This window comes from Thalassospira profundimaris (genome assembly GCF_003326795.1).
In the GTDB taxonomy this organism is placed as follows: Bacteria; Pseudomonadota; Alphaproteobacteria; order Rhodospirillales; family Thalassospiraceae; genus Thalassospira; species Thalassospira profundimaris_C.
Genome location: NZ_JPWI01000012.1, coordinates 1 through 57,097, shown reverse-complemented (window position 1 = coordinate 57,097; position 57,097 = coordinate 1). Strand labels below are relative to the sequence as shown.

General features: G+C 55.2%; 56 protein-coding genes and 1 other RNA gene (1 of these 57 cut by a window edge). 23 read left to right on the top strand and 34 right to left on the bottom strand.

Annotation, left to right across the window (positions count from 1 at the left end; all coding sequences use genetic code 11):
• Positions 1-386 carry the 5' portion of a helix-turn-helix transcriptional regulator gene (locus TH30_RS16840; protein WP_114099263.1) on the bottom strand. The gene continues 319 nt to the left of window position 1, outside the view, so 386 of the gene's 705 nt are visible here — the first part of the coding sequence; the start codon lies at positions 384-386; the stop codon falls past the left edge of the window.
• A 125-nt stretch (positions 387-511) separates the two neighbouring features.
• On the opposite strand from TH30_RS16840, the gene TH30_RS16835 reads away from it, so the two are divergent.
• The gene (locus TH30_RS16835; RefSeq protein WP_114099262.1) at positions 512-949 is read left to right on the top strand and encodes a VOC family protein; all 438 of its coding nucleotides are present in this window, start codon (positions 512-514) and stop codon (positions 947-949) included.
• Positions 950-1,024: 75 nt separating this feature from the next.
• Here the strand turns inward: TH30_RS16835 and TH30_RS16830 are convergent, their stop codons facing one another.
• On the bottom strand, positions 1,025-1,657 hold the full coding sequence (locus tag TH30_RS16830) for an alpha/beta family hydrolase (RefSeq protein ID WP_114099355.1): 633 nt from the start codon (positions 1,655-1,657) through the stop codon (positions 1,025-1,027).
• A 325-nt stretch (positions 1,658-1,982) separates the two neighbouring features.
• On the opposite strand from TH30_RS16830, the gene TH30_RS16825 reads away from it, so the two are divergent.
• Positions 1,983-3,029, top strand: a complete 1,047-nt coding sequence (locus TH30_RS16825; RefSeq protein WP_181850357.1) for an AbrB family transcriptional regulator — start codon at positions 1,983-1,985, stop codon at positions 3,027-3,029.
• A 5-nt stretch (positions 3,030-3,034) separates the two neighbouring features.
• Here TH30_RS16825 and TH30_RS16820 read toward each other — a convergent pair whose 3' ends face one another.
• From TH30_RS16820 to TH30_RS16810, 3 genes are all read right to left on the bottom strand, one after another.
• Positions 3,035-4,468 carry a methyl-accepting chemotaxis protein gene (locus tag TH30_RS16820; protein WP_181850355.1) on the bottom strand — a complete coding sequence of 478 codons (1,434 nt, stop codon included), beginning with the start codon at positions 4,466-4,468 and terminating at the stop codon, positions 3,035-3,037.
• Positions 4,469-4,700: 232 nt separating this feature from the next.
• Complete coding sequence (locus tag TH30_RS16815; protein WP_114099259.1) at positions 4,701-5,621, bottom strand: DMT family transporter; 921 nt, start codon at positions 5,619-5,621, stop codon at positions 4,701-4,703.
• Positions 5,622-5,786: 165 nt separating this feature from the next.
• Positions 5,787-7,403 (bottom strand): fumarate hydratase, encoded by a 1,617-nt coding sequence (locus tag TH30_RS16810; protein ID WP_114099258.1) that lies wholly within the window; start codon positions 7,401-7,403, stop codon positions 5,787-5,789.
• Between the two features lie 295 nt (positions 7,404-7,698).
• Between TH30_RS16810 and TH30_RS16805 the strand changes: the two genes are divergently transcribed.
• The gene (locus tag TH30_RS16805; protein ID WP_114099354.1) at positions 7,699-8,634 is read left to right on the top strand and encodes an AEC family transporter; all 936 of its coding nucleotides are present in this window, start codon (positions 7,699-7,701) and stop codon (positions 8,632-8,634) included.
• Between the two features lie 81 nt (positions 8,635-8,715).
• On the opposite strand, the gene TH30_RS16800 is transcribed toward TH30_RS16805, so the two are convergent.
• Positions 8,716-9,255, bottom strand: coding sequence for an SspB family protein (locus TH30_RS16800; protein WP_114099257.1), 540 nt, complete (start codon positions 9,253-9,255; stop codon positions 8,716-8,718).
• Positions 9,256-9,392: 137 nt separating this feature from the next.
• Positions 9,393-9,759: a transfer-messenger RNA gene (gene ssrA / locus TH30_RS16795) on the bottom strand.
• A gap of 130 nt (positions 9,760-9,889) precedes the next feature.
• Between ssrA and TH30_RS16790 the strand changes: the two genes are divergently transcribed.
• The 5 genes from TH30_RS16790 (at position 9,890) to TH30_RS16770 (ending at position 13,389) form a co-directional block, all read left to right on the top strand.
• The gene (locus tag TH30_RS16790) at positions 9,890-10,684 is read left to right on the top strand and encodes a thymidylate synthase (RefSeq protein WP_114099256.1); all 795 of its coding nucleotides are present in this window, start codon (positions 9,890-9,892) and stop codon (positions 10,682-10,684) included.
• On the top strand, positions 10,684-11,211 hold the full coding sequence (locus tag TH30_RS16785) for a dihydrofolate reductase (protein ID WP_114099255.1): 528 nt from the start codon (positions 10,684-10,686) through the stop codon (positions 11,209-11,211). Before TH30_RS16790 ends, TH30_RS16785 begins: the two co-directional genes overlap by 1 nt.
• A gap of 130 nt (positions 11,212-11,341) precedes the next feature.
• On the top strand, positions 11,342-11,923 hold the full coding sequence (locus TH30_RS16780; protein WP_114099254.1) for a TetR/AcrR family transcriptional regulator: 582 nt from the start codon (positions 11,342-11,344) through the stop codon (positions 11,921-11,923).
• Between the two features lie 147 nt (positions 11,924-12,070).
• On the top strand, positions 12,071-12,706 hold the full coding sequence (locus TH30_RS16775) for a class I SAM-dependent methyltransferase (RefSeq protein WP_114099353.1): 636 nt from the start codon (positions 12,071-12,073) through the stop codon (positions 12,704-12,706).
• Between the two features lie 125 nt (positions 12,707-12,831).
• The gene (locus TH30_RS16770) at positions 12,832-13,389 is read left to right on the top strand and encodes a peroxiredoxin-like family protein (RefSeq protein WP_114099253.1); all 558 of its coding nucleotides are present in this window, start codon (positions 12,832-12,834) and stop codon (positions 13,387-13,389) included.
• A gap of 100 nt (positions 13,390-13,489) precedes the next feature.
• Here the strand turns inward: TH30_RS16770 and TH30_RS16765 are convergent, their stop codons facing one another.
• The 5 genes from TH30_RS16765 to cyoA form a co-directional block, all read right to left on the bottom strand.
• On the bottom strand, positions 13,490-14,278 hold the full coding sequence (locus tag TH30_RS16765) for an SURF1 family protein (RefSeq protein ID WP_181850354.1): 789 nt from the start codon (positions 14,276-14,278) through the stop codon (positions 13,490-13,492).
• A gap of 95 nt (positions 14,279-14,373) precedes the next feature.
• Positions 14,374-14,757: a cytochrome o ubiquinol oxidase subunit IV gene (cyoD, locus tag TH30_RS16760; protein WP_114099252.1), complete on the bottom strand. Its 384-nt coding sequence runs from the start codon at positions 14,755-14,757 to the stop codon at positions 14,374-14,376.
• Complete coding sequence (gene cyoC / locus TH30_RS16755) at positions 14,754-15,374, bottom strand: cytochrome o ubiquinol oxidase subunit III (RefSeq protein ID WP_022733300.1); 621 nt, start codon at positions 15,372-15,374, stop codon at positions 14,754-14,756. Before cyoC ends, cyoD begins: the two co-directional genes overlap by 4 nt.
• A 10-nt stretch (positions 15,375-15,384) precedes the next feature.
• Positions 15,385-17,394 (bottom strand): cytochrome o ubiquinol oxidase subunit I, encoded by a 2,010-nt coding sequence (gene cyoB, locus TH30_RS16750; RefSeq protein WP_101304162.1) that lies wholly within the window; start codon positions 17,392-17,394, stop codon positions 15,385-15,387.
• 91 nt (positions 17,395-17,485) lie between these two features.
• Positions 17,486-18,628 carry a ubiquinol oxidase subunit II gene (gene cyoA / locus TH30_RS16745; protein WP_114099251.1) on the bottom strand — a complete coding sequence of 381 codons (1,143 nt, stop codon included), beginning with the start codon at positions 18,626-18,628 and terminating at the stop codon, positions 17,486-17,488.
• Positions 18,629-19,069: 441 nt separating this feature from the next.
• Here cyoA and TH30_RS16740 point away from each other — a divergent pair, with 441 nt between their 5' ends.
• Complete coding sequence (locus tag TH30_RS16740; RefSeq protein ID WP_114099250.1) at positions 19,070-20,410, top strand: MFS transporter; 1,341 nt, start codon at positions 19,070-19,072, stop codon at positions 20,408-20,410.
• A 50-nt stretch (positions 20,411-20,460) separates the two neighbouring features.
• On the opposite strand, the gene TH30_RS16735 is transcribed toward TH30_RS16740, so the two are convergent.
• Complete coding sequence (locus tag TH30_RS16735) at positions 20,461-21,399, bottom strand: LysR family transcriptional regulator (RefSeq protein ID WP_114099249.1); 939 nt, start codon at positions 21,397-21,399, stop codon at positions 20,461-20,463.
• A 112-nt stretch (positions 21,400-21,511) separates the two neighbouring features.
• Between TH30_RS16735 and TH30_RS16730 the strand changes: the two genes are divergently transcribed.
• A complete protein-coding gene (locus TH30_RS16730) occupies positions 21,512-22,735 on the top strand; it encodes an MFS transporter (protein ID WP_114099248.1) in 1,224 nt (407 codons plus the stop codon).
• Positions 22,736-22,935: 200 nt separating this feature from the next.
• Here TH30_RS16730 and TH30_RS16725 read toward each other — a convergent pair whose 3' ends face one another.
• Positions 22,936-23,628: a glutathione S-transferase family protein gene (locus TH30_RS16725; RefSeq protein ID WP_114099247.1), complete on the bottom strand. Its 693-nt coding sequence runs from the start codon at positions 23,626-23,628 to the stop codon at positions 22,936-22,938.
• 155 nt (positions 23,629-23,783) lie between these two features.
• Between TH30_RS16725 and TH30_RS16720 the strand changes: the two genes are divergently transcribed.
• The 4 genes from TH30_RS16720 to TH30_RS16705 all read left to right on the top strand — a co-directional run bounded on the left by TH30_RS16720 (position 23,784) and on the right by TH30_RS16705 (position 27,726).
• Positions 23,784-24,485: a glutathione binding-like protein gene (locus tag TH30_RS16720; protein WP_114099246.1), complete on the top strand. Its 702-nt coding sequence runs from the start codon at positions 23,784-23,786 to the stop codon at positions 24,483-24,485.
• Between the two features lie 122 nt (positions 24,486-24,607).
• Complete coding sequence (gene zigA, locus TH30_RS16715; RefSeq protein ID WP_114099245.1) at positions 24,608-25,819, top strand: zinc metallochaperone GTPase ZigA; 1,212 nt, start codon at positions 24,608-24,610, stop codon at positions 25,817-25,819.
• A 218-nt stretch (positions 25,820-26,037) separates the two neighbouring features.
• Positions 26,038-27,189 carry an alpha/beta hydrolase gene (locus TH30_RS16710; protein WP_181850352.1) on the top strand — a complete coding sequence of 384 codons (1,152 nt, stop codon included), beginning with the start codon at positions 26,038-26,040 and terminating at the stop codon, positions 27,187-27,189.
• Between the two features lie 21 nt (positions 27,190-27,210).
• Positions 27,211-27,726: a TspO/MBR family protein gene (locus tag TH30_RS16705; RefSeq protein ID WP_114099243.1), complete on the top strand. Its 516-nt coding sequence runs from the start codon at positions 27,211-27,213 to the stop codon at positions 27,724-27,726.
• A gap of 12 nt (positions 27,727-27,738) precedes the next feature.
• On the opposite strand, the gene TH30_RS16700 is transcribed toward TH30_RS16705, so the two are convergent.
• On the bottom strand, positions 27,739-28,581 hold the full coding sequence (locus TH30_RS16700; protein WP_220150333.1) for a DUF3750 domain-containing protein: 843 nt from the start codon (positions 28,579-28,581) through the stop codon (positions 27,739-27,741).
• 166 nt (positions 28,582-28,747) lie between these two features.
• On the bottom strand, positions 28,748-29,722 hold the full coding sequence (locus TH30_RS16695; protein ID WP_114099241.1) for a helix-turn-helix domain-containing protein: 975 nt from the start codon (positions 29,720-29,722) through the stop codon (positions 28,748-28,750).
• A gap of 316 nt (positions 29,723-30,038) precedes the next feature.
• Between TH30_RS16695 and TH30_RS16690 the strand changes: the two genes are divergently transcribed.
• The 6 genes from TH30_RS16690 to TH30_RS16665 all read left to right on the top strand — a co-directional run bounded on the left by TH30_RS16690 (position 30,039) and on the right by TH30_RS16665 (position 36,165).
• Positions 30,039-31,256 carry an amino acid ABC transporter substrate-binding protein gene (locus TH30_RS16690; protein WP_114099240.1) on the top strand — a complete coding sequence of 406 codons (1,218 nt, stop codon included), beginning with the start codon at positions 30,039-30,041 and terminating at the stop codon, positions 31,254-31,256.
• Between the two features lie 109 nt (positions 31,257-31,365).
• The gene (locus tag TH30_RS16685; protein ID WP_114099239.1) at positions 31,366-32,238 is read left to right on the top strand and encodes a branched-chain amino acid ABC transporter permease; all 873 of its coding nucleotides are present in this window, start codon (positions 31,366-31,368) and stop codon (positions 32,236-32,238) included.
• Positions 32,235-33,215 carry a branched-chain amino acid ABC transporter permease gene (locus tag TH30_RS16680; protein ID WP_114099238.1) on the top strand — a complete coding sequence of 327 codons (981 nt, stop codon included), beginning with the start codon at positions 32,235-32,237 and terminating at the stop codon, positions 33,213-33,215. The genes TH30_RS16685 and TH30_RS16680 overlap by 4 nt, the downstream gene beginning before the upstream one ends.
• Positions 33,212-33,946, top strand: a complete 735-nt coding sequence (locus tag TH30_RS16675; protein ID WP_114099237.1) for an ABC transporter ATP-binding protein — start codon at positions 33,212-33,214, stop codon at positions 33,944-33,946. Before TH30_RS16680 ends, TH30_RS16675 begins: the two co-directional genes overlap by 4 nt.
• The gene (locus TH30_RS16670) at positions 33,939-34,655 is read left to right on the top strand and encodes an ABC transporter ATP-binding protein (protein ID WP_114099236.1); all 717 of its coding nucleotides are present in this window, start codon (positions 33,939-33,941) and stop codon (positions 34,653-34,655) included. The genes TH30_RS16675 and TH30_RS16670 overlap by 8 nt, the downstream gene beginning before the upstream one ends.
• Positions 34,656-34,707: 52 nt before the next feature.
• Positions 34,708-36,165 carry an aldehyde dehydrogenase gene (locus tag TH30_RS16665; RefSeq protein WP_114099235.1) on the top strand — a complete coding sequence of 486 codons (1,458 nt, stop codon included), beginning with the start codon at positions 34,708-34,710 and terminating at the stop codon, positions 36,163-36,165.
• Positions 36,166-36,339: 174 nt separating this feature from the next.
• Here TH30_RS16665 and TH30_RS16660 read toward each other — a convergent pair whose 3' ends face one another.
• From TH30_RS16660 to TH30_RS16635, 6 genes are all read right to left on the bottom strand, one after another.
• The gene (locus TH30_RS16660; RefSeq protein ID WP_114099234.1) at positions 36,340-36,813 is read right to left on the bottom strand and encodes a YaiI/YqxD family protein; all 474 of its coding nucleotides are present in this window, start codon (positions 36,811-36,813) and stop codon (positions 36,340-36,342) included.
• 41 nt (positions 36,814-36,854) lie between these two features.
• Complete coding sequence (locus TH30_RS16655) at positions 36,855-38,159, bottom strand: MFS transporter (RefSeq protein WP_258548765.1); 1,305 nt, start codon at positions 38,157-38,159, stop codon at positions 36,855-36,857.
• Between the two features lie 71 nt (positions 38,160-38,230).
• Positions 38,231-38,959 (bottom strand): amino acid ABC transporter ATP-binding protein, encoded by a 729-nt coding sequence (locus TH30_RS16650; protein ID WP_114099233.1) that lies wholly within the window; start codon positions 38,957-38,959, stop codon positions 38,231-38,233.
• Complete coding sequence (locus TH30_RS16645) at positions 38,946-39,599, bottom strand: amino acid ABC transporter permease (protein ID WP_114099232.1); 654 nt, start codon at positions 39,597-39,599, stop codon at positions 38,946-38,948. Before TH30_RS16645 ends, TH30_RS16650 begins: the two co-directional genes overlap by 14 nt.
• The gene (locus tag TH30_RS16640) at positions 39,592-40,263 is read right to left on the bottom strand and encodes an amino acid ABC transporter permease (RefSeq protein WP_114099231.1); all 672 of its coding nucleotides are present in this window, start codon (positions 40,261-40,263) and stop codon (positions 39,592-39,594) included. Before TH30_RS16640 ends, TH30_RS16645 begins: the two co-directional genes overlap by 8 nt.
• 51 nt (positions 40,264-40,314) lie before the next feature.
• A complete protein-coding gene (locus TH30_RS16635) occupies positions 40,315-41,097 on the bottom strand; it encodes a transporter substrate-binding domain-containing protein (protein WP_114099230.1) in 783 nt (260 codons plus the stop codon).
• A gap of 211 nt (positions 41,098-41,308) precedes the next feature.
• On the opposite strand from TH30_RS16635, the gene TH30_RS16630 reads away from it, so the two are divergent.
• Entirely contained in the window at positions 41,309-41,986 is a 678-nt protein-coding gene (locus tag TH30_RS16630) for a FadR/GntR family transcriptional regulator (RefSeq protein ID WP_114099229.1), read from the top strand.
• A 103-nt stretch (positions 41,987-42,089) separates the two neighbouring features.
• Here the strand turns inward: TH30_RS16630 and TH30_RS16625 are convergent, their stop codons facing one another.
• The 7 genes from TH30_RS16625 to TH30_RS16595 all read right to left on the bottom strand — a co-directional run bounded on the left by TH30_RS16625 (position 42,090) and on the right by TH30_RS16595 (position 49,160).
• Positions 42,090-42,299: a cold-shock protein gene (locus tag TH30_RS16625; RefSeq protein WP_008892034.1), complete on the bottom strand. Its 210-nt coding sequence runs from the start codon at positions 42,297-42,299 to the stop codon at positions 42,090-42,092.
• 78 nt (positions 42,300-42,377) lie between these two features.
• Positions 42,378-44,189: a DEAD/DEAH box helicase gene (locus TH30_RS22635; RefSeq protein WP_114099228.1), complete on the bottom strand. Its 1,812-nt coding sequence runs from the start codon at positions 44,187-44,189 to the stop codon at positions 42,378-42,380.
• Positions 44,190-44,511: 322 nt separating this feature from the next.
• Entirely contained in the window at positions 44,512-45,336 is an 825-nt protein-coding gene (locus TH30_RS16615) for an HNH endonuclease (protein WP_181850350.1), read from the bottom strand.
• A 63-nt stretch (positions 45,337-45,399) separates the two neighbouring features.
• Positions 45,400-46,029 carry a hypothetical protein gene (locus TH30_RS22155; RefSeq protein WP_181850373.1) on the bottom strand — a complete coding sequence of 210 codons (630 nt, stop codon included), beginning with the start codon at positions 46,027-46,029 and terminating at the stop codon, positions 45,400-45,402.
• Entirely contained in the window at positions 46,026-47,237 is a 1,212-nt protein-coding gene (locus TH30_RS16605; protein WP_114099226.1) for a YeeE/YedE family protein, read from the bottom strand. Before TH30_RS16605 ends, TH30_RS22155 begins: the two co-directional genes overlap by 4 nt.
• A gap of 106 nt (positions 47,238-47,343) precedes the next feature.
• Complete coding sequence (locus tag TH30_RS16600) at positions 47,344-48,267, bottom strand: sulfurtransferase (protein WP_114099225.1); 924 nt, start codon at positions 48,265-48,267, stop codon at positions 47,344-47,346.
• A 152-nt stretch (positions 48,268-48,419) separates the two neighbouring features.
• A complete protein-coding gene (locus TH30_RS16595; protein ID WP_114099350.1) occupies positions 48,420-49,160 on the bottom strand; it encodes a TetR/AcrR family transcriptional regulator in 741 nt (246 codons plus the stop codon).
• A 207-nt stretch (positions 49,161-49,367) separates the two neighbouring features.
• Here TH30_RS16595 and TH30_RS16590 point away from each other — a divergent pair, with 207 nt between their 5' ends.
• Positions 49,368-50,135: an NAD kinase gene (locus TH30_RS16590; protein ID WP_114099224.1), complete on the top strand. Its 768-nt coding sequence runs from the start codon at positions 49,368-49,370 to the stop codon at positions 50,133-50,135.
• On the top strand, positions 50,132-51,310 hold the full coding sequence (gene argE / locus TH30_RS16585; RefSeq protein ID WP_114099223.1) for an acetylornithine deacetylase: 1,179 nt from the start codon (positions 50,132-50,134) through the stop codon (positions 51,308-51,310). The genes TH30_RS16590 and argE overlap by 4 nt, the downstream gene beginning before the upstream one ends.
• Positions 51,311-51,387: 77 nt before the next feature.
• On the opposite strand, the gene TH30_RS16580 is transcribed toward argE, so the two are convergent.
• The 5 genes from TH30_RS16580 to TH30_RS16560 form a co-directional block, all read right to left on the bottom strand.
• On the bottom strand, positions 51,388-52,080 hold the full coding sequence (locus TH30_RS16580; protein ID WP_114099222.1) for a dienelactone hydrolase family protein: 693 nt from the start codon (positions 52,078-52,080) through the stop codon (positions 51,388-51,390).
• Between the two features lie 115 nt (positions 52,081-52,195).
• Complete coding sequence (locus TH30_RS16575) at positions 52,196-52,759, bottom strand: sarcosine oxidase subunit gamma (protein ID WP_181850348.1); 564 nt, start codon at positions 52,757-52,759, stop codon at positions 52,196-52,198.
• On the bottom strand, positions 52,752-55,727 hold the full coding sequence (locus TH30_RS16570; RefSeq protein WP_114099220.1) for a sarcosine oxidase subunit alpha family protein: 2,976 nt from the start codon (positions 55,725-55,727) through the stop codon (positions 52,752-52,754). Before TH30_RS16570 ends, TH30_RS16575 begins: the two co-directional genes overlap by 8 nt.
• Positions 55,724-56,002 carry a sarcosine oxidase subunit delta gene (locus TH30_RS16565; protein WP_114099219.1) on the bottom strand — a complete coding sequence of 93 codons (279 nt, stop codon included), beginning with the start codon at positions 56,000-56,002 and terminating at the stop codon, positions 55,724-55,726. The genes TH30_RS16570 and TH30_RS16565 overlap by 4 nt, the downstream gene beginning before the upstream one ends.
• Before the next feature lie 22 nt (positions 56,003-56,024).
• A partial coding sequence (locus TH30_RS16560; protein ID WP_114099218.1) for a sarcosine oxidase subunit beta family protein occupies positions 56,025-57,097 on the bottom strand: 1,073 nt, incomplete at its 5' end.

Here is a 57,097-nt window from a genome sequence, read left to right as displayed (position 1 = left end):
TGCGCAATTTCCGCCACCGCAATCGGCACACCGCCAATCAACCCGCGCATTTTCTCGGGCAAGACGGCCTCGATCTTGGTCAGCGCATCGCCAGCGGCCCGTGCCATTTGCGGATCGGTCCAGCTTTGTACCATGCGTGCGGCCACGACCAGTGCCTCGATCTCGTCGGCATCAAACATCAGGGGTGGCAGGTCATATCCATCACGCAGGATGTAACCAACGCCCGCCTCGCCCTCGACAGGAACACCTGACGCAGCAAGGTCGCGGATATCGCGGTAAATGGTACGTTCGGAAACTTCCAGTTCCTCGGCCAAGTCACATGCCCGGCACAGTTTCCGGCGGCGCAAGATTTGGACAAGGCGAAATAGTCTGTCGGCCCTTCTCATGATCACTCCTTCGTCATCCTGCCCTGAAAATTATCATACCGCTCCTGACAGGCTCCTGTCAGGAGGGATGTGTAATTATTGCGAAATCGGGACAGGACCCAAACGCCAATGTCAGGAGAAAGACAATGAAAGTCACCAATTCCTATCCAATCATCATCACCGACAAATTCACTCAAAGCCGCGCCTTCTATAAGAAGCTCGGCTTTACCCCCGTCTTTGATGGTGACTGGTATTGCCAGCTTGTCTGGGCAGATTTCCCATCCGTCCAGCTTGGCTTGATGAAACCGGGTCACGAAACCCAGCCCGCCATTTTCCACGCCGCCACCCTTGGCGAAGGCAGCGTTCTTTGCCTTGAGGTTGAGGATGCCGGGCTGGCGGCAGACGAATTACGCGATGCCGGTTTCGACTTCGCCCTTGAAGTCCGTGATGAACCGTGGGGACAGCGCCATTTTGCCCTGCTTGACCCGAATGGCGTGCGCATCGATGTCGCAAGCCAAACCGGTCAGATTGCCCCGGAATATGCCCAGCATTTCCTTGATGATGCACAGGCTGTTATCGCCTGACCTCCTCGCGCCGGATATCAAACCCAATCACCCCTGCATGAAAGCGACAGCCCGCCATCTGGCGGGCTGTTTTCATCAGATCAGCGTTATGGCAAAGTCCGATATTGCGCTGGCCGCATCGGAAATATTCTGGCTTTGGGTTCGCCCGGAACTTTTGCGCGGCTTGAAATCATGTTCGCCATCTTCGACCCAATGCAGCCTGATAGCATCTGAAAGCTCATAGCCCGCCACCTCGTCAGGCGAGCCGAACGGGTCGCGCGTGCCATGACAAATCAGGGTCGGTGTCACAAGTTTTGCCAAATGCTCGGTGCGCAGGTTGTCAGGTTTTCCCGGCGGATGGAACGGATATCCAAGGCATACAAGCCCCGCCACACCAAGATCATCGGCGACCATGCTGGCCATCCGCCCGCCCATGGATTTACCCCCAAGGATCAGCATTTCCGGCCCGCCAAGCTGTGAAACGACCTCGCCCAGAAACGGGATCAAAACCGGCGCCCGATCCGGCCCGCGCTTTTTGCCATCCAGCCTGCGCTTGGCCATATAGGGAAACTCAAACCGCGCAACCCGCAAACCGCCTTTGGTCAGTGCCACCGCCATTTCATTCATGAACGGACTGTCCATCGGTGCCCCGGCCCCATGCGCCAGCACGATGGTCAGCTTGGCATTCGCGTCGCCATCAAACAGAAAGCTGATCGGATCGGTGCTCATTGATGATCCCTTTGATAAATCGAACAATAGCTTTAAGTCATACGCAACGGGCACGCCCTGTCCAAGCGCAATCATGGTCTGACCGACTGGCCCGCGATATTCACCGCGCAAAGACTCTATTCTCAAATGATTATAAGGTTATAATTGCCAAACCCGCCCCCTCGACACGCCCCAATTGTCGAACCGTGCCGCGTCGCGCCACCCGCGATGATTTGTCCTTCACAATGCAAAGGCCATAATCGTGTCCTCAGAACGCCCTGAAACACCAGCCGCCCCGCCCAGAGAACGTATAGGACGGCTGCCAAAACCGGTTCAATGGCTATTGATGATAGCCGTATCCCTGGCAGTTTCCGTCGTTCTGCATCAATGGCATGTACCCGCGGCCCTTCTGGTTGGTCCGATGATGATCGGCATTCTGATGGGCACCAATGGCGCAACTATCACCCCGCCCAAGTCGCTTTATCTTGGCGCGCAATCGGTGCTCGGGGTCATGATCGGTGGATCAATGACGATTGGCATCCTGACTTCCTTTGTGCAGGACTGGCCGCTGATCATTGGGGTAACAACCATGACCCTTCTTGCCAGCAGCTTTTTGGGCTGGATCCTTTGCGTCAAACAGGTTTTACCCGGAACAGCAGGCATCTGGGGATCATCGCCCGGTGCGGCCTCGGCAATGGTCATCATGGCCGAGGCCTTCGGGGCAGATGCCCGTTTGGTTGCCTTCATGCAATATGTGCGTGTGGTGATCGTCGTGGCCGTGGCCTCAAGTGTCGCCAATTTCTGGGTCGACCCGGCGGTCGCCGCCGCAGCCGCAGAAGCCCATCAATGGTTTCCGCCCCTTGATGCGACAGGTTTTGCCATGACGCTGGTGCTTGCTACTGTTTGCTGTGTGCTTGGTGCGAAATCTCGTTTGCCGTCGGGCCCGCTTCTGGTGCCGATCATCCTTACGATGATCCTCCATGTCAGCGGTTATCTTGATGTGGTATTGCCCGAATGGTTTCTGGGCCTGACCTATGCAATGATCGGCTGGGTCATCGGGCTTAAATTCACGCCATCGGTTTTGCGCCACGCAGCGCACGCCTTTCCCAAGGTTCTGTTATCGATCGTGATGCTGATCGGCTTTTGTGCCGGGATTTCGGCCCTTTTGGTTATCTTCATGGATGTCGATCCACTGACCGCCTATCTGGCCACAAGCCCGGGCGGCCTTGACTCCGTTGCCATCATTGCGGCCAGCACCAATGTAGACCTGTCCTTCATTCTGGTCTTGCAGGCAACCCGGTTCTTTATGGTTCTGGCTTTTGGGCCACCCTTGGCACGCCTGGTGGCAAGGCGCACAGCACATCTGAGCAAGCCGGATGGCGAAATTATCTAGCTCGCCTAAAGCGCAAGAATTTTGCCGACAAAACCTTCAACCCGGGCGCTGAGCTCGGCCCCCTGTGTTTCAAGGTTTCTGGCGGCATCCCCCAATTCGGATGAAACCGTATCGGTGTGTTTGATCGCATTGGTGATTTCAACAACGCTGTCTCCGACAGAGCGTGCCTCACCGACTGCAACACTGGCATCTGATGCAACCGAGATACAGATGCCAGCCTGCTGTTCGGTTTGCGATGCTGTGGTTTCAGAGCGCGCCTCAAGATCATCCATGGCCACTGCGATCTGATCTATATCGCCACCGGCCTTGGCAATTGCGTCAAGCATCGCACTCATCCAGCGCGAAATTTCGTCCGTCGCGCTGGCCGATTGCCCGGCGAGTGCCTTGACCTCCTTGGCGACAATTGCAAAGCCTTTGCCCGCTTCGCCAACACGTGCTGCCTCGATCGAGGCATTCAGTCCCAGCATCTTTGTCTGTGCTGCAATCGCCGAGATTGATGCCAACATCTTTTCAGCATCAGCAGCACGTTCCTTAAGGGACGCAAACGTATCGCGCATATCACGGGCCTGCCGTCCGATTTCATGGGTGGTCCTGACGGTATCAGCGGCATCAGCTCCAACCAGAACCAGCTGATCTTTCAGGGTCTCCATCTGTTGGGCGACATTTTCAATGCGCGAAAGTGCCCGCTCGGCAGCCTGGTCAATTCCCTGACTGCATACGCGGGTTCGATCCGAACTATCGCCCAGAATATCAAGCGCACTGCGCATCTGGCTGACCGCAGCCCCCAGCATCCCAACCGTCCCCTGAACCTGGCTTTCGAAGTCAGAAGCCAGTTGTTCCCGTGATTTAAGAACCTGTTCGCGTTCAAAAATACGGGCAACCTGTCCGCCGACGAAACCCAGTAGTTCGAGAATCTCGTCATCAAGTTGCGCAACATCGGGGCTAAAGAATTCAATCACACCTTCCGTCCGGCCAGCCAGCTTGACCGGCAAGGCGAAGCAACCGCGCAACCCGTTGCGTGCCGCAGACGATGCGCGAAGAAAACCGTCCTTTTGTGTCACGTCCGGAATACAGACAGCATCACCGTTTGCCGCAACAGACCCAATCAATCCCTGTCCCAGTGCGAAAACAGTCTGTTCGGACTGAGCGCGAAAGTCCGCGATATCTGACGCGGAAATCGACGCGCTAACCGACCAGATTCCCGCAGACGACAACTGATCTCCGTTCCGCACATAGGCATGCCCGACCGGCCAGTTACAATATTCACAAACGGCACGCAGAATGTCGGCAATGGCTTCATTGCGTGCGGAGGCTTCATCAGCGACAGAACTTACCCTGCGCAACAGACGCAAAATATCAACCAGTGCCGTACCATTTGGCACACGCTGGAAATCACGATCATTTTCGGGGGATACGGAACGAATGAAACCGGCAAACATCTGATAACTCCGAGGCTGAAACGGTCCGTGATCCCCAAAGGGCCCCGAACAGGTTGCGCAAGCCTCGTTGCCTGCCGATTTTGGAAATGCCAAGGCGCCGTTGCCTTTAGCTGCTGTTACATTAGCGTAATATTGCACACGCGAAAAGAACATTTCGCGTGTGCAATACAATTTACCGGCTTCAGGACTTCGTCACATTGATTTCCATTGTGAAACTGCCCGGACCCAGTGGTCAGATCTTCATCTTGCGAAACACACCGGACGCGACCATCACGCCAAGGATCACAAGAACCACGGCAAGAACCAGCGCAAGGTTGCCCTGCTCACCCAGCAGCACCACACCGCCAAGTGCGGTCAGTGCCGGGGTCATTGCGCCAAAGGCCGACGCACCGGTCGAGCCGATATGACGCACGGCAAGACCATAGGTAATGACGGCAACACACCCGGCCAAAAGCCCCTGTGCGGTCAGAAGCATCATGACATCACCCACCGGCGCATCAGCAAGCGTTGTCCCGGTAAACAGCGCAATAACCGCCATGATCACAAAGGACCAGAACCCGACAAAAGCCGCCGCTTCAAGCGCGCCAAGGCCGCTTTGGCGCATGGCATGGGTGTAACACGCCCACATAAACGCCCCGGCCGAAACAAGGCCGTAGCCAAGCAACATCTCACTGCTGATCGCACCGGCCGGTTTGAGCGCAACCAGTGACAGCACACCGACAATCACCGCGGCATATCCGCCCAGACGCACCTTGCCCGGACGTTCGCCAAACATCACGACAGCTATCAAGACCGCCCAGACAGCCATCACGCCGGGCAACAGAATGCCAACATGGCTGGCTGGAACAAATTGAAGGGCACTGGCAACCATCAGGGTATAAAACGCCCCGGATCCAATCAGCATCAAAAGTCCGTTGGCAATCGAAAGCCCCTTGGGCCAGATGCCTTTTTTAAGCCAGATCGGGGCAAGCAACACAAACGGCACCACAAAGCGCAAAAGACCGATATCCACCGCCGTAAAGTTCGATGTCATGGCATAGCGGGTTGCAATCAGCCAACCGGCCCAGATGAAGACCGTAGCAAGGGCAGATGTCACACCGACAAGTCGGCTTTCCGTCGCGCTGGTGGCACGAAGCGCGGAAGTTTCAGACATAACAAGTTATCCGACAAAGGGTTGATTTTGCCGGAATCAGACCATTTTCACTGCCAGCGGGCAACCCCTTTGACCGGAGGTCAGCCATGCGTTGCGGCACAATAGAAAAACGGCGCAAGGTTTTCCCTGCGCCGTTTGTATTCTTTCAGTACGATCAGACTGAAATCAGATGCCGAATTCGGCAAAGAAATCATTGCCCTTATCATCAATGACGATAAAGGCCGGGAAGTCTTCAACTTCGATCTTCCAAACGGCTTCCATGCCAAGTTCCGGATATTCGTGAACTTCGACCTTCTTGATGCAATCCTGTGCCAGACGTGCAGCCGGGCCACCGATGGAACCAAGATAGAAACCGCCATACTTGTTACAAGCATCCTTGACGGCCTTCGAACGGTTGCCCTTTGCCAGCATCACGAACGAACCGCCAGCGGCCTGGAACTGCTCGACATAGGCATCCATACGGCCTGCTGTGGTCGGGCCGAACGAACCTGAAGGCATACCTTCCGGGGTCTTGGCCGGGCCTGCATAATAGACCGGATGGTTTTTCAGGTATTCGGGCATCTCTTCGCCGGCATCAAGGCGTTCCTTGATTTTGGCGTGCGCGATGTCACGGGCCACAATCACCGTACCGGTCAGCGACAGACGGGTTTTCACCGCATATTGCGACAGCTGTTTGCGGATTTCATCCATCGGACGGTTCAGGTCAACCTTGACCACTTCGTCTTCAAGATGCTCGTCGGTCACTTGCGGAAGGTATTTCGCCGGATCATGTTCGAGATCCTCGATGAAGATACCGTCCTTGGTGATCTTGCCAAGAATCTGACGGTCGGCAGAGCACGAAACCCCAAGACCAACCGGGCAGCTTGCACCATGACGCGGCAGACGGATCACACGTACATCATGGCAGAAATACTTGCCGCCGAACTGTGCGCCGATGCCCATTTCGCGGGTCATCTCAAGAACCTTCTGTTCCCATTCAAGGTCGCGATAGGCCTGACCATGATCGCCACCTTCGGTCGGAAGGTTGTCGTAATAACGCGCAGACGCCATTTTCACGGTCTTGAGGCAGGCTTCCGCCGACGTACCACCAATGACGATGGCAAGGTGATAGGGCGGGCAAGCCGAAGTGCCAAGGGTACGGATTTTCTCATCAAGAAACTTGCGCAGGCTTTCCGGGTTCAGAAGTGCCTTGGTCTGCTGGAACAGGAAGGTTTTGTTGGCAGACCCGCCACCCTTTGCCATGAACATGAATTTGTATTCATCGCCCTTGGTCGCATACAGATCAATCTGAGCAGGAAGGTTCGAACCGGTGTTCTTTTCTTCGAACATATTGATCGGGGAAACCTGCGAGAATCGAAGGTTATGCTTCTGATAGGCCTGCCAGATGCCTTTGGACAGCGCTTCTTCATCTGAACCATCGGTGATGACCTTGCCACCACGTTTGCCCATGACGATTGCCGTTCCGGTATCCTGACACATCGGCAACACACCGCCCGATGCGATGGATGCGTTTTTCAAAAGATCCATCGCCACGAACTTGTCGTTGGGGGTCGCTTCTTCGTCATCAAGGATCTTGCGAAGCTGTTCAAGGTGCCCCGGACGCAACAGGTGCGAACAATCAAAGAATGCCTGAAGGGTCAGCTGTTCAATCGCTTCGGGTTCGACCTTCAAATAGGTCTCGCCATTGACGTCAACGGTGGAAACACCCTCATCACCGATCTTGCGATACGGGGTGGTGTCCTTCCCCTGTTCGAACATGGGTTTATAGACAAAATCACTCATGGAAGGCTCTCGTCTCTCTCAAAAACAAGGTGGGATTGTTTTTCTCAATAATTGACGCGGAACATAGCGCCTCGGCACAGAAATTTCCATGTTCTTTGCCCCTTCATGCTTTTTTTGTCCCGATTTACGCAGTTCTGCCGATATCTGAACGCCCCTTTGCCCCACCCATCTCGGCACGAACCACGTCGGACTACCCTTATGATTGATTTGCAGTGGACATTCACCAAACAGACAGTGCATCAAGGGACACGCTTGCCCACCCGATGGTCCGGCACCTCACTTCTCAGGATCAATGATGCTGTCCCAGATTTTGATTATCCTGCCGATTTTCGCGCTGATCCTCACAGGATGGGTTGCGCGCAAAAGCGGCGCACTTGGCCCGACTGCGACGCGTGAAATCAACCGGCTTGTTGTTTATTTCGCCCTTCCGGCCCTGTTGTTTGACATCATGGCCAAGGCCGAGCCACATGAAATCTGGCAACCTGACTTCATTCTGGCCTTCGGGTTCGGGTGCGGCGTTGTTTTCATCCTGACCATCGTGATGCGTATGGCCAGTGGCCATCATCTGGTCGATGCGGTGATTGACGGGCTGACAACCAGTTACGCCAATGCCGGTTTTCTCGGCTTCCCGCTTGTGCTTGCCCTGATTGGTGAAAGCGGTCTGGCGGCCACCCTGATCGCGACGATCCTGACGGCCTGTGTGCTGTTTGCGATTGCCATCATCCTGATCGAGTTCGGCCTGCAACAGGAAGCAAACCGGTTTCATATTGTCATCAAGACGCTAAAGGCACTGATTAAAAACCCGCTGCTGATTGCACCGACCCTTGGCACGATTGTCATGTTCTCGCCGTTGGAATTGCCAGAGCCGGTTGATGTCTATCTGAAACTTGTCGGTGGCGCAGCTGCCCCTTGTGCGCTGATCGCCCTTGGACTGTTTCTGGCTGATCGCACGGCCAGTCAGAAACACGAAAAATGGAGCACCACGGGGATTTTCGTGTTCCTCAAGCTGATTGCTCAACCGGCACTGACCTGGGTGATGGCCGTGCCCGTTCTGGGCTTGCCCGGACCACAGGCCCATCTGGCGATCCTGCTTGCCGCCCTTCCGACCGGCACCGGTCCCTTTATGCTTGCCGAATTTTATGACCGCGAAAGCGTTCTGACCGGGCGGATGATTCTGATTACGACAATCCTTTCGGTCGCAACCCTTTCGGCCTATCTGGCACTTGCCTGAACCCAAACAAAAAACAGGCCCGACACATTGATGTCGGGCCTGTAATTCATGCATGGGCGGTGCGCCTAAACGCAGCCTGCGTTATTTCTTGCGGAAGGCATCCAGGGCGATGACTTCGCCGGTTTCACCCGCATCCGGTTTGGATTTCTTACGGGATTTTGACGGTTCGGCAACCAGTGTCGGTGCCGGTTCCTCGTCATCCATCAGGTCCGCATCCAGATCGTCATCTTCGTCATAGTCGAAATCTTCGTCATCCATTTCTTCTTCGACGCTGAAGGTCAGCATGAAGTTGGCAGACGGATCGACAAAGGCCAGCATCGCATCAAAGGGCACGACCACCGTTGTGGGCATGCCATCAAAGCTCATGCCGACCGAAAAGTGATCATCTTCCGATTTCAGATCCCAGAATCGGTGCTGCAGGACAACCGTGATGTTGTCCGGGTGCGCCTTGCGCTGGTTTTCAGGCAATGCAACGCCGGGATGATTGGTCTGGAAGGTGATGTAATAGTGATGCTCGCCGAAAAGGCCTTCTTCCGCCACACGCGCAAGAATATCTTTCACTACGCCGCGCAGCGCCTGGTCGACCATAAGATCGTAACGGAATTCTTCCGGTTTCTGCATCAGTAATCCTGTATCTGGCGGGATACCGGCACGTCCCGGCAAACCCCGTCATTGTCATATAGCATCTTTGCCCACCAATTACATCTTGGTGTGCCTTTATGGACTCTATTCATAACGAAGCGGGGAATAAATACAAGAGTGGGGCGTTCTGTTGCTAGGTGCCCCGTCCCCCACCAAATTACCGCTCCCGGCAACCGGAATTTCGCTTTGGTGCTAGTACCGCTTACGCAGCAACAGCAACCGGAGCATTGTTGTCGTTTGCATTTACAAACATTGGCCCGATGCGGTGGTACCATGCCGAGCGCCCACATTGACTTTTACTGCTCACGTCGATCCTGTTTCGGCCCCACGAAGATTGCCTGAGTCGGGCAACCGTAAATTTGGTGGAGCCGCCGGGTACCGCCCCCGGGTCCGTAAAGCCTATTCTGTCACGCAGTTTAGCGCCGTAGTCGGGTTGCCCCGACAGGCCCTATATAGGTCAACTAACACCGGTTTCACAAGGGGAATCGGGAAAAACTTTTTACCAAACCGATGAAAACGGTCCATGGTTCAGATGCTGTGCGCCTCTGCTTGCCCACGCGTTCTGACCTGACTATGCTGCCTCAAACACGATTCCAGAAATGCAGGAACGAGCATGCAGCAATATCTTGATCTGATGCGCCTTGTGCGCGACACCGGCACACACAAGGAAGACCGCACCGGCACAGGCACCGTATCGATTTTCGGCCATCAGATGCGCTTTGACCTTTCCGAGGGCTTTCCGCTGGTCACCACCAAGAAGCTGCATCTGAAATCGATCATCCACGAATTGCTGTGGTTCCTTGATGGCGATACCAATGTCAAATATCTGCAGGATAACGGTGTACGCATCTGGAACGAATGGGCCGATGAAAATGGCGATCTGGGCCCGGTTTATGGCGGTCAGTGGCGGTCATGGCGCGGGGCTAATGGTGAAACGATTGACCAGATCACCGGCCTGATCGACCAGATCAAAAACAATCCCGATTCCCGTCGCCTGATTGTTTCGGCATGGAACGTTGCTGATGTGCCCAACATGGCATTGCCGCCCTGCCATTGCCTGTTCCAGTTCTATGTCGCGGATGGCAAATTGTCCTGCCAACTCTATCAGCGCAGTGCCGATATCTTCCTTGGCGTGCCGTTCAACATCGCATCCTATGCGCTTTTGACCATGATGATCGCGCAGGTCTGTGATCTTGGGGTTGGTGATTTTGTCCATACGCTTGGCGATGCACATCTTTATACCAACCATCTTGAACAGGTCGAATTGCAGCTGTCGCGTGAAACCCGCCCGCTTCCGACCATGAAAATCAATCCCGACGTCAAGTCGATCTTTGATTTCAAGTTCGAGGATTTCGAACTGCTCGGCTATGACCCGCATCCGCATATTGCCGGCAAGGTTGCCGTCTGATGCCCGCCAACAATAACGACCGGATCGAACGGGTCGCCGTGGTTGCCGCCGCCAAAAACGGCGCAATCGGCAAGGATGGCTGGATGCCATGGGAACTGCCCGAAGACCTTAAACGGTTCAAGGCCCTGACCCTTGGCAAACCGATGATCATGGGCCGGGTAACGTTCGAGGCCATTGGCAAGCCATTGCCCAAACGCACCACCATCATCGTCACCCGCGACAAGGACTGGTCATATGATCATGAAAATGTCCGGGTTTGCCATGACATCGAAAGTGCGATCCGGCTTGGCGACCAGATTGCCGCCAGCACCGGTGCGAATGAAGTGATCATTGCCGGTGGTGCGCAGATCTATCACCTCGCCCTGCCCTTTACGACCCGCTATGAACTGACCGAGGTGCATGCCGACATTGATGGCGATACCTTCCTTGATCCGTTGCCAAGGGATCAGTGGCACGAAACCGCCCGTCAGAAAATCGTCAATGATGATGGCCCGGATTACAGCTTTGTCACACTGGATCGGGTGTAAAACCGTCAACCGCCGGTCTTACACGTTGACGTGAAGCCACCAAGGTTGATTTTCCTGACAATTCGGTCCATCTTTAAGGTCGTTATAGAACACTCGTTCCAGTGTTCTGGTCAGTATCCAAGGACATGTTATGGCTCGGCCGCGCGGATTTGATGAAGAAAGCGTTCTTGATAACGCAATGAACATCTTCTGGAGCAAAGGGTTTGAATCCACCTCCGTTCAGGATCTGGTGGATGAGACCGGGCTTAACCGTGCGTCCATGTATGCAAGTTTCGGCGACAAGAAGGCCCTGTTCCTGCGTGTTCTGGATCATTACAGCCAGAAAATCAGTACCGAGCGTTTCGCAAAATTGCGCGAAATCGAAAACGGCCGCAAAGCGATCGAGGCAACCTTCCGCGACACGGCAAGAAACGGCTGCACAGACGGCAAACACAAGGGTTGCCTGATTGTGAATTCCGGCATGGAACTGGCTCCGCACGATCCGGAAATTGCGGCGATCTCCCATCAGGCATTTCGCCGGGTCGAAGACATGTTTGCAGCGGCACTAACCCGTGGCATCAAGCACGGTACGGTTTCAAAGGAAAAGAACGTTCGTGCATTGTCACGCTTCCTTGCCGGATCGATCCAGGGTGTTCAGTTGATGTCGCGTCGTGGTGCGGATCGCGAAACGCTTGAAGATTATACCAACACCATCTTAAGCACCCTTGATTAAGTCTTCCCGGTGCTATCAAGCCATTGATTAATCTGTCTGACGACAAAGCCCATATCGTGATTTCGGGTTGCGATCAGGCATGCCTTGCCCGATAGTCTGCACCTGAAAATCGATCCTGCGGGATCGGCCCCAACAGGTGGATATATCATGATAGCAAGCGACAGTTTCTGGGACAAAGCGGCGGACAAATACGCGCGAAAGTCCGTGGGTGATGAAGCTGCCTATGCCAAGACACTTGAACGCACAGTGCAGCATCTCTCGCCTGATCAGCATGCTCTTGAAATCGGATGTGGCACCGGAACAACCGCGCTTAAGCTGGCCCCGCATGTTGCCCACATCACGGGTATCGATATTTCCGAACGCATGATCGAAATTGCCCGGAACAAGGCATCGGATCAGGGCATTCAGAACGTTACCTTTGCGCATAGCCCGCATGACACATTCATCGCGCAACAGGGGGCCCAAAGCTTTGACGTTGTGATGGCGTTCAACGTGCTTCATCTGCTCGACGATCCGGCAAAGACCGTGCGCAGTCTGCGAATGCTTTTGAAGTCAGACGGGCTTTTCATTTCAAAGACCCCGTGCCTTGGTGAAATGACAAAGCTATTGCGCCCGCTTGTCTGGGGCATGCAGAAGCTGGGCAAGGCCCCTTTGGTCCATTACATCAACTATGTCACCCTTGATGACATGATCCGGGATGCCGGATTTGATATCATTGCAAGCGGCATCTACCCGGCAAAGACCAGATCGCGCCTGATCATCGCCAAACGTCGCCAAGCCTGAATTCCCTCAATATCTTCTGTTAAGCCGGATCACAGTTCAGTGATCCCGGATTTAACAGCTTGTCATTTAGAACGATCATTCCATAATGAGTATCAACATCCATATTGCACGTCATGAGGAATGAAATGTCTGCTATTACCCCGCTTATCCCCCGCCAGCCGGTCCCGGCTCTGAACGTACCGCTTGTCGGTGGCGGCACCTGGTCGCTGGCCGATCAGAAACCGGAAAACTTCACCATGGTGGTTTTCTATCGCGGTCTGCATTGCCCTATCTGCGGCAAATACCTCAAGGACCTTGATAACAAGCTCGCTGATTTTGCCAAACGTGGCGTGAATGTTGTTGTTCTGTCATCGGACGTCGAAGAACGTGCGATCGAAGCCAAGGCAAAATGGGAACTTGAGAACCTTGATCTTGGTTATGGCCTCAGCCTTGAGAAAGCCCGCGAATGGGGTCTTTATATCTCGACCTCAAACGGCGTGACCTCAAGCGGCTATGAAGAACCGGCCATCTTCTCCGAACCCGGCCTGTTTCTGGTCCGTGCCGACGGCACCCTCTATTTCGGCACCGTTCAGACCATGCCATTCGCCCGTCCGGCCTTTGACCAGATCCTTGGGGCCCTTGATTTCGTGATCGCCAAGGGCTATCCGGCGCGCGGCGAAGTGATTGATCATACCAACCCGTAACAAGCTTTAAGGTCGGTTCCCCCCCCTCAACCGTCCGTCACACAAGCAAAAAGCCCGACATCATTCGAATGCCGGGCTTTTCTTTTTCAGTGCCAAGGGATCAATCCTCGTCCGGGTCCGTATCCCCTTCGCGGCGCTTGCGCGGACGCAGAACAATCCAGGCCGCAACAAGTGTCAGGATCGCCATCCCGAACCATGTCAGCGCATAGGACAGGTGATTATTCGGGAAGCTGATTCTGGTCAGGCCCCCGACCGGAAGCTTCGCCGGGCTCCCCTTGCCATCCGCATCTATGAAATAGGGCGCGACATCGGCGGCCTTAAGGCCACGCTTGGTCGCCATTGCCCGGACATCACGCGAATACCAGCGATCATCATCGGGCACATTGTCGCGCATAAAGGTGCCAACCGGCTCGTCAATTCTCAGAAGGCCGGTCACAGTAACCTTGCCCTCGACCATGCCCTCTGCCCGGCTTGCGGGATCACGTCGGTCTGTCGGCACGAAACCGCGATTGATCATGACGATTGTACCATCATCACGCGCAAGTGGCGTCATCACCCAGTATCCCGCACCATAATCGGTCGCGGCATAGACATGGCTTTCAAGATCGTTGCGATAGGTGCCTGTGACGCTGACCTTGCGATATTCATCGCCTTCCCGGCTGACAGTGCCCCAGTCCTTACGGGTCGGCGCGGCCACCGCATCGCCATGTACGCGCGCGTCAACCCGTTCAATCAGATCAAGTTTCCATGCCCGGCGTTCCACCTGCCAGTATCCAAGGCCGCAGAACCCCGAAAACAGGATCGCTGCCAGCACCAGCACAACAATACGGGTGGCGATCGAAGGCCCTGTTCGAACCGGTTCGGTCTGTGAAATGCGGTTTTCCGTCATCTCGCTTTCTTTCAAAACACGTCAGTCGTTTCTGAAACAAAAAGGGCGCGATACCGGTAAAGGTATCGCGCCCCCTTTAGATATCAAGCATTGGCCTAGCCAAAGCTTTTGATCATGTCATGATCCATATCGGGCATCATGTTGGTGTTAAGGTGATACATCACCCACATGGAACCGGCGATGGCAATCGCAACGATCACAAGGGTAAAGATCAGCGCCAACATGTTCCAGCCACCTTCGGATTTGGTGTTCATGTGCAGGAAATAGACCATGTGAACAATGATCTGAACCACACCAAGACCCATGATCCAAAGTGCGGTTGCGATCTTGCTGTCAAGAACACCATCCATCACCAGCCAGAACGGAATGGCCGTCAGAATAACCGACAGGATAAACCCGATCATATAGCTGTTGAAGGTACCGTGGCCGGCACCGCCATCGCCGTGATGGTCATCATGTGCGTGTGAATGTGCACTCATCCCAGAACTCCCAGCAGATAAACAACGGAGAAAACACCGATCCAGATGACGTCAAGGAAGTGCCAGAACATCGACAGGCACATCAGACGACGTTTATTGGCCGGGATCAGACCATGTTTGGCTACCTGAATCATCAGGGTCACCAGCCAGATGATCCCGAACGTCACGTGAAGACCGTGGGTCGCAACCAGCGTATAGAATGCCGACAGGAACCCGCTTCGCATCGGCGTCGCACCAAGGCTCCAAAGTTCATGGAACTCATATAGCTCCAGCCCGACAAACGCGGCACCGAACAAACCGGTAATCGCCAGCCAAAGCTGTGTGCCCGCAATACTGCCTTTTTCCATTTGCAGCATGGCGAAGCCATAGGTAATCGACGAAAACAGCAGCATCGATGTATTGATCGCCACCAATTCCAGATCGAACAAATCAGTCGGTGCCGGACCTGCGGCATAATTCTGGCCAATAACGGCATAGGTTGCAAACAGAATCCCAAAGATGAGGCTATCGCTCATCAGATAGATCCAGAAGCCAAGCATCGTCCCGGTTTCCGGGTGATGCTCTTCCTTCAGATAGAAGACCGGCATTTCGGTCTGTGCGGCAGTGTTATTCGCCATTGTCATTCCCTTACGCCTGCTGTTTTGCCAGAAGGGCAGTACGTTCGTCTTCGGTTTCCACGACTTCAGATGCCGGGATGTGATAATCGCGGTCATAGTTGAAGGTGTGGGCAATTGCACCGACAACCAGGGCAATGAAGCTTGCAATCACCAGCCACCAGATATGCCAGACCAGCGCGAAACCAAGAACAAGCGACAGAGCGGCAAGGATAAAGCCAGCGCCGGTATTTTTCGGCATATGGATATCCAGGAAGCCTTCCGTCGGACGGACATAACCACGTTTCTTCATGTCGGCCCATGCATCAAGATCATGGACAACCGGGGTAAAGGCAAAGTTGTAGGCTGGGGGCGGCGACGAAGTCGACCATTCCAGCGTACGACCATCCCCCCATGGGTCACCGGTTTCATCACGAAGCTTGTCACGTTTGATCACCGCAACAACGATCGACAGAATGAACGAACCGATCCCCCCGGCAATCAGAAGCGCACCAAAGGCGGCAATCACGAACCAGATCTGAAGCGACGGATCGTCAAATTGGCTCATGCGGCGGGTAATCCCCATCAGACCAAGAACATAAAGCGGCATGAAGGCGAAATAGAACCCGACAAGCCAGAGCCAGAAGGACATTTTGCCCCAGAACGGATCAAGCTTGAAGCCAAATGCCTTGGGGAACCAGTAAACGATACCGGCAAACATCCCGAACACCACACCACCGATAATCACGTTATGGAAGTGCGCAATCAGGAACAGGCTGTTATGCAACACAAAGTCAGCCGGCGGAACCGCAAGCATAACACCCGTCATGCCCCCGATCACAAAGGTCAGCATAAAGCCGATGGTCCACAGCATCGGAACATCAAAACTGATGCGGCCCTTATACATCGTGAACATCCAGTTGAAGATCTTCGCACCGGTCGGGATCGAGATGATCATGGTCGCGATACCAAAGAAGGCGTTCACGCTGGCACCCGAGCCCATGGTGAAGAAGTGATGCAACCAGACGATATAGGACAGGATGGTGATAACCACGGTGGCATACACCATCGAGCTATACCCAAACAGACGCTTGCGCGAGAATGTCGACACAACTTCGGAAAACACACCAAACGCCGGCAGGATCAGGATGTAAACTTCCGGGTGCCCCCAAATCCAGATCAGGTTGATATACATCATGGCGTTACCGCCAAGATCGTTGGTGAAGAAGTTGGTGTCTGCGTAACGGTCAAGCCCAAGCAGAACCAGAACAGCGGTCAGAACCGGGAACGCAGCCACGATCAGAACGTTGGTGCAAAGTGCCGTCCAGGTAAAGACCGGCATTTTCATCATGGACATGCCCGGTGCGCGCATTTTGACGATGGTCACAACCAGATTGACCCCCGAAAGCAACGTCCCGACACCGGCAATCTGAAGGGCCCAGATGTAATAATCGACCCCGACCCCCGGACTGTAGACAATGTCTGACAGCGGCGGATATGCCAGCCAGCCGGTTTTCGCGAACTCACCGACAAACAGCGACACCATGATCAGCACGGCACCGCTGGTGGTCATCCAGAAGCTGAAATTATTCAGGAACGGGAACGCAACGTCACGCGCGCCGATTTGTAGCGGCACGACAAAGTTCATAAGCCCCGTCACCAGCGGCATGGCCACGAAGAAGATCATGATTACGCCGTGGGCGGTGAATATCTGATCGTAATGATCAGGGGGAAGGAAACCTTCCGAGCCGCCAAAAGCCATCGCTTGCTGGGCACGCATCATAAGCGCATCGGAGAAACCACGCAAAAGCATGACAAGCGCCAATATGATGTACATAATGCCGATTTTTTTATGGTCAATCGACGTGATCCACTCGTTCCAGAGATATCCCCAGAGGCGGAAATAAGTAATACCGCCCAGAACGGCGATACCACCCAGAACCACGGCCGCGAACGTCACCACAAGGATCGGTTCATGGAACGGGAGTGAATCAAGCGACAGCCGGCCAAATATAAAATGCAAAAGGTCCGGATTGGAGAACATCGAATTACTCTTCTTTCAAATGCAGCAATACACCGGCTGTCCGGTGCTAAAACCGCGAAGGGCCGGTTGGGATCCCCCAACCGGCACTGCTTCAGAACCCTGTCGAAACGCCTGACGGCGCAAAGCTCATGGCACGATCAGATGCCTGCACGCGATCAAACAGCGGCAAAGCATTCAAATCACCGGCAAAACCGCCTTCCGGGGTCGTGCACAAGGTCGCCACATAGGATTTGCTCTCGGGCAATGGCTGGCTTCCGCGCATGCGCGGCACGTCATAGGTCAAGGACATGACGTTATAAATACCGGCCAGACCACCACCACCGTTCTCGTCAATGGCCATCATCTCGTTCATGCACATTTTCGACTGATCGACGCACATGTTGAGGATCGCACCATAAAGTTCCGGATCAACCGAACTGAAATAGTGGATCGGCTCATCGATACTCGGCTTTTCAAGCTCAAGATACTCGGAACGACCAAGGAAGTTCTCGTCGGATTTCACTTTCGAAACCCAATCTTCAAACCCTTCTTCGCTCAGACCGTGGAATTTAAAGCGCATGTGGGAGAAACCCTCACCGCTGTAATTCCCAGAGAAGCCGTCATAAATGCCTTCTTCGTTGATCACGGCATGAAGTTTGGTTTCCATGCCGGCCATCGAATAAATCTGACCTGCGAGTGCAGGAATGAAGAAGGAGTTCATGATCCCCGAAGAGGTAATCTTGAACTGGATCGGTGTGTCGATTGGCGCCGCGAGCTCGTTAATGGTCGCAATGCCCTGTTCCGGATAGAAGAACAGCCATTTCCAATCAAGGGAAACAACTTCAACCACCATTGGTTTGTGGTCTTTGGCAAGCGGCCGTTCGGCATCAATACGGTCCAGCGGACGATACGGGTCAAGCGTATGCGTCGTAACCCAGGTAATTGCACCAAGGGCGATAATGATCACCAGCGGGGCCGACCAGATGACAACTTCCAGCTTCGTGGAATGGTGCCATTCAGGATCGTATTCCGCGTCCTTGTTGCCCTGACGGTATTTCCAGGCAAAGAAAACCGTCAATGCCATCACCGGAACGATGATCAACAGCATCAGGATCGTGGACACGATAATAAGATCGGACTGCTGGGACGCAATATCACCCGACGGGTCGATCACAACCAGGTTGCAACCGGCCAGAAGCGAAAACATCGAGGTTACAGTGACGCCGCGTACAAGTTTTGAAAGCATGCGCTTCATACTTTGTCAGTTTCTGGAAGATGTTCTCACAGGTAACCATATACCTGCAAGCCGCACAACGACCCATCGAAGATCGCCACACGTCGTACCCTACCGCAACGGCATATAGGAAGTGTCATCCTAAACATCCACGAAAAGGGCACAAAAACAGCAAATTTTTTTTCAAAAACCTGCCAAGGTGGAAAGTCGCGGCAATTGCTATAGCTGCATCGCAGCAATGTCAAGGTACGCGCCATGCATAGCAGGGTCTTAATGACAATTATCATCCCAATGTAAACCGTGCGTTGTGCGTTGCAGAACAATAATTGACACTGACGTTTGCAATTCACATGTCTATACTTAGACTCGATCCAAAGTCGTATCGCCTTTCGAGCCGGATTTGTGATCCAATCAAAAGCAGTTAGGGCCCCAAAGGCCCGACCAGTGAATAGGGAGAACGGCGTGAACCAAACAACCGAAAACTACGCGACCGCCACCTCGTCAGGTTTGGAACGCGACGCACGCCAGCAATATGCCGGCGATGCACATGATCCTGGTCAGATTGCGCTTGGCGTAATCATTGGCCGTACATCGGAATTCTTCGACTTCTTCGTTTATTGCATCGCATCGGTACTGGTGTTCCCGCAACTGCTGTTTCCCGGTGAAACAGCATTGGTCGGCACAATGTATTCGTTTGCCATCTTCTCGCTGGCCTTTATCGCGCGCCCCGTCGGATCGCTTGTCTTCATGACGGTCGACCGTCGCTATGGTCGCGGGGTAAAGCTGACCATTGCCATGTTCATGCTTGGCGGCTCCACGGCTGCGATGGCCTTCCTGCCCAGCTATGCCTCGGCCGGTATCGTTGCAATCTATCTTCTGTGTGTCTTCCGCTTCCTGCAGGGGCTTGCATGGGGTGGTGCGTGGGATGGTCTGGCCTCCCTTCTTGCACTGAACGCGCCAGATAACCGCAAGGGCTGGTATGCGATGATCCCGCAGCTGGGCGCTCCACTTGGCTTCATGCTGGCCTCATCGCTGTTTGCCTATCTGCTTCTGACCCTTCATCCAGATGACTTCCTGGCATTTGGCTGGCGCTTTGTGTTCTTCGTTGCATTTGCAATTAACGTGGTTGCCCTGTTCGCCCGGCTGCGACTGGTAGCAACTTCGGAATTCGGACATCTGCTCGAAAAGAACGAACTTGAAGCCGCCCCTGTCATGGACACGCTCAAACATAACGGACGGACCGTTCTGCTTGGCGCTCTGGTGCCAATGGTCAGCTACGCGCTGTTCCATCTGGTGACGGTGTTTGCACTGAGCTGGGTCTATCTGTATGCCAACGGCAATCCGGGTCAGTTCCTGCTGACACAGGGAGTTGGTGCGGTGCTTTGTGCCTTTGGCATCATTGCATCGGGCTTCATTGCCGATCAGCTGGGCCGTCGTCGCCTGCTCGGTTACAGTGCCGGCATCATCCTTCTGGGAGCGATCCTTACCCCGCTTCTCTACAATTATAATGTCATCAATGAAGGCATGATTGTTCTGGGCGGCTTTGCGGTTCTTGGCCTGTGCTTTGGTCAGGCCGCCGGAACGCTGGCATCCAACTTCAAGCGTGAGTATCGCTATACCGGTTCGGCTTTGACCTCAGATCTGGCATGGCTGCTCGGGGCCGGTTTTGCGCCGCTGATCGCACTGTATCTGTGTGACAAGTTCGGCCTGCCCGGTGTTGGGGCCTATCTGCTTTCAGGGGCGGTTGTGACCTTGCTGGTTCTGCATTTCAACAAACAGTTCGGTTCGCGAAACCCGGCCTGATTGCGCACCAGTCACTGAACACAAACACCCCGGCCTTCGCCGGGGTGTTTTCATTTGTTGATCTGTCTTTGGCGCGAAGGCACCTCAACCTCGGCCAGTTTCGGCATGAAATCGCGCAAGATATCAAAGAATTTCCGCATCCTTGCCGGATAGTAACTGGCATAGGGATAAACCAGATAAACCGGCAATGCCGATGCCTGCCAGTCCGGAAACAGGTTAACCAGCCTGCCTTCCCTGAGATCATCAACCACAATCCACCGCGACACGATCCCGACCCCCAACCCGTTCAGAACGGCGTGACGGGTGGCAAACAAACTGTCTGTGCTAAAACGCGGCGCAATCGGGAACCGCACTGTCTTGCGATTTCTGGTGTTTTGCAGAACGATCTCGGATCCATAAAAAGTCGTAAGCGACACCCACGGCACCCCTTCCAGCGCCTCGACCCGGTCAATCGATCTGTTTTCCAGAAGTTCCGGGGCCGCCACCACAATCCTTGGGATTTCGGCAAGCAAAACGGCGACATGCGACGGGTCCGATACTGGCCCGACATGAATGGCACAATCAATATTCTCGGATATGAAGTCTGGTGGACGGTCGCTCAGAACCCAGTCAACACTGACCTGATCATAATTTTTCAGATACTCGACCAGCGGACGCACCAATTGATCCTGCCCGAAGGCATGCGGCACCTTGACCGCCAGTCGACCGACCGGCGCCCCCCGCGCGCCAGCAAGTTCTTCTTCAAGCTGATCCCAGCCTTCCATCAATTTGCGGGCATGGGCATAGCATCGTTCGCCATCGTCGGTCAGTTTGATTGCATGCGTATTGCGCAGGATCAGCTCGACACCCAGCATATCTTCAAGTGTGCGAAGACGCCTGCTGATCGTCGGTTGCGTTGTCTTAAGCAGGATCGCCGCCGCCGACAGGCTTCCCCCATCAACGATGCGCACGAATGTTTGCATCAATTCCATACGATCAACGGAAGACATTTTTCACCTATCATACGCTTTACGTATAAGCATCTTACTCCACAACCCTCTACCAAACCAGTGCATCGTCGATATTCTGGCGCAAATTCAATTCAGCTTTACGGAGCTTTCAATGACCATTGCGCAACCTACTGCTCATCCGCAGCAGATCACGGCGGCACCGTCCCGCAATATCGTCTTTGCGCTTGCCCTTGGCGCAGGGTCGGCTGTCGCCTCGATCTATTATACCCAGCCTGTCCTGAATATGATCGGGACCGAGCTTGGACTTGGCGTTGGCACAACCGGACTGATCCCGACCATTACACAGGCCGGATATGCCCTGGGCATTCTGTTCCTGTTACCACTGGGTGATCGCTATGACCGCCGGACCCTGATTGTCCTTAAAAGTGTTCTGCTTGCCGCGATGCTGCTGACCGGCAGCATCTCGCCCGGACTGAACACCATCCTGTTTACCAGCCTGCTGATCGGCATCACCGCCACCATGGCCCAGGATATTGTTCCTGCTGCGGCCATTCTTTCGCCAAAGCATTTGCATGGCAAAACCATCGGCACGGTCATGACCGGGCTTCTGATCGGTATCCTGTTGTCGCGCACCGTCAGCGGCGTGATTGCCGAATATTTCGGATGGCGCGTTGTCCTGCAACTTGCCGCCATTGAAATCCTGATCATCGGCTTTGCCCTGTGGAAGATTTTGCCACCGTTTCAGACCCACGCAACGATGAGCTATCCGAAACTTCTGCAATCCCTTGCCCATCTCTGGGCTGCCCACCCGTCCCTGCGCTATGCGGCGATTGCACAGGCATTCCTTGCCATTGCGTTTAGCGCGTTCTGGTCATCTCTTTCGCTGATCCTGCATCAACGCTATCAGCTGGGCAGTGACATTGCCGGGGCCTTTGGCTTGTTGGGCGCGGTTGGCGCTTTGATGGCGCGCTATGCCGGAAGTCTTTCTGACCGTCACGGCCCGGCGCTTGTGACCAAGCTGGGATCGGTCACGCTGATCCTGTCCTTTGCGCTGATGTGTCTTGTTCCGGCATTTTCCACGACCAGCATGCAGCTTGCCATACTGGCAATCGGAACCATCGGCTTTGACATGGGGGTTCAGGCATCCTTGGTCTCGCACCAGACCATTGTCTATCAGATCGCGCCCGAAGCCCGCAGCCGCCTGAACTCAGTTTTCTTTACCGTCATGTTCATCGGCATGGCGTCGGGGTCGGTTCTTGGCACGCAGCTCTTTGCCCATGGCGGTTATCCGTCGGTCATGGCGGTTGGCGTCATCGCCGGTATCATCAGCCTGACCATCAGACTGCTTGCCGATCGCAAGGCCGCACAGTCCTGACCCCCGCCCAGCCTTTGCAGTGCCCGAACAAAAAAACACCCCGGCGACAGTGCCGGGGTGTTTTCGCAAGCGATCAGATTAATGCAGTCTCAGTCGGGGAGTTTGGCCTTGGCATGACCGGTTGTCTCCCCCTCAACCGGTCGCGCGATCAAACCGCGCCTGCGATATCGCCAAACTCCCCGATGAGGGCGCCGTTCCCGTTAAACGTAGTTTGACGGGAACATGGCGCGTTTGGCGTCTTCGTCCATTTCGGTTTTGAAGGTGTGATCCTTGCCAACATTGCGCGCAGCAATCGCGGCGGGGTGACTGTTCATCGCATCGAACCAGCGTTTCAGGTTCGGATAGTTATTCATCACATCCGGGTTCTTGTGCACATAGGGGGCCTTGTCGATCCAGCCCCAGGCCGAAATATCGACAATCGTCATTTCATCACCGACGATAAAGTCGCGGCCCTTCATATGATCTTCAAGCACCTGATAATGGCGGGCAATCTCGTTGCGGTAACGGTTCACACCATAGTCGCTCCCGGCCGGTGCAACATGATGGAAATGCACCGCCTGACCGGAAAACGGACCGATGCCCGTGGCAATGAACATCAACCAGGACAGCAATTCACCACGATCTTCCGGCTTGCCCAGAAACTTGCCCGATTTTTCCGCCAGATACAGCAAAATGGCATTTGAATCGAAAACGCGAACATCCTTGCCGCCCGCCCCTTCGGTATCGACAATCGCCGGGACCTTGCCATTCGGGTTGATCGCCCGAAAGGCCGGATCATGTTGCTGACCCTTACGGGTATCAACCGGCAGCACCTCATAGGCAAGACCGGTCGCTTCAAGCATCATCGAGATTTTCTGCGGGTTCGGGGTCGGATGAAAATAGAAGCGGATCATCAAGAGTCTCCTTGCGGGTCGGTCGGTTTACACGAAGCCGTGACCCGGCATTGCATTTTGGAACGTTCGTTTTAAATTGACCCATTATGTCTCAGTTGGCAAGCTTGGATTATTGAAGCTGTCACCAGAAATTATCCTTAAGGAGCCCCAACCCCATGATTGAACTTTATTACTGGCCAACCCCGAACGGTCACAAGATCACCCTGTTCCTCGAAGAGGCCGGGCTGGATTACAAGATTTTCCCGATCAATATCGGTGCAGGCGATCAGTTCAAACCGGAATTCCTGGCCTTTTCGCCCAATAATCGCATGCCGGCAATCATTGACCGTGACCCGGCCGATGGGGGCGAGCCGATCACGGTGTTTGAATCCGGTGCAATCTTGCAATATCTGGCCGAGAAAACCGGCAAGTTCCTTCCGACTGACGTCCGCGGCCGCAAGACCGTGATGGAATGGCTGTTCTGGCAGATGGGTGGCCTTGGCCCGATGGCCGGTCAGAACCACCATTTCGGCACCTATGCGCCGGAAAAAATCCCCTATGCCATCACGCGCTATGTCAATGAGACCAACCGCCTCTATGGCGTGCTCAACAAACGTCTCGAAGGGCGTAAATTCATTGCTGGTGATGACTACAGCATTGCCGATATGGCGTCCTATCCATGGGTTGTCAGCCATGAAAAACAACAACAGGATCTGAATGAATTCCCGAACCTGAAACGCTGGTTCAAGGCCATCGAAGCCCGTCCGGCAACCATTGCAGCCTACAAGGTTGGTGAAGGCATGCGCGAACCCATCATGAGCGACGAGGACAAAAAAGTCCTGTTTGGTCAAACCGCAAAATCGACCCAAAACGCCTGATCACGCGTTGCTCAATCCATCCCGACAAGCCCGGCCGGATCGCCGGGCTTGTTTTTTTGGTTGCCCCGCCTTTCCGATCCAATTAAATGTTACGTTATAACATAGCATTTATAGGTCCCCTGATGAAACGCCTTCCCGTAACTGTTCTGTCCGGCTTTCTTGGCGCGGGCAAAACCACCCTCCTCAATCATGTTCTTAATAACCGCCGTGGCTTGCGGGTTGCGGTCATCGTCAATGATATGTCCGAGGTTAATATTGATGCCGACCTGATCCGCAACGGCGGGTCCGAGCTTTCCCAGACCGATGAAAAACTGGTCGAAATGACCAATGGCTGCATTTGCTGCACATTGCGCGATGACTTGCTGGCCGAAGTCCGCCGTCTCGCCGAACAGGGGCGTTTTGATTATTTGCTGATCGAATCAACTGGCATTTCCGAACCCCTTCCGGTTGCTGCCACCTTCGATTTCCGCGATGAAAATGGTCAGTCGCTTGGCGACATTGCCAAACTTGATACCATGGTCACGGTGGTCGATGGTGCACGCATGATCGCCGATTACAGCTCTACCGAACTGCTGTCGGATCGCGGCGAAAGCCTTGGTGACGGTGATGACCGGTCCATCGTCGATCTTTTGGTTGATCAGATCGAATTTTCCGACGTCATCGTTTTGAACAAGCTTGATCTTATCAATGACGAAGAACGCAAATCCGTGCTGGGGATCATCAAGGCACTGAATGCCGATGCCGAAATCATCGAGACCACACAAAGCATCGTCACCCCCGAACGCATCCTGAATACCGGACGTTTTGACTTCGAACGGGCGCAAAACCATCCGCTGTGGGCCAAGGAACTCTATGGTTTTGCCGACCACATCCCGGAGACCGAGGAATACGGGATCAAAAGCTTTACCTTCCGCACCTCTCTGCCCTTTCACCCTGAACGTTTTCACGCCTTTATCAACAGCGAATGGCCCGGCGTCCTGCGGGCCAAGGGTCATTTCTGGCTGGCGACCCGCCCTGACTGGGTCGGTGAAATCAGTCAGGCCGGAGCCGCGGTCAAGACCGAAGCCCTTGGCACATGGTGGTGCGCGGTGCCACGTGATCAATGGCCGGACAATCCGGTATGGCGCGATCTTGTCTTTTCAAAATGGGATCCGGTCTTTGCCGACCGTCGTCAGGAAATCGTCTTTATCGGTCAGAACATGAACGAAGCCGCCCTGCGCCAACGTCTGTCGGAATGCCTTGTCGATGATAACGACGATGCCCTGACATCATCCTTTGATGCGGCACACTATGCCAACCTGCCCGATCCGTTCCCGCGCTGGTCGCGGAACTGAACCCCGTCTGTCAAAGGCTTTTGACCCGATCAATCAAAACAAGCCCAAAGAAGTGATCCGTCTGGACCAAATTCGGCCTAGATTTTTCAACCATTTGCGCGAAGATAATGTCGCCACTGCAGGACGACCAACAACGCAACGGGGATGGTATGCGTCGACTCAAAGCCGGTTCGCCCATATTGAAAGATTGCCTGCACCGGATCACCCGGAAGACACGCATGCTCCTTGCTGTCGTAATTCCGGCAGCCGCCATCGCATCCTGTGCCTTTCCCCCCGATAACGAGCTTTATCAGCAATCCCCCGACATCCCGCCCTACAAACAGGACAGCTTCAAGGAATATGTTACCCAAACCCGTGACTGGGTCGCCGAACATCGCGTCTTTATCACGCAGGACCGTGACACCGAACTGGCGCGCAACATTCCGTTTGAAAAAGGCCCGACGTCACCGGACGACAGAACACCAAAGCGCGGCGTTCTGTTTGTGCATGGTTTGGGGGCAAGCCCATGGTACTTCCACGACATTGCCACCCGGATGGCAAAGAACGGATGGCTGGCGCGCTCCATGCTGTTACCCGGCCACGGAACCCGTCCGGCAGATCTGGGCATTCCGGACTATGCGGACTGGACAGAGGCCGTTGCCCATCAGGTTGCCTTGCTCGAAGGCAAGGTCGATGAAGTCTGGCTTGGCGGGTTTTCCACCGGCGGCAATCTTGTGACCAGTTATGCCGCAGAACATTCCGAAATTGCCGGCTTGTTGCTGTTTTCACCGGGCATTTATCCCGATAACGGCTTCCTTTTCCTGACCCCTGTCATCAAGTATCTTTGGGACTGGATCGACGTTGACTCTGAAGTCAATGCCATCAATTACCAGTCGCTTTCATCAAGGGCATCAGAGCTTTATTACCGAAGCGTTCTGGATGCGCAGGAACATCTGGCTGCAGAGCCGTTTGATCGTCCGGTGGTTCTGGTGATGAGTGCCGATGACAGTGTGCTGGCCCCGATCGAGACACTTCGTACATTTGAGAAACGCTTCACCCATCCCAAATCGCGTTTTGTCTGGTATGATGACACGCCTGCACCGACCCGTGACAAAAGGGTTGAAACCCTTAACAGCAAGCTGCCCGATCAGCAGATCAGTACATTTTCGCATCTGAGCGTGCTGTTTGCGCCAAGCAATCCGTATTATGGTGTGAAGGGCAGTTTTATCTTTGTTGAAAATGGTCAGGAAAACATCGCCCTGCCCGAAGACCTGTCAACGATCTGGCGCAGCAGTTGGGGTTATACAGAGCCCGGCAAATATCATGGCCGCCTGACCTGGAATCCCTATTTCGACGCGTTGATCGGCACAATCGACGATGTCACCAACTAAGCCAAAGGACCAGTCAGCACCATGACCAGCAGCGAACAGGAAACGATGAACCCGCGTCCCAATCATCGCACCCGCGTTTTTGCGCTGATTGCCTTCATGGTGTTGTGCCTGATCATATCGGCATTTGGCGGGGCGGTAACCGCAACCAGTGTCAATGACTGGTACGCGACCTTGCAGAAACCTGCATTCAATCCACCAAACTGGCTGTTTGGTCCGGTCTGGACGGTTATCTATTTCCTGATCGCCCTGAGCGGCTGGCGGGTCTGGCTCAAACGCGGCATTGCCAATGCCAAGGTGCCTTTCACCCTTTATGCCACGCAGCTCACCCTTAATCTTGCATGGTCGTTCCTGTTTTTCGGCGCACAGGCACCATTTTTGGGCCTGATCGATATTGTGATCCTGCTGGTCCTGATCATCATCAATTGCGCGATGTTCATGAAAATTGACCGACTTGCCGGGATGCTTCTTGTGCCCTATGCGCTGTGGGTGGGCTTTGCAACCTTGCTTAACGGTGCGATCTGGCACTTGAACAGCTAGAACGAAGAAACTCTAGCCGCTTGGCTCTGCGCGGACATCCATTCCCGTTTCGGTCGTCGAACCGTCATTAACGTCATTCACATTCGCAACGTCCTGATCGACATCATCCATGCCAAGCCGCCCGATGGATGGCAAACGCAGGGCCGGGCGATTGAAGTCGATCCCGAAATTAAGCCCCAGAAGATTAAGCTCGATCCCTTCTTCAATCCCGACAGAGAACCCGAGAACCCCCAAAATATTTGCCTGAACTCCCTGCCCGGTGGGCGACATGCCGACCGGATTGGTGAGTGCCCGGTAATCCTTGCCAATCGCATTGGCAGGCATATCAAGTTGAAGCCCCGGCACTTCGCGACCGATATGGGCGATAAAGGTATTGCTGTTCGGGCCGGGATAGCTGCGATATTCACGCGGGTACGGATAACTCGCCACCGCGGCCTCAACCTGATCAATCAGGGCTTCTGCAACTTCGCCTCGCTTGTCGGCAAGGATCTCTGGTTTGGAACCGAACCATAACCCGTCAGGGATCGCGTAATTCTTGCGCACCACACTGCCACCGCCCCAGCCAACCACGTCATAGCGGGTATAGCTGGTTTCACCGGCACGCTTGTAGATGATCCACGGATGAACGGCAAAATACCCCCGCCAGCCAAACGTGTCGGCGGCCATCACCATGACAATCGCCTGATTGGCGTGTGCCGCAGCATCCGGAGCAACCCCGGATGAATGGCGCGGCGCTGTGCGCCAGGTATAGCTGTCTTTTTTCTTCTGACTTGGCGGATCTTCCGCAAGACTGATGCCAAATGGCAGGACAAGAACCGCCATAAGTCCAAGAAACAGAGTTTTGCCTTTACCCAAGTTTTCAATCCGTTCTGATTTTGCGTTGCAGTAACATTACGATCAAAGCGGAGAAGTAAGATCAAAAAAAGGCAATGCAACACAGCGTCACAATCAACAAGCTGTGAGACGCTGATACATTTTCGCGACATTTCCTGCCATTTTCCGAGATTTCCTGCAATTTCACCTATGGCCATGCGGCAAAGGTATCATCGCGGACGCGCTCGGCTGCGCGGCGCAGCCGCCGGTATCCACCCGGTGCCTCACCCATATAGCGTTTGAAAAACCGGCTGAAATAGGCCGGATCACGGAACCCCAGACCATAGGCAATCTGCGCGACCCCAAGCGGACTTTGTTCCAGTCGCATACAGGCTTCGCGAAGAACACGTTCATGGATCACGGTCAGGGGCGGCTTGCCCGTCGCCCGCAATACCGCAGATCCAAGGCGACGCTCGCTCACCCCAAGAGCCGTTGCGTAATCGGCAACATTCCAGTGTTCGCGAAAATGCAGCTCCAATATCTGCAAAAACCGCTGGAACGTGATAGAGCCCGGTCGATGTTTGTCGCGCTGCTCCATGACGCTCTCGGCCAGTCGCAAGACCATCGTCAGAATAATCTGCAAATGCGCACCGACCACAAGACTGGCACCAAGGGCATTTTGCATAAGCTCGGCCCGGATCGCTTCAAAGCTTCGGGTTAAAAGCGACAGGTTCTCGCTGCCTTCTGACGGGCTGACATTATGTACTGTATCAGCCGCAAGTCTGAGCGGCAGCCCACCGCTCGCCGGACTGCCACCAGCCATACCCCCATCGCCGCAATGACGCGCGACAAGGTCGTCGGCAACAGACAACAGATATCCTTCGCTGCCCGCCGTAACCGTAAAACGTTGCGTTTCACCAAGTGGCAACCACACAAGTGCCGGTGCCTTGCACTCAATCACCCCCTGCCGCAACCCGATTTGCGCATGCCCCGAAAGCATAAGCACCGCATAGCACCGGTCGCGCCGCCCCGGATCGTTCATCGCCCAGCTCTGCGAGGATAATGGATGGTCAAACCGGTCAATCATCGCCTGGGCAGTTACCGGCAACAGATCTTCAAACGGATTATCTGTTAACCGGGCAGGACTTGAAACCGGGATATAGCGCGTGGAATGCGCAGGCATGCCTTTTTATACTCCATCTATTCCAAATCGTTATATGTATAAAAGTACAATTTTTCGTCTTAAAATGTCAATTTCGTCATCTTTACATTGGAACAATTCCATCGCTTACTAGAGTGACGGTCAATGGAACCGCAAAAATAACAATACAGATAAAAAATGCGTTCCCGTTATTTTGCGTTTGCGAACTAATGGGCGGGAGGATACGCCGGAGATTTACTTTGAAACCCAAAGTAAATAATAGAATCTCTTTGCCTAAACTCCTGAAATAACGCGCAAACGGGAAAACCGTCTCTGCATAGAGATCAGGAGGAAAAGCATGGAAATTTCAGCAAAACTGCGCTTCGCGACCATTGCTGCGGCAACCACCGCACTGATGAGCTCCGCGACGCTGTTTGGTGCAAACGCACAGGAAACCTACCGCATTGGTTACGCGGTTTCAAAAACCGGCCCGGGCGCACCGGGGGCTGCCACAAGCACCATTCCCAACTACGAAATGTGGGTCAAGGAAGTCAACGATGCCGGTGGCCTGAAGGTTGGCGACAAACAACTGCCGATCGAAGTCGTTGAGTATGATGATCGCTCCAGCTCCGAAGAAGCTGTTCGGGCGGTTGAACGCCTGATCAACCAGGACAAGGTTGATTTCATTCTTTCGCCGTGGGGCACGGGTATCAACCTTGCCGTTGCGCCGATCCTTGATCGCGCGGGCTACGCTCATCTGGCGGGTACCGCCGTCACGGACAAGGCACCGCAACTGGCAAAACGCTGGAAAAACTCCTACTGGCTGCTGGGCACGGGTGAACAATATGCTGTTGAAATGGCCGAGTTCCTCAAAGGCCTGAAAGACGCAGGCAAGATCAATGACAAGGTCGCAATGATCGCCGTTGCTGACGGCTTTGGCATCGAACTTTCCAAAGCGGGCCGTGCAGCCCTTGAAGATCGCGATTTCGATCTGGTCTATGACAAGACCTATCCGCTGGGTTCCCAGGATCTTGCAACCATCGTCAATGACATCAAATCCCTTGGTGCCGACACCTTTGTGGCTTTCTCCTACCCGCCGGGTACCCTTGGCCTGACCGAACAATCCCGCGTTCTCGGTTTTAACCCCAAGGTCTTCTATGCCGGCGTTGGTACTGCCTTCCCGCTTTATAAAGATCGCTTTGGCGCCGATGCCGAAGGTGTCGTAAGCCTCGGTGGCGCGAGCGAGAATGATCCGAAAATCGCCGATTACATCAAACGCCACATTGCGTTTGCCGGTCGCGAGCCGGACCGTTGGGCGTCCATCGTCAACTGGGCATCGCTTCAGTCCCTGCATCAGGCAATCGAGCGCGCCGGTTCCACCGACCGCGAAGCTGTGAATGCCGAACTCGCCAAAGGCGGCTTTGATACCATCCTTGGCACCTACAAGCCCGGCGACCAGAATTTCTGGCAGGTCGGTCAGTGGCAGGACGGCAAATTTGTCGGTGTTGCCCCGACCAGCATGGAAGGCGCACATGAACTTGTCTTCCCGAAACCCGCATGGAAGGCCGCGAACTGATCGCGACCTATAAGGACGACCGGGGGTTCCGTGCACGCACAACGGCACAGAATCCCCGGCACCCTATCCTTGCCCTTTGGGAAGAAATGCCCTTTCTGGGAAAAAGTGAATGTTAAGCTACGCAATCTTTTCCGGGATTACTCTTGGCGGCATGTATGCTCTCGTCGCCATGGGTCTGACCCTGCAATACGGTGTATCGCGCATCATGAACCTCGCCTATGGCGAGCTGGTCATTGTCGCGTCCTTTATTGCCTTTGTTTTCATGACCTCTTTCGGGATTAACCCGATCCTTGGTCTTTTGATCATTATCCCGCTGAGCTTTGTGCTGAACTGGGCCATTTATCGCATTTTGCTGACCCCGCTGGTCGCCCGCGCCAAAAACCGCGGAATGCTTGAAGTTGACAGCATTCTGGCAACATTCGGCCTGCTGTTCATCGTTCAGGGTGTGCTCCTTGTCTGGTTTGGCGGCAATTATTACAGCTATGACTTTATGAATAATGCCGTTGACGTCTTTGGTGCCGTCATCGCGGCCAACCGTCTTGTTGCCCTTGGCTTTGCGGTTGTCATTGGCCTTGGCTTCTATCTGATCCTGACCCGTACGCGTATTGGTACGGCACTGCGTGCCGTCGCTGTTGATCCGACATCGGCCCGCCTTGTTGCCATTGATGTCAATTTTGCATCCTGCTTTGCCTTTGCTCTTGGCGGTGCTGTTGCAGCCGTCGGTGGTGTTCTGGTCAGCATGTTCCTGACCTTTTCGACCTCGATGGGGGTTGTCTTTACCATGAAGGCCCTGATCGTCGTGATCATGGGCGGTGTTGGCAACCTTCTCGGCGCGCTGGTTGCGGGCCTGATCCTTGGCGTCGCTGAAAGTCTGGTTGCAACCTATATCGATCCGGGCCTGACCATTGCGGTAACCTATGTGATCTTCCTGCTGGTCTTGCTGGTCAAACCGTCCGGCCTGTTCGGGAGGGCCACATCATGAGCATCCTGAAACCCGATTTCATCAAACCGGTTGCCATCGGTGCCGTGATCTTTGCCGCTCTGGCCTTCCTGCCAAGCTTCGCCGACAGCTATTATATGTCTCTGGCCATCAGTGTTGTCAGCTTTGCCGTGCTTGCGACCGCATGGTCGATGTTTTCTGGCCCGACGCGCTATATCTCGCTTGCCACTGTCGTATTCTTTGGCATCGGCGCCTATACCGTGGCCGTACTTGGCGAAATCATGGCTTTCCCGCTGGTGCTTGTCTGTGCCGGTCTTGCCGGAACGGTTGTTGCCCTTCTGGTCGGTTTTTCGACCTTGCGGCTGGCGGGTGTCTATTTCGTGATCTTCACTTTCGGCCTGACCGAACTGGTCCGTCAGGTGGTCAGCTGGTACGAAGTCAACGTTACCCGCGAAATGGGCCGTTATGTCTTCCTTGATATCACCCAGAACGACATTTACTGGCAGTTGCTTGCGCTGTTTGCCGTCTTGCTTCTGACCGGCTTTGTTCTGGGCCGGTCGCGCCTTGGCTTTGCTCTGCGCATCATTGGCGAAGACGAAACCGTCGCCAAACATTGCGGCATTGACGTTACCCGCGTCAAAGTGGCCCTGTTTGTTCTGTCTGCCCTATTCATGACACTGACCGGCGCAATCATCGCGCCGCGCTGGACCTATATTGATCCAGTGATTGCCTTTAACCCGATGCTGTCTTTCCAGGTTGTCATCATGGCACTTCTGGGCGGTCCGCGTCGCTTGCTGGGTCCGCTTCTGGGCGTCATTCCACTGACCCTTTTGTTTGAAGTCCTGACGGCAAGCTTCCCGAACCATTTCAGCATCCTGCTTGGCTGCGTGTTCATGGTGATTGTCTATCTTCTGCCCGGTGGTGTGGTTGGTCTGTATGAAAAATACCGTGCGCCCAAAAAGCGCACTCTTTCATCCAGCCCCGAAACCACCCGCAAGTCAGAGGAGAAAACAGCATGACCACAGAAGTTCTTCTGTCGATTTCCGGGCTGCACAAGGCCTTTGGCGGACTGATTGCCGTCAACCAGATGCAGTTTGATGTCCATGCGGGTGAAATTGTTGGTCTGCTCGGCCCGAACGGATCGGGCAAGACCACGGTGATGAACCTGATCTCTGGCGCGCTTCAGGCCAATGAAGGCAAGGTCGTGATCAGTGGCAAGGACATCACGAACCTGCCCGCACACAAGATCAGCCATTCTGGCATTGCACGCACCTTCCAGCTCGTGCGCGTCCTGCCTGATCTTGATTGCATCGAAAACATCGAAGCGGGTCTTGCCTATCGTACCAAGCCGCTTTGGGGCGATGCTGCCCATGCGGCCGCACTCGAACTTCTTGACCGGATCGGTCTTGCCAAACAGGCTCATACGCCTGCGGGTGATCTGACCTATATCGATCAGAAACGTCTGGAACTCGGGCGCGCCCTTGCCCTTCAGCCCAAGCTGCTTTTGCTTGATGAATGGCTTGCGGGCCTGAACCCGTCCGAACTTCAGGATGGCATTGCCCTTGTTCGACAACTCAAGGACGAAGGGCTTACCATCATCATGGTTGAACATGTGATGGATGCCATTCGCAGTCTGTGTGACCGGTGCGTCGTCATGAATGCCGGAACCAAGATTGCTGATGGCACGCCTGACGAAGTCCTTTCCGATCCTGAAGTCATTCGTGCCTATCTCGGAGACAGCCATGCTTGATATCAAAAACCTGTCTGTATCCTATGGCAAGCACGCAGCCCTGCGCGACGTATCGCTGACCGTTGATCGCGGCGAGATCGTTGTGATGCTCGGTGCCAATGGCGCGGGTAAAAGCAGCCTGCTCAAGGCCTGCGCTGGTCTGGTTACCGCCCATGACGATACCAGCATCAATCTTTCCGGTGCCGAACTTACCGATCTTTCCGCCCATAAAATCGTCGAGGCCGGATTGGCACTCGTCCCCGAAGGTCGCGGTATTTTCGGTGAACTCACGGTACGAGAAAATCTTGAACTGGGTGCCTTTGCCAAGCGCGCCCGTGCATCGGAAAAGCAAAATCTTGATCGGGTGATCGGCCTGTTCCCCAAACTGGCCGAACGTCTGGGTCAGGCCGCCCGCACCATGAGCGGCGGCGAACAGCAAATGGTCGCCATTGGCCGTGCGCTGATGTCGAACCCCGATATCTTGTTACTTGATGAGCCATCCCTTGGTCTTTCCCCCATTATGACCGGAGATTTGTTCAAGGCGCTTGCCGCCATTCGTACAACCGGGGTTGGTGTTCTTCTGGTCGAACAGAATGCGCACCAGTCCCTCGCCATATCAGATCGGGGATATCTGATTGAAAATGGAGCCATCACCGGGCAGGACACTGCCCGGGCTCTGCAGTCCGACCCTGCTGTGCAAAAAGCATTTCTCGGCCTTGGGGCTGCGTAAAGCAGTCTTTCGCCACCTCACAGCAGATATTGAGAAAGTCAGGAGAAACGCCATGAATAATGCAAAACTTTTGATCGGAAACCAGGATGTAAGCGCCTCGAACAACCGCACGTTTGAGCGCAAAAACCCTGTCACCGGCGAAACTGCAACCATTGCCGCTGCCGCCAACGCCGCCGATGCTCGCAAGGCTGCCGATGCCGCCGCTGCCGCTTTCCCGGAATGGTCCAAGATGGGCCCGGGCGCACGCCGCAAGATCCTGCTGAAGGCTGCCGACATCATGGAATCCAAGGGTGACCAGTTCGGTCAGCTTGTTCTTGATGAAACCGGAAGCACGCGCATGTGGGGTGGTTTTAACGCCCATCTTGCAGCCAACATGCTCCGCGAAGCCGGTGCCATGACCACCCAGATCACCGGCGACATCATTCCGTCTGATCATCCGGGCCTGATGGCGATGGGTGTCCGTCAGCCGGTTGGGGTTGTTCTGGGTATTGCACCGTGGAACGCACCGGTCATTCTGGGCACGCGCGCGATTGCCATGCCGCTTGCATGTGGCAACACCGTCGTTCTCAAGGCGTCCGAACTTTGCCCGGCCCTCCATCGCCTGATCGGGGAATGCCTTGTCGAGGCAGGTGCACCCGAAGGTGTCGTCAACGTTGTCACCAACGCGCCCGAAGATGCTCCGGAAATCGTTGAAGCCCTGATTGCCCACCCGGCAGTTCGTCGCATCAACTTCACCGGCTCAACCCGTGTTGGTCGCATCATTGCGAAACTGGGTGCAGAGCATCTTAAACCGGTTCTTCTGGAACTGGGTGGCAAGGCTCCGTTCCTCGTTCTTGACGATGCCGACCTTGAAGAAGCCGTCAATGGTGCAGCCTTTGGTGCCTATATGAACCAGGGCCAGATTTGCATGTCGACCGAACGTCTGATCGTTGACAATGCCGTTGCCGATGAATTTGTGGCCAAACTGGCCGCCAAGGCCAAAACGCTGACCGCAGGTGACCCGGCCAAGGCCGAGCACATTCTTGGTGGCGTTGTAAGCGTTGAAGCAATCAACCGCATCGAGGAACTGGTCGAAGACGCCGTTTCCAAGGGTGCAAAACTGGTTGCGGGGACAGGCAAGGCCAAGGACGGCGTTCTGATGGACGCAACCCTTCTTGACCATGTTACCCCGGCGATGAAGATCTATTCCGAGGAAAGCTTTGGCCCGATCTGTGTTGTTATTCGTGCAGGTAACGAAGACGAAGCCGTTCGCATCGCCAATGACAGCGAATATGGCCTGTCGTCTGCGGTCTTCTCGACCAACATTCCGCGTGCGATGGAAGTCGCCAAGCGCATCGAAAGCGGCATCTGCCACATCAACAGCCCGACCGTTCAGGACGAAGCACAAATGCCGTTTGGCGGTGTGAAATCATCGGGTTATGGCCGTTTCGGATCCCAGGCGTCGATCGACGAATTCACCGAAATGCGCTGGATCACCATCCAGAGCGGCAAACGTCACTACCCGTTCTAAGCCGCCAGGCACGATCAACCGGGCCGCAAGCTGCCCGGTTGATTTCGAGTTACGCAGGGGGGAAGCCTGATTTGTCGTGCGTTCCCTGACAAATCAGGACCTGTGTGCAGGCCGCCGGACACATGTTCGGCGGCCTGCTTTTATTTCGGGATGATGGTGGAATATGGCAGCAGCTCAGCCGCGCAGCACGGCCTGCACCAGAACTTCAAGCGCGCTTGAAAATTTCGACCGGTCTTTCTGGGTAAAGGACGCATTGCGCCCCTGTTCACCGGTGACTTCGCGCATATGGGCGGCTATTTCGCGCCCGGCCAGTGCATTGCCGATATTGGCTTCGGTGAATTCCTGACCATTGGCCTTAAGAACCCGCGCCCCGATCTCAAGCCCGCGTGACGCCAACGGAATATCATTGGTGACGATCACATCGCGCGCGCGTGCATTTTCGGCGATCCAGTCATCAGCAGCATCGGGCTCGGGCGGGACAATCACGATTTTGATCAACGGATTGCGCGACGGGCGTATGCCACCGTTTGACACCAGGATCATCTCGATCCGGTGACGTTCAGCCACACGTTCGCACTCCGCCTTTACCGGACAGGCATCGGCATCCACAAACAAACGCGGGCGTATATTTTGGCTTTGTTCTGACATGGCGCGATCATCGCCGGGACGCGATGAAAGTCAAGCCATCTTCATGATGCTGTCTTTGCCTTTTCGGAATGGCTGGCATCTCTCATCACCGACAGAACCAGACACCCGATCGCGGCAAAGCCACAGGCAAAAAGCGTTGTCGTCTGAAAATCGAAGGCACTGGCAACAAGCCCGGTCATCAGATTGCCGATCAGCCCGCCGACAAACAGCGAACTCATATAATAGCTGGTGGCAACGCCGGGCTGTTCCGGGGCGAAGTTCTGAACAAATGTCATGCTGATCCCGGCAAATATCCCGTAATAAAGCCCGTCAAGTGCGGCCAGAACCAGCACATCGGCCAGACTGGTCGCATTGTAGATCGCAGCAAAAAAGACAACTCCCAGCACTGCGGCAATCTGCATTCCCCTGCGCTCCCCCACCTTGCGGATCAGCGACGCACAGAAATAAATCACCACCACCTCAACAAGGCATTTCACGGTGAATTCAAACCCGGCTGCGGACGGCGACAATTCAAGCTCGGTCGAGAAATAAAGCGGCATGGCCGAGATAAAGACAACATTGGCAGCACCAATGAAAAACACCGGAATACAGGCAATCAAAAGCCCCGGATTGAACGGTATTTTGACATTGGGATCACGGCTTCCGGGATGATGCGTCTTGAAACTTGCCGGCACCACCAAAAGACAGATCGCAAACCAGATCACCGCGATTGCGGCAATCGCGTAATAGGTCACCGTAAAGCCATAAGCCCCGAAAACCGTCAGCGACACAGCAGGCCCGACCATCCAGCCCAGCGACGTCTGGATCCGCAAAAGACCGTTAAACTTTGCGATATTGCGCCCGGTCTGTTCGGCAAACAGCCGACCAAACGAATACATTACCGACAGCACACCAGCCCCGATGCCAAGCAACACCGACACAATCGCGAGATACACCCAGTAAACCTGAAACGTGCCCAGCATCACCATCCCGATGGCAAAACAGATGATGCTGGGCATCACCAGAAACCTGACCGGCACACCGCGATCAATCGCCCGCCCATAGGCCCGATTGGTCAACAGGGTCACACAGACCTGAACAATGGCGACAAGGCTGGTTTTCCAGGGCGGCTCGCCAAGCCCCTCAACCACATAAAGCCCGGTCAGCGGGGCGACACAGCTGGTGGAAAACGCCCCGATCAGCAACAATCCCAACACCAGAAAAGGATAACGATCCAGCCGGGCAAGCATTGCGCTCATCACCGGCTTGTCTCCATTATCTTCAGGGCTTGCGATCCCGTCGCGCATCACAGTCACGTCCTTGTCATCGGTGGCGATATCAAGGGACCGTTCTAGCGATTCAACCAAAAATAGCGAAATCTTTCTGCGCATTGCGCCAAAGATGTCACAAAACCATCACAGGAATGCAATTTCCCTGATCAGGCCAGCCCGCCGACAAAGCTCGAAAGTTCGGGTGTTTTGGGATTGGAAAAGACTTCTTCGGGATCGCCGGTTTCATGAATGCGTCCCTGATGCATAAAGACCAGCTTGTCACAGACCTCGCGCGCGAACCGCATCTCATGGGTCACCATGACAAGGGTCATGCCTTCTTCGGCCAATTGGCGGACAACCGCCAGTACTTCATTGACCAGTTCCGGATCAAGGGCCGATGTCACCTCGTCACACAAAAGAACCTTGGGCTTCATGGCAAGCGCACGCGCAATCGCCACGCGCTGTTGCTGCCCGCCGGAAAGCTGATCGGGGTAATGCATCATCTTGTCGGCAAGCCCGACCTTGGTCAGCATTTCCTCGGCAATGGCCCTCGCCTCGGCCTTTGACTGCTTTTTGACAACCTGCGGGGACAACATCACATTTTCAAGGGCGGTGTAATGCGGGAACAGATTGAACTGCTGAAACACCATGCCGACCTGAAGCCGAAGCGCCAAAAGGTCTGTGTCGCGTTCACTGATCTTCTTGCCATCTACCATGATGACACCGTCATCAATTACCTCAAGCCCGTTGATCGTACGCAAAAGCGTGCTCTTTCCCGATCCGCTTTTGCCAATCAGGGCGATGACCTGCCCCTCATCAATCGCAAGATCAATGCCCTTAAGGACTTCAAGCGCGCCAAAGCTTTTATGGATGGCATGCAATTCAACGAGCGACATTGCGGAACTTTCCTTCCAGATGACGGGCAAACAGCGAAAGCGGATAACAAATCAGGAAATACATCACCGCGACACAGCCATAGACCGTGAACGGCGCATAGGTCGCATTGGTGATCATGGTCCCGGCCTTGGTCAGTTCGACAAACCCGATAATCGACGCCACAGCCGTCCCTTTGACGACCTGTACCGAGAAACCGACCGTTGGCGGAATGGCAATGCGCAAGGCCTGTGGCAACACGATATAGCGCATCTGCTGGGTGAAATTCATGCCAAGGCTGGCGGATGCTTCCCACTGGCCCTTGCCAACCGATTCAACGCATCCGCGCCAGATTTCGGTCAGAAACGCACTGGTAAACAGCGTTAATCCGAGTGTCGCAGCAACCCAGGGCGATACATCAAGCCCGATCAGCGGCAAGCCAAAAAACACGATAAAAAGCTGCATCAAAAGCGGGGTGCCCTGAAACAGCTCGACATAAGCGCGCACCAGTCGCACCACCCACGGATTGCCCGCCGTCCGAACCATCAAAAGCAGCAACCCGACAAGCCCGCCCAGAACGAATGCCGTCAATGACAGCAACACCGTCCAGCGCGCCGCAAGCAGCAGGTTATAAACAATATCCCACAGGGTAAATTCAGACATGACGCCGCCGTTCAAACAGGAAGTTGCCCAAAACCTTCAACCCCATCCGAAGCAGGATCGACATCACAAGATACAAACCTGTCACCACGAAATAGACTTCAAAGGCCCGGAAATTGATCGCCTGGATATAGTTCGCGCCAAATGTCAGCTCCTCGGCGGCAATCTGTGAACAGACCGACGATCCCAGCATCACAATCACGATCTGACTCGAAAGGGCTGGCCAGATTTTCTTGAGTGCCGGTAACAACACGACATAACGGAAAATCTGCACCCGGTTCATCGCAAGACTTTGGGCAGCTTCAATCTGCCCTTGCGGAATGGCCAGAATACCCGCCCGGACGATTTCAGTCGAATAGGCCCCAAGATTGACGATCATCGCCAGGACTGCGGCCTGAAATTCTGAAAGCTTCACGCCAAGGGCGGGAAGCCCGAAAAAGATGAAAAACAGCTGCACCAGAAACGGTGTGTTACGGATCAGCTCGACATAGATGCCGACAATCTGGCTGATCACCGGGGCGCGCGACGCACGCGCCCACGCCCCCATGATCCCCAGTCCAACCCCGATCACCGCCCCGATCACAGTCAGTTCCGTGGTCAGGATGACCCCGTCCACCAGAAGTTCCCAATGCGGCACGATGGCGCCGAAGTCGAATTTATAAGCCATTGATCTGCAACGATCCCGTCAGGTTAGCCAACCGAATTCCGAACCGGAAGCTCAGAGCTTTTCCGGAAGCGGAATGCCAAGCCACTTTTCGGCAATCGCATTCAGACGGCCATCGGTCATGGACGCAGCAATGATCTCGTTGACCTTGGCCATGAATTCCGGTTCTTCCTTGTTCAGGCCGACATAGCATGGCGAATTCTTGATCAGGAATTTCGGCTCCGGCTTGCGCGGCGGGTTGCGTTCAATGATCGCTGCTGCCGTGACGTTACCGGTCGCAATCAGGTCAACCTGACCGGACAGAAACGCCGAAATCGTGCCGTTATTGTCTTCATAGCGTTTGATATCGACATCTGCCGGCGCAATCTTGGTCAGTTCAAGATCTTCAATCGCACCACGGGTCACGCCAACCGACATGCCCGCAAGATCCGCAGCCTTCTCGACCGAGAAATCCGCCGGACCGAAAACGCCGTTATAGAACGGGGCATAAGGCGCACTGAAATCAATCACCTTTTCACGGTCCGGGTTTTTGCCCAGACTTGAAATCACAAGATCAACCTTGCCGGTGGTCAGATACGGAATACGGTTGGCAGAGGTCACCGGAACCAGTTCGAGCTTCACACCAAGCTCCTCGGCAATCAGGGCCGCCATATCGATGTCATAACCCTTTGGCTGCATATCGGTGCCGACCGAACCAAATGGCGGGAAGTCCTGCGGAACAGCAACCTTGAGAACACCCGCCTCGGCAATGGTATCAAGTGCACCAGCCGATGCTGCACCAAGCGGTGCGGCAAGCATAGCGACGGCCGCAATCGCCGTTTTGAAGAATTGTTTCATGAGCCTCTACCCGTCTGTCTGAGAGTTTTCTGAATTTTTAATGCACGATTTTTAACCTGAATTTGAAGCTGCACATTTTTTGAACTTTTGTCTATGAATATTTTTTTCCTCAGCGTAACCTCAGCTGAAGGACAACGAAAACCCGCTAAAAATCCGCACTTTTTGAATATAAGAATCAGTTAAACTGGTCTGACCAGAGACAGGGAAATTCATGGCACGCAGCGAAACAGCCCCGGAACGCGCGGCGCGAGACATTCGAAATCTGATTAAAAACAAGGGCCTAAAAGCAGGTGACTCGCTCCCGGCCCAGCGCAGCCTCGCATCCGAGCTCGGCATCAGCCGCACCAGCCTGCGCGAAGCCCTTGCAACCCTCGAAGCGCTGGGCATGATCCATATTCATGCTGGCAAGGGCGTATACATCACCGACCGCCAGAACCAGCCGCCGATGGGACAGGACCGCAACCGTCAGGCCGGGCAGGTCTATCAGTTCCGACTGGCGATCGAACCCTATGTCGCGGGCCTCGCCGCCCAGATGCGCAGCAAGGACCACCTGAACGCGCTCGAGGCCAGCATTGCCGATATGCGCACTGCCCTTTCGGCGGATGACCTGATTGCTGCGGCCACTGCCGATACGGAATTTCATGAAATCCTGCTTGTGGCGTCAGGCAATCCGATGTTCGCCAGGGCCATGCACCCCGCAGCCCAGATCATCCATGAAAACCAGATGCTGCCCTTTGCCAATGCAAAGGCCATTGCCGCCCCGCTTGCCGAACATGAACAGGTTTTGCGCTATGTGCGCGAACACAACCCGTCAGGCGCGCGCGACGCCATGCATTTCCATGTTCTAAGTGCCGCGACCCGCGCCAAGATCGCCTTTTTGCGCCCGTAAATTGCCGGACATTCTGCCATCTGGCCAAAACAAAACCCCCACCTGCTTGCGCAGATGGGGGCTTCGTTAATACGGTGCCAATCACAAGGAATGGCAAGCCGAATTAGGCAGCGGTCAGATCATCAGCCGAAACGCGACCCGAACGGGAATCGGTGCGCAGTTCGTAGTTGATTTTGTCGCCTTCCTGCGGGTGACCCATGCCAGCGCGTTCAACAGCGCTGATGTGCAGGAATACGTCATTTCCGCCTTCGTCCGGCTGAATGAAACCAAAACCTTTAGTTGCGTTGAACCATTTAACGGTACCAGTTGCCATCTTTAAATCTCCTATCGAGTATTGATTGGCGTTACGACACACCCCGCGTGGGTGCGCCTATAAGAGTTCGGAAAACAATCAGGCGCGTTCACGCCGCAACTGTTTTCCAGAAGAGTTGGCGCGACCTGCACCGCCCGGCTGCCCGCCAGACTGTGGGCCACGTTGATTGCGGTTGCGGTTTTCACCGCCGCGCTTGCCTTGCGGTCTGGCGTTCCGGGCGCCATTGCCCCCGTTGCCATTCGCGCGGCGTTCCTCGGTGCTGCCCATAAAGGACAGACCGGAAGAAATTGAATTGTCACCCTGCGCACGGTCACGACGGTTCCCATTGGAATCCACACGTTTGACCGGGCGCTTGCGACCGTCATTCTGGCCAGCTGCATTTTCTGCGCTGTTGCCACGACCGTTTGCAGGTTTGGACTTGAGCCCGCCCTTGTAACGGCTTTTGGATTTTTCCAGTGCCGGATTTACCGGGGCCTTTTCAGCCCCCCCGGCCGGACCGGCATTGGTATTTCTGTTGCCTTCAGCATCACGACGCTGGGCAGATTTCTGGGCATCGTCACGATCACGACGCGGTGCTGCTGCGCGCGCGCCCTCACGATCATTGCGACCGCCACGACCATTGGCGGGGCGACCACCACGACCATTGGCGGGGCGACCACCGTTTCCACGCGACTGACCGCCACCATTGCCCCCGTTACCACGACGGCCACGGTTGCTTTCGCGCGCTTCTTCGGATTCTGCTTCCATCTCGGCAGCAGCCTTGGCATCACGGCGATCAATCACAGGGATCGACTGACGCGTGGTTTTTTCGATATCGCGCAGCAAACCGCGCTCTTCGGCATCACAGAACGCAATTGCGGTTCCGCTTGCACCACCACGGGCCGTACGGCCGATACGGTGAACATAGCTTTCCGGCACATTTGGGAGTTCGAAGTTCACGACATGGGTCACGCCATCAACATCAATACCGCGTGCGGCGATATCAGTTGCGACAAGCACACCAATCTGACCGTCCTTGAAAGCATTCAGGGCACGCTCACGCTGGTTCTGGCTTTTATTGCCATGAATGGCTGCAGCACTGATTTTGTTGGCTTCAAGATGACGCGCCACACGATCAGCCCCGCGCTTGGTGCGGGTAAAGACCAGGGTACGCTTGAAAGCCGGATTATCAAGAAGCTCTGCCAGAAGCTGACGCTTGCGGGTACGCTCGATCAGATAAACAGACTGCTCAACGCGTTCCTGCGTGGTCGCAACCGGGGTCACGGAAACCTTGACCGGATCTGAAAGCATATCACCGGCAAGCTGACCGATCTGGGTCGGCATGGTGGCCGAGAAGAACAGGTTCTGACGCTCACGCGGCAACATCTTGATGATGCGCTTGATCGGCGGCAAGAAGCCAAGATCAAGCATATGGTCGGCTTCATCAAGCACGACGACATCAACATGTTTTAGGCTGAGCTTGCCGCTATCGACATGGTCAAGCAAACGACCAGGCGTCGCCACAAGCACTTCCACGCCGGGCGTAATGGCCTTGATCTGCGGGCCATGCGCAACACCACCAACGACCACGGCAACGCGGACATTGAGGAAACGGCCATAGGCACGGAAACTGTCACCGATCTGCGCAGCAAGTTCGCGCGTCGGGGCCAGCACGAGCACACGGCAAGCACCTTTGGGTGTACGACCTTCGGTTTTGGAAAGACGATCAAGAATCGGCAACGCGAAAGCTGCCGTCTTGCCGGTACCGGTCTGAGCGATACCAAGCAGGTCCTTACCTTGAAGTAGGGACGGAATGGACTGCGCCTGAATAGGGGTCGGCGCGTCATAGCCTTCTTGCGCTAATGCGCGAAGGACCGGCTCGGCCAGGCCGAGTTCGGAAAACTGGGTCAAATAAGGGTAACTCGTAAATTGGAGGCTGCAGACAGCTGGGACAATGCCCGGTGAAATTTAGTAATCAGGTCTGCGCCTTGCAGTTCTGGAAGTACCCGCGTAGCTGGACACTTCAATGCGTTCTTAGGTCAATCACTCAACAGTGGGGGACTTTCATCCCCTCTACGCTTCTGGAGCGATCAAATATCTGCGACACCATGCGCAGAGTTTTACCAGCTTGTCAAACGCCATATTTGTTACAGCCCCGCGTTTTACGCAAACAGGCCCGGCAGATTTGCGCGCTGACCTATAAAGGTCACGACATATTAGGCGCAATCTTCCCTCACTCCTTCCCTAACACCGGCTCGTTTTTCGCAAATGTATTTTCTCGATGCCAGTCAATTACTTCCGCTGAAGGGAGGTAGCGAAAGGGTTGTTCAATTTGCCGCCCCTCATGCACGATCAGTAGGTCATTTATAGCCTGATCATGCCTTCCTAACTTGTGCAGCCTTGGATCAAGCTCAATAGAAAAGCCACTCCCAAGCGTCCAGTACCCCTCATCAAACGCCTTGTGATGGTTACGACATAGCGACAAACCATTGTCCGGTCGCAATCGATACGTTTCATCTTGATGGTGAGGCTTGATGTGCGCCGCCTCTAATAGACGCACAAACTTCATGCGACAGACACAACACTGGAAATGATATCCAGATAGAACCGCGCGCCTAAAGAATCCTTGGTTTAAACGCTCTTCCCGGACACGCATAACCGTCGTCGCCCTACCGGATACATCGAATCCGATTTCTTGGTCTCTGAATCCGACTTGATTTTTATCCGCCTGAAACGACGTGGGATCTGAACTGATTTGATATTCGACCCGGTCAACAGCTCTTTCAATATCGTCAATCACACGCGCGGGCTGATTATGAAAGCGCGCCATTAACTCTCGATCTGCGGCACTGACATTTTTCAATCCTCCGCGATCAAGAGTAGGATCTAGGCTCGCAAAATTCCCAAGCTTCATGGCGATTGAGCCTGGCGTCCGACCTAATATCTCTGCAAGCTGAATGACATTCTTGTTCCGGGCATGGAACTGACCAAACTCAAGCTCAAAATAAAGCTTCAGCGCAGCATATCGCTCGTCATCAGTCCACTTTTTATTCGCCAACAGCATTTCTCCTAACCCTCTGGAAACGATAGATCTTTCCAGAGGGTTAGAAAATAGAAAATATCAGTTCGCCGAACAGGGGTTCGCTGCCCCGCACGGATTATAGGCTGCACAAGGGTTTGAAGCGGCACATGGATTAGCAGCCGGTGCTGGCGCACAAGGCGATGCGGCGCACGGGTTATGAGCCGCACACGGATTGGCAGCACCACAAGGATTATAGGCGGCACAGGGGTTTGCCGAGCACGGGTTCATTGCCCCTGCCCCGCATGGATTGCCAGCACTGCACGGACTACATAGACTGCACGGGTTGTACGCAGCGCAGGGATTGGCGGCCGCGCAAGGATTCCCGAGATTGCGCGGATTGAGGCGCGCCGCACAGGGATTTGCCGCCCCGCACGGGTTATAGGCCGCACACGGGTTGGCAGCACAGGGATTATATCCCGCCGCACAGGGGTTGTAACCCGCGCCGCATGGATTGGCGGCACACGGATTTGCGCCACACGGGTTCGCAGAACAAGGATTGGCTGCGCACGGATTTGCGCCTGCTGCCGGAAGCCTTGCCGGTGCCGGGTTAGAGATTGCCGGGTTGGAGATTGCCGGGATATTGGCGGTATGGCTGTAGTGATCAAGCGCGACACCACCGGTCGCAGCCAGGAATACCGCACCAAACAGAAATGTGTTTTTCTCGCTCATTTCCGGAACCCATCCATCCCAAAGACCGGACGCAGGGCGATACCGATCCAACTGCCAGCGAAGGCCAGCACAAACCACAGCCAGCCATGCACGCTGCCCGATGCGATGCCGCTAAAGAACGCACCGATATTGCAGCCAAACGCCAGACGCGCGCCATAGCCCATCAAAATCCCGCCGATTGCCGCCGCCACAAGCGATGCCATCGGCACGGAAACCTTGGGCGCGAATTTACCGGCAAGGGCAGCAGCAAAGGCCGCACCAATCACAATGCCGAAATTCATCACCGACGTATTGTCTTCAAGAACCGAATTGCCAAGCGCCTTGGCCGGACCGGCCCAGTTCCAGAACTCCCAGGTCTCGACCGGAATGCCGATGCCCTGGGCGATTTTCGCGCCCCAAAGACCAAAACCGAACGTAATCGACCATGGATGACCGGCGATCAGAAGTGTCGCGATATTAAGCCCCGCCAACAGCAAACCGGTCCAGACCAGCGGCCAGGGGCCATGGAACAGGCGCGCCAAACCGGCACGCGGCGCCTTGGGCGTTGCTTCAAGTGATCCATGCGCACGCTTTTCAACAATCACCGTAATCAGCGCTACCAATGCCAGACCACCAAAGGTCACGGCAAGTCCGCCGCCAACACCAAATTCACGTCCCAAGCTCATCGGCGGCAGGGCTGGCAATTCAAGCCACATCGGCAAATGCGCCGTACCGATCACCGCCCCGATGATGAAGAACACAAGGGTCAGCAACATGCGCGTACTGCCACCACCAACGGTAAACAGCGTGCCGGACCCGCATCCGCCGCCAAGCTGCATGCCAAGGCCAAACAAAAAGGCCCCCACCAGAACCGATGTCCCGACCGGCGCCACCGCCCCGACAATCGGATTGCCCAGCGGACTGCCAAGGGCGAGCATCGGAATAAAGGCCGCCGCCGCGACCGCGATCATCAAAAGCTGCGCGCGCATGGCGCGTCCACGCTTCTCGACCGAGAAACGCCGCCAGCCACCGGTGAAACCGAATGATGCATGATAAAGGGAAATGCCCAGCAATCCGCCAAGGCCATAAAGAACGGCCTGATGCAGATCCACGGCCTGCGCAATTGCGATGCCGACAATGACAAACAAGACCGCCGTAATCGCGGCCGGTCCCTTGTCAAAGTCAAAACCCGAAGCATCCGGGCGAACTTTAAGTGTCGTTTCTGACATGGTGACGCTCAGTAACGTTAAATGAAATCTTCAAACACGAACGGAACCGGGATCACCCCGGTTCCGTCCGAATGATATTGCCTGAAAGGCCGATAGACGTCCGGGCTTACTGCGGAATGACCATCTCGCGGCTCGGATCAGCGGCCCATTCGGTCATGGAACCATCATACATCGCAGTGTTTTTGTTGCCCATCACTTCGGACAGGCCAAACCACGCGACCGATGCCCAGTGACCGGTATTGCAATAGGTGATTTCCTTGGCATCCTTGGCGACACCGGCATCAGCAACCAGCTCTTCAATCACGTCAGACGCGACAAAGGCACCGTCCTTATCGCTATAGAATTCCGACTGCGCGATATTCTTGGCACCGGGAACCGCACCGGCACGGGCAACCACACCGCTTTTGGTTTCACCTTTATACTGCGATACCGGGCGCGCATCGATCAGGGCAACACCATTATCGCGCGCCTTGGCCACATCATCAGCGGTCGCCAGAAGTTCCGGGCGGAAATTGGCATTAAAGGCCACAATTGCCGGTGCAACCGCATCGGTCGAAACAGCCTTGCCTGCGGCAAGCCATGCACGCTGGCCACCATCAAGAATGGTCACGGCGTCATGCCCCAGAACCTTGAATGTCCAGTAGACACGGGTCGCCGCACCGAAATCCGAGCTGTTCTCACCGGCCGGGACCACAACAACCTGTTTGTCATTATCGATACCAAGCGATCCGATCCGGTTTGAGATCACATCAAGCGGCGGCAACATGCCGACAACATTGTCGACCTTTGCACGCCAGCCGAACTTGCCATAAGGCGCATAGACCGACCCCGGAATATGACCGGCATCATAAGGGCTGCCTTCTTTGGTCAGCGAACGGATATCGACAACAACCAGTGACGGGTTATCAAGATTTGCCTCAACCCAGTTGGCATCAACCAGGGGCTTTTCCGTCAGGCGTTCAGCCTGGGCTGCGCTGCCAGCAAAGGCAAATGCCACAACCGCAACTGCAGAAACGATAAGAGAGCGCATGGGGCCTGTCTCCATAATTCACTATATTCGAATAACTGTGAAACAGATGTAATCACCCCCAGAAAAATGTCAATAATTCTTTTACAACACAATTAATTTGTTTAATGAGGATATCTCAAAATATTTACCAATGTGAACGCCCACTACGCGCCCTAGGCAACCGGACGCAAATTATTCAGATAACGGGCAAATTCGCGGGCAAAGGCATCCTGGGTTTCGCGATTGCGCAAGGCAGGCGGGCGGGTCAGGAAACCGTGCAGGGATGCGATCATGAATTCCGCCACCGCCGAGGGCTCGACATCGGTGCGGACAGTCTTGTTAAATTGCGCCTTGCCAAGATGGGACGCCAAACCGCGCCGCCAGTACCGGTAAACCCCGTCAATGCGTTTGCGCAGCCCTTCATCAAGCTCCCCCGCCCCTGATGCCAGCCGCGCCAGCGGACAGCCACCTTCAAGCAGTTCGGGGGCATCTTCGCGGCCCAGCCGGTCAACCTGCGCCATCATGACAGGCAGGATATCGTCGACATCTTCAAGTTCGGCAAGCCAGACCGCGTCGACATAACCGGGCAGGCATTCCTCGATCACGGCATTGACCAGCTTGGCCTTTCCCGCGAAATGGTGATAAAGCGCGCCCTTGGTACAGCCACTGACATCAAGGATATTGGCAATCGATGCGCCGCCAAATCCGGCCCGGCGGACCTCGCCAAAGGCGGCATCCAGAAGCTTCTGCCGCGTCAGATCGGGATCGCGGACCCGCTTGGGCACAAGCGCGCCGTTTGCCAGCTCTTCAAGCTCCATGCTTTCATCGACTTCAAGCGTGCCCTCATCATAATGATCATCCGGGCGGGTGATCCGCGAAAGGGCAGCAGAGATACTGAAAGGTTCTTTGGACATTGCGCCGATCTGATGTGAAATGCTGTTATGTTTCAGGTTCCTCTCTTTTCCGGCCAAGGTCAACCTGACTGCCTGTATATTGCCAGTATATTGAATGCTTTGTGTGATCATATCGATGACGCAGCCCCTTGCAATTCAATGCAAAGCATACTCTATTGTTGGAAATGCCCGAACGCGGGCGCGCCCCAATGACACGTCGGATAGCAGATGCAGCTTGATTCCATCGCCTTCGTCGCGGCCGAAACCAAAATCGCACAGGATGCGATGTATCGGCTGAAACATCGATATGGCCACATTGCGCCCGACAAGGCCGATGTGATTGTCGCCCTTGGTGGCGATGGTTTCATGCTTGAAACCCTGCACCGCTATATGGGCCGCAAGGTGCCGATCTATGGCATGAACCGCGGCACGGTCGGGTTCCTGATGAATGAATTCCGCGAGATGGACCTGACCGATCGCATTGCCGAGGCCCAGACTGTCGAACTTCACCCCCTTCAGATGGAAGCCCACACCGTTTCTGGCGAAAGCCTGTGTGCGCTTGCCATTAACGAGGTTTCGCTTCTGCGCGAAACCCGTCAGGCTGCCAAGCTTCGCATCAAGGTCGACGGGGTGGAACGTCTGGCCGAACTGGTTTGCGATGGCGCGCTTGTTTGCACACCTGCGGGCAGTACGGCCTATAACCTGTCGGCCCATGGCCCGATCCTGCCGATGGGAAGTGGATTGCTGGCCTTAACCCCGATCAGCCCGTTTCGCCCGCGTCGCTGGCGTGGTGCGTTGCTGCCGCACGGGGCCGAAGTTGTGTTTACCATCGAAAACCCGGAAAAGCGCCCGGTATCGGCCGTCGCCGACTATACCGAGGTTCGCGATGTTTCCCATGTCAAGATCCGCGAAGATCGCAACATGAAGATCAAGCTTCTGTTTGATCCCGAACATAATCTTGAAGAGCGTATCCTTAAGGAACAATTCGTCGAATGACCACCGCCGCACTTGCACCGTCACAAGACACCATCGACTGGTGCCGCAAACTGATTGCCCACCCGTCTGTCAGCATGACCCCGAACATGGCCCTGATCGAAGAGGTCAAAGCCTTTCTCGACGGGCTTGGCTATGAAACCCTTGTTGTGCGTGACGAAAGCAACAGCAAGGCCAATCTCTATGCCACCATCGGGCCAGAAGTGAGTGGCGGCGTGATCCTGTCCGGGCACAGCGACGTTGTCCCGACCGAGGGACAGAACTGGGCATCTGATCCCTATGTGATCGACATTCGCGATGGCAAGCTCTATGGCCGCGGATCCTGCGATATGAAGGGCTTCCTCGCCTGCCTTCTGGCCAAGGCCGAGACCTTCAAGAATGCCGATCTGCGCGTACCGATCCATCTGGCCTTCACCTATGATGAGGAAGTCGGCTGTCTGGGCGTGCCAAGTCTGGTTGAGGCAATCAATAACCTGCCCCGCAAACCCGCCATGTGCATTGTAGGTGAACCGACCGAGATGAAGGTCATCACCCAGCATAAGGGCAAATATTCCGCCCGCGCGCATTTCACCGGTCGGTCCGGGCATTCATCGCTTCCGGGCGAAGGTGTTAACGCTGTTGAATTCGCCTCGGAATTTGTGGTCTTCCTGCGCAAGCTTGGCCGCAAATGCCGCGACGAAGGCCCGCATGATGACGAGTTTGTCCCCAATCACACCACCTTCCATACCGGCGTGATCAAGGGCGGCACGCAGCTGAACATCATTCCGCAGAATTGCTTTGTCGATTTCGAGTTCCGCAATCTGCCCAATGATGACCGCGATGCGCTTAAGGCGCAGATTTTTGACTATCTCGACACGGTCCTGATCCCGGAAATGCGCGAGACCTATGACGATGTCGGGGTCGAGATCGAAGTGGTTTCCGATATGCCAGGCCTTGCCACCGGCGATGACGAGGAAGTCACCAAACTGGTCATGGCGCTTACCGGCGCCAACACCACCGGCAAGGTCAGCTTTGGCACCGAAGCCGGGGTCTTCTCCGCGATGGGCGATATTCCGACCGTGGTTTGCGGTCCGGGTAATATCGAACAGGCGCACAAGCCCGACGAGTTCATCGAACTTGATCAGCTGGGGCGCTGCGAAGTGTTTCTTGATAAATTGCTTGCCGTTCTCGTCAAGTAACCGGCACAGACCTTGCGCATATAAAAAGGGCTGCGAATATCGCAGCCCTTTGTCGTTTCGGCCCGTTGGTCTTGCGATCAGACCAGATTGGCCTCAAAGAATTCCGCCGTGCGGCCATTGGCGGTTTCGGCATCGGCCGCGTCATAATGCGCCCCGCCCTTGCGGGCAAAGGCATGATCACGGCCCGGATAGATATGAAGCTCGGTCAATGGATGATCACCAAGCGCTTCCTTGATGACCTCCTGTGCCTCGGCCGGGATATATTCATCATTGCCTGCCAGATGCACGATCAGCGGCTTTTTGATGTTATCGGCTTCAGCCATGTAATTATTCATGCCGCCCCCGTAATAGGCCGCAAAGGCATCACCATCGGTCCGCGTTGCCGACAGGAAGGTCAGCAACCCGCCAAGGCAGAAGCCAACAACCCCGACCTTGCCATTGGCCCCCTCAATACCGCGTGCGGCTTTCATGGTTGCCGCAATATCTTCAACACCCTTATCGACATTGAATGCCTGATAATAGCCAAAGGCCTGCTTCCATTCGGCCTCGGACTTGTCGGTAATATCGATGCCCGGCTCGATCCGCCAGAACAGATCCGGACAAACCGCTATATAGCCCTGCTTGGCATAATCATCAGCAATGCCGCGCATCACCGCATTCACACCAAAGATTTCCTGAATAACCACAACAACCGGTGCCGGAAGCGTGGCAGGCATGGCCACATAGGCCTCAAACGAACCGTCCGGTGTGGTCACATTCAGCTTTGTCATCGCAATCGTCCTCCTTGTTTTGATCTTTATGTCCAATCAGTTATGCCCTGAATACGACATCACAAGGGTTCATGGTCAAAAAACGTAACCACCCATCACGACAAGACCACTCTCCCTAGCCTGCATGCGGTCCGTTGAACTCGGCGGCCATCTGATGAAGCTCATGCCACAGGCTGACCGCAAAGCTTCGCAGCACCATGATTTCAAAGCAATCATCATCGGTCCGCGTGATCATCGCCCCGATATGCCCGATCTGGGTCATCGCCGATGCGCCGACCACAAAGACACCATCAGCAAGATCAATCATCGCGCCCTTTGCCAGAACATCGCGCACCTGCGGGCCGGAAATCATGATCCGCACCCGCCCGTGGGTCTGATCCGAAATCGCATATTCACCGGGTATCTGGCCGCTTATTTCGGCAAAGCGGCCCTGGGATACATCACAATCCCCGACCCAGAACCATTGCCCTGGCGATGGCGACCGAAGTGTCGCGCCAAGTTCCGGTGCAATATCTGAAATCAGCTTGGTCAGATGCGCCGCATCTGCCTTGGCATTGCCCTTACCCAGAACATGAGTGACAAATCCCGTGGCAATCGGTGCGATATGCACCGCTGCATGGCCGTTGGCATCGGCCTTGGCCGGGAACGGCGAGACATTATTAAGCAGGAAATCACGCATGGAGCTTCTCATTCTCTGGATCGACAAAGGCCGGATTGCAAATGACACCGGTGATGCTGGCCCCGGCAAGCCCGTTCCAGATCACGACTTCCTCGCCATATCGTTCAGGCCCGCCCTTTACCAGGGCAAGACCAATGGCATGACCAAGGCTTGGCGAATAACACATCGACGTCACATAGCCCTGATCATTGGCAAGGCTGACCGCATCCCCGATTTTCAGGATATGCGATCCGGTCGCGAATTTATCACTTGGTGATTTCGGCTTGACCCCGACCAGTGCCGGGCGCATCGGATCAACAAGACCTTCGCGCAGGTTCATCACCCGGCCGATGAAATCATCCTTCTTGGCTGAAACCATCCGCCCCATGCCCAGATCGGCAGGCGTCACCGTGCCGTTGATTTCGGCATGGGTGACATGGCCCTTTTCAATCCGCATCACGCCAAGTGCCTCGGTACCATAAGGCGCGATACCGAATGCCTCGCCCGCCACCATGATGGCATCGGCAACGCTTTCGCCAAATCCGGCCGGAACCGCGATTTCATAGGCAAGCTCGCCCGAGAACGAAATACGGAACAACCGGCCCCTAAGCCGCCCACCAAACATCGACACTTCACGCGCCGCAAGGAACGGGAACGCCTCGTTGGAAATGTCGTCATCAATGATTTGCGCCAGAACATCACGCGCCTTTGGTCCGGCAACCGCCATCTGCGCCCACTGATCGGTGGCAGAAGCCAAACGCACATCAAGGTCGGGCCACAAAACTTGCGCACAAAACTCAAGATGGGTCAGAACACCGGCGGCAAGGGCGGTTGTGGTGGTCATGAAGTAATGATTTTCGGCCAAACAACTCGTCGTGCCGTCATCATACACAAAGCCGTCCTCGCGCAGCATGATGCCATAGCGCGCCTTGCCGACCGGTAATTTCAGGAACGCATTGCAATAAACCCGGTTAAGGAACTCTGCCGCATCTGCGCCAAAAATCTCGATCTTGCCAAGGGTCGAAACATCACAAATACCGACATTTTCGCGCACATTAAGGACTTCACGATCCACACTGTCGCGCCAGAATGTCTCGCCGTCTTTCGGGAACCAGCTTGATCTGTACCAAAGCCCGGTTTCAACAAACTTTGCCCCGTTGCGCGCAGCCCAACCATGCAGCGGCGATTTGCGTACAGGCTGGAATTCAAACCCCTTGGACGCACCAACAAGCGCACCGAACGACACCGGCGTATAGAACGGGCGGAATGTGGTGGTGCCGATGTCGCCGGGCGTAACCCCCTTGTTTTGCGCAAGAATACCAATCGCATTCACATTCGATGTCTTGCCCTGATCGGTCGCCATACCGTTTGTCGTATAACGCTTGGCAAGCTCGACATGATCATATCCCTCGCGCATCGCAAGATTGATATCACCCGCCGTCACATCGTTCTGGTAATCGACAAATGCCTTACCCTTGCTTGATGGTACGGACCAGATCGCCATCGTGTTGGGCGCACTGGCAGTGACACCTTCCACCCCGGCAAGACGGACTGGTTCCGCACCAAATCCAAGACCGTCCAGAACCGGCAGCACGGCCTTTGCCCCGGCATCGAAACAGGCAACAACGCCTTCACACCCTGCCACCGCACCGGCGGGCACCATGCCGTCGCACTGTTCCGGCGGCATGAAACCGGCATACTCATCCGACCAGACCGGCTTTGCCCCGCGATGACAGGCCAGATGAACAATCGGGCTATAGCCTCCCGAAACTGCGAGCGCATCCACCGCAATCACCTCGTCGCGACCATCATCATGACGGACCGTGACGGCCTTGATCGCACGGCGTCCGGCAGTATCACGAACCATGGCCCCGGCAATCAGCCGCGCCTTGCCGTTAAAATCAATATCCGGGCAACTGCGCGGATCAATGATCGCGGCAACCTCGATCCCGCGCGCTTCAAGATCAATCGCGGTCTGATAGGCCTGATTGTTATTGGCAAACAGTGCCACCCGTTTGCCCGGTGCAACACCAAAGGCATTAAGGTATGTGCGCATCGCACCTGCCGTCATCACGCCGGGGCGATCATTACCGCCAAACACAATCGGGCGTTCTTCTGCCCCGGTCGCCAGAATGACATGCCCGGCGACAATACGCCAAAGCCGTTCCATCGCCCGATCCGGATTGATCGCCTGTTCTGGCAGATGCTTTTGCACGCGTTCGACCGCGGCAAAGACCTGATCATCATAGGCACCGAAAACGGTGGTGCGTTTCCTGATCTCGACATTGGGCAGGGCATGAAGCTCGCCAACAATATCGGCCAGAACCGCGTCGGCTGCTTTATCCCCGATCAAACCGCCCTCGGCCAGCATCCCGCCGCCAAGCTGAGCCCCTTCATCGGCAATGATCACACGTGCCCCGGCCCGACCGGCCGTAAGGGCGGCGGCAAGTCCGGCTGGCCCGGCACCGATGACCAGCACATCGCAATGCGCCCAGCATTTCTCGTAATAGCCGGGATCGGGATCATAGCTTGCCCGACCAAGACCGGCGGCCTTGCGGATCAGGGGTTCATAAACCTTTTCCCAAAATGCCGCAGGCCACATGAATGTCTTGTAATAGAACCCCGCCCCCAAAAGCGGCCCCAACAGACCATTCATCGCGCCGATATCAAAATTCACATTCGGCCAGCAATTCTGTGATCTGGCTTCCAGCCCGTCAAACAGTTCGGCCATGGTCGCACGCGTATTGGGATCACGCCGCCCGTCACGCCCGATGGTCAAAAGCGCATTGGGTTCCGCCGCCCCGGCGGTCAGGATGCCGCGCGGACGATGATATTTGAAACTGCGCCCGACCAGTTGTTTGCCATTGGCAAGCAGCGCGGACGCAACCGTATCGCCGCCAAAGCCAGCAAGCTTTTCACCATTAAAGGTAAAACTGCGCACATCATCACGGTCAATCAGGGTGCCGCTATCAATCCGGAAACTGGTCATGCCTGCCCCTCCGTCTTCAGGGTACTGGCATCAACCACGTCGCCGGTTTCATGGGTCACAGTGTTTCGATCCAGAACCAGCCAGCGACGGCATCCGCCGGAATGGTGCCAGTATTCCCGATGCTGGCCGCGCGGATTGTCGCGCAGATAGACATGATCAAACCAGGTGCCTTCATCTGCACCGGCATGTGGTCGCGGGGTTGCGACCTCACCACGGATGGTAAATTCCTCACGGGGGCGAAGGCCGCAATGGGGACATTTGACAAGACTGCTCATTTCCAAATTCCTTTTGCGACAATCAGTGCAGGTTGGCCTGGGCACCGACGCCCTTTTCATCAAGCAGATATCCGCGCGCAAACCGGTCCATGCGGAATGCGGTTGCGGTTTCATGCGGCGTGTCCGTTGCCAGCAAATGGGCATAGCAATATCCCGATGCCGGGGTTGCCTTGAACCCGCCATAGCACCAGCCACCATTGAAATAGAGATTGGAAAGATGGGTACGATCCATGATCGGGGATCCATCCATGCTCATATCCATGATCCCGCCCCAGCTGCGCAGGATGCGCACCCGCGACAGGGCCGGGATCATCGCCATTCCGGCCTCGGCCACATGTTCGACACAGGCAAGGTTCCCGCGCTGGGCATAGGAATTATAGCCTTCGATATCGCCGCCAAATACCAGCCCGCCCTTATCAGACTGCGACACATAAAAATGCCCGGCCCCGAATGTGACGACCGTATCGATAAACGGCTTCAGCCCCTCGGACACAAAGGCCTGAAGCGCGTGACTTTCAATGGGAAGGCGCATATCGACCATCCGCGCCACATGACTTGAACTGCCTGCCACCGCCATGGCGAGCTTGTTGCATTTGATCGCCCCGCGCGTGGTCTGAACACCGGTGATCTGATCGCCATCGCGGTCAATCGCGGTAACTTCGCAATTCTGGATGATATCGACACCGTTCTGATCGGCGCCGCGCGCAAAACCCCATGCCACCGCATCATGGCGCACCGTGCCACCACGGGCCTGCATCAGCCCGCCCATGATCGGAAAGCGCGCATTTTCATAATCCAGAAATGGCAGCTTTTCACGCAGCTGGTCACGGTTAAGAAGCTCAGCATCGACCCCGTGCAGGCGCATGGCATTGCCGCGCCGGGTATAGGCATCTCGCTGCGCGTCGGAATGATACAGATTGATCACCCCGCGCTGGGACACCATGGCGTTGAAATTGAAATCCTGTTCCAGCCCTTCCCACAGCTTCATCGAGAATTCGTAAAACGGGTTGTTGCCTTCAAGCAGGTAGTTCGACCGGATAATTGTGGTATTGCGCCCGATATTGCCCGATCCGAGATACCCTTTTTCAAGGACCG

What these genes read in the sequence shown, in the direction of transcription:
- TH30_RS16780 (WP_114099254.1), top strand. Translation starts at nt 11,342, where the DNA reads ATGGCTCGGCCGCGCGGATTTGATGAAGAAAGCGTTCTTGATAACGCA.
- TH30_RS16635 (WP_114099230.1), bottom strand. Translation starts at nt 41,097, where the DNA reads ATGAAACAATTCTTCAAAACGGCGATTGCGGCCGTCGCTATGCTTGCC.
- TH30_RS16820 (WP_181850355.1), bottom strand. Translation starts at nt 4,468, where the DNA reads ATGTTTGCCGGTTTCATTCGTTCCGTATCCCCCGAAAATGATCGTGAT.
- TH30_RS16565 (WP_114099219.1), bottom strand. Translation starts at nt 56,002, where the DNA reads ATGAGCAGTCTTGTCAAATGTCCCCATTGCGGCCTTCGCCCCCGTGAG.
- TH30_RS16675 (WP_114099237.1), top strand. Translation starts at nt 33,212, where the DNA reads ATGACCACAGAAGTTCTTCTGTCGATTTCCGGGCTGCACAAGGCCTTT.
- TH30_RS16660 (WP_114099234.1), bottom strand. Translation starts at nt 36,813, where the DNA reads ATGTCAGAACAAAGCCAAAATATACGCCCGCGTTTGTTTGTGGATGCC.
- TH30_RS16650 (WP_114099233.1), bottom strand. Translation starts at nt 38,959, where the DNA reads ATGTCGCTCGTTGAATTGCATGCCATCCATAAAAGCTTTGGCGCGCTT.
- TH30_RS16730 (WP_114099248.1), top strand. Translation starts at nt 21,512, where the DNA reads ATGACCATTGCGCAACCTACTGCTCATCCGCAGCAGATCACGGCGGCA.
- TH30_RS16705 (WP_114099243.1), top strand. Translation starts at nt 27,211, where the DNA reads ATGACCAGCAGCGAACAGGAAACGATGAACCCGCGTCCCAATCATCGC.
- TH30_RS16835 (WP_114099262.1), top strand. Translation starts at nt 512, where the DNA reads ATGAAAGTCACCAATTCCTATCCAATCATCATCACCGACAAATTCACT.
- cyoA (WP_114099251.1), bottom strand. Translation starts at nt 18,628, where the DNA reads ATGAAGCGCATGCTTTCAAAACTTGTACGCGGCGTCACTGTAACCTCG.
- TH30_RS16830 (WP_114099355.1), bottom strand. Translation starts at nt 1,657, where the DNA reads ATGAGCACCGATCCGATCAGCTTTCTGTTTGATGGCGACGCGAATGCC.
- TH30_RS16770 (WP_114099253.1), top strand. Translation starts at nt 12,832, where the DNA reads ATGTCTGCTATTACCCCGCTTATCCCCCGCCAGCCGGTCCCGGCTCTG.
- TH30_RS16765 (WP_181850354.1), bottom strand. Translation starts at nt 14,278, where the DNA reads ATGACGGAAAACCGCATTTCACAGACCGAACCGGTTCGAACAGGGCCT.
- TH30_RS16685 (WP_114099239.1), top strand. Translation starts at nt 31,366, where the DNA reads ATGTTAAGCTACGCAATCTTTTCCGGGATTACTCTTGGCGGCATGTAT.
- zigA (WP_114099245.1), top strand. Translation starts at nt 24,608, where the DNA reads ATGAAACGCCTTCCCGTAACTGTTCTGTCCGGCTTTCTTGGCGCGGGC.
- TH30_RS16645 (WP_114099232.1), bottom strand. Translation starts at nt 39,599, where the DNA reads ATGTCTGAATTTACCCTGTGGGATATTGTTTATAACCTGCTGCTTGCG.
- cyoD (WP_114099252.1), bottom strand. Translation starts at nt 14,757, where the DNA reads ATGAGTGCACATTCACACGCACATGATGACCATCACGGCGATGGCGGT.
- TH30_RS16775 (WP_114099353.1), top strand. Translation starts at nt 12,071, where the DNA reads ATGATAGCAAGCGACAGTTTCTGGGACAAAGCGGCGGACAAATACGCG.
- TH30_RS16710 (WP_181850352.1), top strand. Translation starts at nt 26,038, where the DNA reads ATGCTCCTTGCTGTCGTAATTCCGGCAGCCGCCATCGCATCCTGTGCC.
- TH30_RS16690 (WP_114099240.1), top strand. Translation starts at nt 30,039, where the DNA reads ATGGAAATTTCAGCAAAACTGCGCTTCGCGACCATTGCTGCGGCAACC.
- TH30_RS16580 (WP_114099222.1), bottom strand. Translation starts at nt 52,080, where the DNA reads ATGACAAAGCTGAATGTGACCACACCGGACGGTTCGTTTGAGGCCTAT.
- TH30_RS16665 (WP_114099235.1), top strand. Translation starts at nt 34,708, where the DNA reads ATGAATAATGCAAAACTTTTGATCGGAAACCAGGATGTAAGCGCCTCG.
- argE (WP_114099223.1), top strand. Translation starts at nt 50,132, where the DNA reads ATGACCACCGCCGCACTTGCACCGTCACAAGACACCATCGACTGGTGC.
- TH30_RS16815 (WP_114099259.1), bottom strand. Translation starts at nt 5,621, where the DNA reads ATGTCTGAAACTTCCGCGCTTCGTGCCACCAGCGCGACGGAAAGCCGA.
- TH30_RS22155 (WP_181850373.1), bottom strand. Translation starts at nt 46,029, where the DNA reads ATGAGCGAGAAAAACACATTTCTGTTTGGTGCGGTATTCCTGGCTGCG.
- cyoC (WP_022733300.1), bottom strand. Translation starts at nt 15,374, where the DNA reads ATGGCGAATAACACTGCCGCACAGACCGAAATGCCGGTCTTCTATCTG.
- TH30_RS16640 (WP_114099231.1), bottom strand. Translation starts at nt 40,263, where the DNA reads ATGGCTTATAAATTCGACTTCGGCGCCATCGTGCCGCATTGGGAACTT.
- TH30_RS16605 (WP_114099226.1), bottom strand. Translation starts at nt 47,237, where the DNA reads ATGTCAGAAACGACACTTAAAGTTCGCCCGGATGCTTCGGGTTTTGAC.
- TH30_RS16695 (WP_114099241.1), bottom strand. Translation starts at nt 29,722, where the DNA reads ATGCCTGCGCATTCCACGCGCTATATCCCGGTTTCAAGTCCTGCCCGG.
- TH30_RS16800 (WP_114099257.1), bottom strand. Translation starts at nt 9,255, where the DNA reads ATGCAGAAACCGGAAGAATTCCGTTACGATCTTATGGTCGACCAGGCG.
- TH30_RS16590 (WP_114099224.1), top strand. Translation starts at nt 49,368, where the DNA reads ATGCAGCTTGATTCCATCGCCTTCGTCGCGGCCGAAACCAAAATCGCA.
- TH30_RS16810 (WP_114099258.1), bottom strand. Translation starts at nt 7,403, where the DNA reads ATGAGTGATTTTGTCTATAAACCCATGTTCGAACAGGGGAAGGACACC.
- TH30_RS16825 (WP_181850357.1), top strand. Translation starts at nt 1,983, where the DNA reads ATGATAGCCGTATCCCTGGCAGTTTCCGTCGTTCTGCATCAATGGCAT.
- TH30_RS16575 (WP_181850348.1), bottom strand. Translation starts at nt 52,759, where the DNA reads ATGCGTGATTTCCTGCTTAATAATGTCTCGCCGTTCCCGGCCAAGGCC.
- TH30_RS16600 (WP_114099225.1), bottom strand. Translation starts at nt 48,267, where the DNA reads ATGCGCTCTCTTATCGTTTCTGCAGTTGCGGTTGTGGCATTTGCCTTT.
- TH30_RS16720 (WP_114099246.1), top strand. Translation starts at nt 23,784, where the DNA reads ATGATTGAACTTTATTACTGGCCAACCCCGAACGGTCACAAGATCACC.
- TH30_RS16805 (WP_114099354.1), top strand. Translation starts at nt 7,699, where the DNA reads ATGCTGTCCCAGATTTTGATTATCCTGCCGATTTTCGCGCTGATCCTC.
- TH30_RS16785 (WP_114099255.1), top strand. Translation starts at nt 10,684, where the DNA reads ATGCCCGCCAACAATAACGACCGGATCGAACGGGTCGCCGTGGTTGCC.
- TH30_RS16735 (WP_114099249.1), bottom strand. Translation starts at nt 21,399, where the DNA reads ATGTCTTCCGTTGATCGTATGGAATTGATGCAAACATTCGTGCGCATC.
- TH30_RS16725 (WP_114099247.1), bottom strand. Translation starts at nt 23,628, where the DNA reads ATGATCCGCTTCTATTTTCATCCGACCCCGAACCCGCAGAAAATCTCG.
- cyoB (WP_101304162.1), bottom strand. Translation starts at nt 17,394, where the DNA reads ATGTTCTCCAATCCGGACCTTTTGCATTTTATATTTGGCCGGCTGTCG.
- TH30_RS16625 (WP_008892034.1), bottom strand. Translation starts at nt 42,299, where the DNA reads ATGGCAACTGGTACCGTTAAATGGTTCAACGCAACTAAAGGTTTTGGT.
- TH30_RS16595 (WP_114099350.1), bottom strand. Translation starts at nt 49,160, where the DNA reads ATGTCCAAAGAACCTTTCAGTATCTCTGCTGCCCTTTCGCGGATCACC.
- TH30_RS16670 (WP_114099236.1), top strand. Translation starts at nt 33,939, where the DNA reads ATGCTTGATATCAAAAACCTGTCTGTATCCTATGGCAAGCACGCAGCC.
- TH30_RS16790 (WP_114099256.1), top strand. Translation starts at nt 9,890, where the DNA reads ATGCAGCAATATCTTGATCTGATGCGCCTTGTGCGCGACACCGGCACA.
- TH30_RS16570 (WP_114099220.1), bottom strand. Translation starts at nt 55,727, where the DNA reads ATGACCAGTTTCCGGATTGATAGCGGCACCCTGATTGACCGTGATGAT.
- TH30_RS16680 (WP_114099238.1), top strand. Translation starts at nt 32,235, where the DNA reads ATGAGCATCCTGAAACCCGATTTCATCAAACCGGTTGCCATCGGTGCC.
- TH30_RS16630 (WP_114099229.1), top strand. Translation starts at nt 41,309, where the DNA reads ATGGCACGCAGCGAAACAGCCCCGGAACGCGCGGCGCGAGACATTCGA.